General features: G+C 41.5%; 42 protein-coding genes, 2 pseudogenes and 1 CRISPR repeat array (1 of these 45 running past the window's edge). Of the genes and pseudogenes, 19 read left to right on the forward strand and 25 right to left on the reverse strand.

The annotated features are described in order from the left end of the window. The 3 genes from H6G83_RS20015 to rppA form a co-directional block, all read right to left on the reverse strand. Positions 1 to 546, reverse strand: partial view of a peptidoglycan-binding domain-containing protein gene (locus tag H6G83_RS20015; protein ID WP_242044702.1) — the 5' portion only. Its footprint begins 90 nt before the window's first position; the window shows 546 of its 636 coding nt (coding positions 1-546); the start codon lies at positions 544 to 546; the stop codon falls past the left edge of the window. A 617-nt stretch (positions 547 to 1,163) separates the two neighbouring features. Continuing rightward, entirely contained in the window at positions 1,164 to 2,504 is a 1,341-nt protein-coding gene (locus tag H6G83_RS20020) for a sensor histidine kinase (RefSeq protein WP_190475522.1), read from the reverse strand. 518 nt (positions 2,505 to 3,022) lie between these two features. Beyond that, entirely contained in the window at positions 3,023 to 3,697 is a 675-nt protein-coding gene (rppA, locus tag H6G83_RS20025) for a two-component system response regulator RppA (RefSeq protein WP_190475523.1), read from the reverse strand. Between the two features lie 358 nt (positions 3,698 to 4,055). Further along, a CRISPR array of direct repeats spans positions 4,056 to 6,196; the repeat unit is 37 nt; unit sequence GTTTAAATTTCACCTAATCCCTATTAGGGATTGAAAC. Positions 6,197 to 6,293: 97 nt separating this feature from the next. On the opposite strand from rppA, the gene H6G83_RS20030 reads away from it, so the two are divergent. Continuing rightward, complete coding sequence (locus H6G83_RS20030; protein ID WP_313936563.1) at positions 6,294 to 6,662, forward strand: hypothetical protein; 369 nt, start codon at positions 6,294 to 6,296, stop codon at positions 6,660 to 6,662. Between the two features lie 456 nt (positions 6,663 to 7,118). Here H6G83_RS20030 and H6G83_RS20035 read toward each other — a convergent pair whose 3' ends face one another. The 3 genes from H6G83_RS20035 to H6G83_RS20045 all read right to left on the reverse strand — a co-directional run bounded on the left by H6G83_RS20035 (position 7,119) and on the right by H6G83_RS20045 (position 12,068). Beyond that, positions 7,119 to 7,355, reverse strand: a complete 237-nt coding sequence (locus tag H6G83_RS20035; RefSeq protein WP_190475528.1) for a hypothetical protein — start codon at positions 7,353 to 7,355, stop codon at positions 7,119 to 7,121. Positions 7,356 to 8,133: 778 nt separating this feature from the next. Then, positions 8,134 to 10,326: a CHASE2 domain-containing protein gene (locus H6G83_RS20040; protein ID WP_190475529.1), complete on the reverse strand. Its 2,193-nt coding sequence runs from the start codon at positions 10,324 to 10,326 to the stop codon at positions 8,134 to 8,136. Between the two features lie 758 nt (positions 10,327 to 11,084). Further along, complete coding sequence (locus tag H6G83_RS20045; RefSeq protein WP_190475531.1) at positions 11,085 to 12,068, reverse strand: vitamin K epoxide reductase family protein; 984 nt, start codon at positions 12,066 to 12,068, stop codon at positions 11,085 to 11,087. A gap of 3 nt (positions 12,069 to 12,071) precedes the next feature. Between H6G83_RS20045 and H6G83_RS20050 the strand changes: the two genes are divergently transcribed. Further along, positions 12,072 to 12,308 carry a hypothetical protein gene (locus H6G83_RS20050; RefSeq protein ID WP_190475533.1) on the forward strand — a complete coding sequence of 79 codons (237 nt, stop codon included), beginning with the start codon at positions 12,072 to 12,074 and terminating at the stop codon, positions 12,306 to 12,308. Here H6G83_RS20050 and btpA read toward each other — a convergent pair. Then, positions 12,295 to 13,143, reverse strand: coding sequence for a photosystem I biogenesis protein BtpA (btpA, locus tag H6G83_RS20055; protein WP_190475535.1), 849 nt, complete (start codon positions 13,141 to 13,143; stop codon positions 12,295 to 12,297). The two genes, H6G83_RS20050 and btpA, sit on opposite strands and share 14 nt — an antisense overlap. Positions 13,144 to 14,162: 1,019 nt before the next feature. Between btpA and rimO the strand changes: the two genes are divergently transcribed. The 3 genes from rimO to H6G83_RS20070 all read left to right on the forward strand — a co-directional run bounded on the left by rimO (position 14,163) and on the right by H6G83_RS20070 (position 17,843). Further along, positions 14,163 to 15,482 carry a 30S ribosomal protein S12 methylthiotransferase RimO gene (rimO, locus tag H6G83_RS20060; RefSeq protein WP_190475537.1) on the forward strand — a complete coding sequence of 440 codons (1,320 nt, stop codon included), beginning with the start codon at positions 14,163 to 14,165 and terminating at the stop codon, positions 15,480 to 15,482. Between the two features lie 67 nt (positions 15,483 to 15,549). Continuing rightward, positions 15,550 to 17,082: a DEAD/DEAH box helicase gene (locus tag H6G83_RS20065; RefSeq protein ID WP_190475539.1), complete on the forward strand. Its 1,533-nt coding sequence runs from the start codon at positions 15,550 to 15,552 to the stop codon at positions 17,080 to 17,082. 185 nt (positions 17,083 to 17,267) lie between these two features. After that, the gene (locus tag H6G83_RS20070; RefSeq protein WP_190475540.1) at positions 17,268 to 17,843 is read left to right on the forward strand and encodes a Uma2 family endonuclease; all 576 of its coding nucleotides are present in this window, start codon (positions 17,268 to 17,270) and stop codon (positions 17,841 to 17,843) included. A 301-nt stretch (positions 17,844 to 18,144) separates the two neighbouring features. On the opposite strand, the gene H6G83_RS20075 is transcribed toward H6G83_RS20070, so the two are convergent. The 4 genes from H6G83_RS20075 to H6G83_RS20090 all read right to left on the reverse strand — a co-directional run bounded on the left by H6G83_RS20075 (position 18,145) and on the right by H6G83_RS20090 (position 21,615). Continuing rightward, positions 18,145 to 18,306: a hypothetical protein gene (locus H6G83_RS20075; protein ID WP_190475541.1), complete on the reverse strand. Its 162-nt coding sequence runs from the start codon at positions 18,304 to 18,306 to the stop codon at positions 18,145 to 18,147. Positions 18,307 to 18,338: 32 nt separating this feature from the next. Continuing rightward, positions 18,339 to 19,286, reverse strand: a complete 948-nt coding sequence (locus H6G83_RS20080) for an aldo/keto reductase (RefSeq protein WP_190475542.1) — start codon at positions 19,284 to 19,286, stop codon at positions 18,339 to 18,341. Between the two features lie 195 nt (positions 19,287 to 19,481). Beyond that, positions 19,482 to 20,534: a tRNA dihydrouridine synthase DusB gene (gene dusB / locus H6G83_RS20085; RefSeq protein WP_190475543.1), complete on the reverse strand. Its 1,053-nt coding sequence runs from the start codon at positions 20,532 to 20,534 to the stop codon at positions 19,482 to 19,484. A 202-nt stretch (positions 20,535 to 20,736) separates the two neighbouring features. Next, on the reverse strand, positions 20,737 to 21,615 hold the full coding sequence (locus H6G83_RS20090; protein ID WP_190475544.1) for an MBL fold metallo-hydrolase: 879 nt from the start codon (positions 21,613 to 21,615) through the stop codon (positions 20,737 to 20,739). Between the two features lie 17 nt (positions 21,616 to 21,632). Here H6G83_RS20090 and H6G83_RS20095 point away from each other — a divergent pair, with 17 nt between their 5' ends. Both H6G83_RS20095 and H6G83_RS20100 read left to right on the forward strand, forming a co-directional pair. Beyond that, positions 21,633 to 21,803, forward strand: a complete 171-nt coding sequence (locus H6G83_RS20095; protein WP_190475545.1) for a hypothetical protein — start codon at positions 21,633 to 21,635, stop codon at positions 21,801 to 21,803. Positions 21,804 to 21,904: 101 nt separating this feature from the next. After that, positions 21,905 to 22,069, forward strand: a complete 165-nt coding sequence (locus H6G83_RS20100) for a hypothetical protein (protein ID WP_190475547.1) — start codon at positions 21,905 to 21,907, stop codon at positions 22,067 to 22,069. Between the two features lie 171 nt (positions 22,070 to 22,240). Here H6G83_RS20100 and H6G83_RS35980 read toward each other — a convergent pair whose 3' ends face one another. From H6G83_RS35980 to H6G83_RS20145, 10 genes are all read right to left on the reverse strand, one after another. Continuing rightward, positions 22,241 to 22,366: a hypothetical protein gene (locus tag H6G83_RS35980; RefSeq protein ID WP_277876378.1), complete on the reverse strand. Its 126-nt coding sequence runs from the start codon at positions 22,364 to 22,366 to the stop codon at positions 22,241 to 22,243. A gap of 215 nt (positions 22,367 to 22,581) precedes the next feature. Continuing rightward, entirely contained in the window at positions 22,582 to 24,255 is a 1,674-nt protein-coding gene (locus tag H6G83_RS20105; protein WP_190475549.1) for a tetratricopeptide repeat-containing protein, read from the reverse strand. Next, positions 24,249 to 25,694 (reverse strand): caspase family protein, encoded by a 1,446-nt coding sequence (locus tag H6G83_RS20110; protein WP_242044704.1) that lies wholly within the window; start codon positions 25,692 to 25,694, stop codon positions 24,249 to 24,251. Before H6G83_RS20110 ends, H6G83_RS20105 begins: the two co-directional genes overlap by 7 nt. Positions 25,695 to 25,858: 164 nt before the next feature. Next, complete coding sequence (locus H6G83_RS20115; protein ID WP_190475551.1) at positions 25,859 to 26,110, reverse strand: type II toxin-antitoxin system HicA family toxin; 252 nt, start codon at positions 26,108 to 26,110, stop codon at positions 25,859 to 25,861. Then, positions 26,103 to 26,327, reverse strand: coding sequence for a type II toxin-antitoxin system HicB family antitoxin (locus tag H6G83_RS20120; protein ID WP_190475553.1), 225 nt, complete (start codon positions 26,325 to 26,327; stop codon positions 26,103 to 26,105). Before H6G83_RS20120 ends, H6G83_RS20115 begins: the two co-directional genes overlap by 8 nt. Positions 26,328 to 26,479: 152 nt before the next feature. Continuing rightward, positions 26,480 to 27,652, reverse strand: a complete 1,173-nt coding sequence (locus H6G83_RS20125) for a hypothetical protein (RefSeq protein WP_190475555.1) — start codon at positions 27,650 to 27,652, stop codon at positions 26,480 to 26,482. 223 nt (positions 27,653 to 27,875) lie between these two features. Continuing rightward, on the reverse strand, positions 27,876 to 28,997 hold the full coding sequence (locus H6G83_RS20130) for a geranylgeranyl reductase family protein (protein ID WP_190475557.1): 1,122 nt from the start codon (positions 28,995 to 28,997) through the stop codon (positions 27,876 to 27,878). A 168-nt stretch (positions 28,998 to 29,165) separates the two neighbouring features. Further along, complete coding sequence (frr, locus tag H6G83_RS20135; RefSeq protein WP_190475559.1) at positions 29,166 to 29,714, reverse strand: ribosome recycling factor; 549 nt, start codon at positions 29,712 to 29,714, stop codon at positions 29,166 to 29,168. Continuing rightward, positions 29,701 to 30,429, reverse strand: coding sequence for a UMP kinase (gene pyrH, locus H6G83_RS20140; protein ID WP_190475560.1), 729 nt, complete (start codon positions 30,427 to 30,429; stop codon positions 29,701 to 29,703). The genes frr and pyrH overlap by 14 nt, the downstream gene beginning before the upstream one ends. Positions 30,430 to 30,499: 70 nt before the next feature. Further along, the gene (locus tag H6G83_RS20145) at positions 30,500 to 31,054 is read right to left on the reverse strand and encodes a thioredoxin family protein (protein WP_190475562.1); all 555 of its coding nucleotides are present in this window, start codon (positions 31,052 to 31,054) and stop codon (positions 30,500 to 30,502) included. Between the two features lie 329 nt (positions 31,055 to 31,383). Between H6G83_RS20145 and H6G83_RS20150 the strand changes: the two genes are divergently transcribed. The 7 genes from H6G83_RS20150 (at position 31,384) to H6G83_RS20180 (ending at position 35,580) form a co-directional block, all read left to right on the forward strand. Beyond that, positions 31,384 to 32,097, forward strand: coding sequence for a DJ-1/PfpI family protein (locus H6G83_RS20150; RefSeq protein WP_190475564.1), 714 nt, complete (start codon positions 31,384 to 31,386; stop codon positions 32,095 to 32,097). Positions 32,098 to 32,137: 40 nt separating this feature from the next. Next, positions 32,138 to 32,356, forward strand: coding sequence for a DUF6887 family protein (locus tag H6G83_RS20155; protein WP_190475566.1), 219 nt, complete (start codon positions 32,138 to 32,140; stop codon positions 32,354 to 32,356). 51 nt (positions 32,357 to 32,407) lie between these two features. Then, positions 32,408 to 32,794 (forward strand): DUF433 domain-containing protein, encoded by a 387-nt coding sequence (locus H6G83_RS20160; protein WP_190475567.1) that lies wholly within the window; start codon positions 32,408 to 32,410, stop codon positions 32,792 to 32,794. A gap of 72 nt (positions 32,795 to 32,866) precedes the next feature. Then, positions 32,867 to 33,241, forward strand: coding sequence for a DUF433 domain-containing protein (locus H6G83_RS20165; RefSeq protein ID WP_190475570.1), 375 nt, complete (start codon positions 32,867 to 32,869; stop codon positions 33,239 to 33,241). Further along, positions 33,238 to 33,630 carry an ACP S-malonyltransferase gene (locus H6G83_RS20170; RefSeq protein ID WP_190475571.1) on the forward strand — a complete coding sequence of 131 codons (393 nt, stop codon included), beginning with the start codon at positions 33,238 to 33,240 and terminating at the stop codon, positions 33,628 to 33,630. Before H6G83_RS20165 ends, H6G83_RS20170 begins: the two co-directional genes overlap by 4 nt. Before the next feature lie 108 nt (positions 33,631 to 33,738). Beyond that, positions 33,739 to 34,026: a DUF433 domain-containing protein gene (locus H6G83_RS20175; protein WP_190475573.1), complete on the forward strand. Its 288-nt coding sequence runs from the start codon at positions 33,739 to 33,741 to the stop codon at positions 34,024 to 34,026. A 126-nt stretch (positions 34,027 to 34,152) separates the two neighbouring features. Further along, positions 34,153 to 35,580 (forward strand): pPIWI-associating nuclease domain-containing protein, encoded by a 1,428-nt coding sequence (locus H6G83_RS20180; protein WP_190475575.1) that lies wholly within the window; start codon positions 34,153 to 34,155, stop codon positions 35,578 to 35,580. 128 nt (positions 35,581 to 35,708) lie between these two features. Here H6G83_RS20180 and H6G83_RS20185 read toward each other — a convergent pair. Continuing rightward, a pseudogene (locus H6G83_RS20185) lies at positions 35,709 to 36,809 on the reverse strand (nickel-dependent hydrogenase large subunit); the annotation flags it as partial. 116 nt (positions 36,810 to 36,925) lie between these two features. Between H6G83_RS20185 and H6G83_RS20190 the strand changes: the two are divergent. Together H6G83_RS20190 and H6G83_RS20195 are read left to right on the forward strand one after the other, a co-directional pair. Beyond that, positions 36,926 to 38,371 (forward strand): site-specific integrase, encoded by a 1,446-nt coding sequence (locus tag H6G83_RS20190; RefSeq protein WP_190475577.1) that lies wholly within the window; start codon positions 36,926 to 36,928, stop codon positions 38,369 to 38,371. Between the two features lie 146 nt (positions 38,372 to 38,517). Continuing rightward, positions 38,518 to 39,471, forward strand: coding sequence for a DUF4365 domain-containing protein (locus tag H6G83_RS20195; protein ID WP_190475580.1), 954 nt, complete (start codon positions 38,518 to 38,520; stop codon positions 39,469 to 39,471). 223 nt (positions 39,472 to 39,694) lie between these two features. Here H6G83_RS20195 and H6G83_RS20200 read toward each other — a convergent pair whose 3' ends face one another. From H6G83_RS20200 to H6G83_RS20210, 3 genes and pseudogenes are all read right to left on the reverse strand, one after another. Beyond that, positions 39,695 to 41,251: an AAA-like domain-containing protein gene (locus H6G83_RS20200; RefSeq protein WP_190475581.1), complete on the reverse strand. Its 1,557-nt coding sequence runs from the start codon at positions 41,249 to 41,251 to the stop codon at positions 39,695 to 39,697. A 236-nt stretch (positions 41,252 to 41,487) separates the two neighbouring features. Then, positions 41,488 to 41,997: pseudogene (locus tag H6G83_RS20205) on the reverse strand (nickel-dependent hydrogenase large subunit); the annotation flags it as partial. 193 nt (positions 41,998 to 42,190) lie between these two features. Then, complete coding sequence (locus H6G83_RS20210; protein ID WP_190475582.1) at positions 42,191 to 43,153, reverse strand: hydrogenase small subunit; 963 nt, start codon at positions 43,151 to 43,153, stop codon at positions 42,191 to 42,193. Between the two features lie 910 nt (positions 43,154 to 44,063). On the opposite strand from H6G83_RS20210, the gene H6G83_RS20215 reads away from it, so the two are divergent. From H6G83_RS20215 to H6G83_RS20225, 3 genes are all read left to right on the forward strand, one after another. After that, positions 44,064 to 44,303 (forward strand): hypothetical protein, encoded by a 240-nt coding sequence (locus H6G83_RS20215; RefSeq protein WP_242044709.1) that lies wholly within the window; start codon positions 44,064 to 44,066, stop codon positions 44,301 to 44,303. A gap of 8 nt (positions 44,304 to 44,311) precedes the next feature. Continuing rightward, the gene (locus H6G83_RS20220) at positions 44,312 to 44,536 is read left to right on the forward strand and encodes a hypothetical protein (protein WP_190475583.1); all 225 of its coding nucleotides are present in this window, start codon (positions 44,312 to 44,314) and stop codon (positions 44,534 to 44,536) included. Positions 44,537 to 44,635: 99 nt separating this feature from the next. Then, entirely contained in the window at positions 44,636 to 45,610 is a 975-nt protein-coding gene (locus tag H6G83_RS20225) for a tetratricopeptide repeat protein (RefSeq protein WP_190475584.1), read from the forward strand. Positions 45,611 to 45,724: the final 114 nt, after the last annotated feature.

The raw sequence follows: 45,724 nt of genomic DNA on the forward strand, positions 1-45,724 counted from the left end.
TGTCAGCGCACCAAAATTACCATCAACTCGAATAGCATAGCCTTTAGCTATTAATAACCTTTGCAAAGCCCGGACAGCAAGACCAGAATTACCAAAACGTAGTGTTGGTAAATTGCGACGAGTTGTAGACCTTCTCGCAATTACAACTCTTTTGCGAAACCTTTGGGATATCAGACGTGGTTCACAGGGAAATTTCACCCTGACGGCTTGAAAATTGTTGAATTCAGATAAGCTATATATGTCTTTTGCTACAACTTTTTGTGGATTTTTTAAGAAAGATTTGTAATTTTTTGGTTGGTAATTAGCTTTAATATTTGCGGAAATTTCACTAAGCCTTGTAAATTCAGGTGGCGTGATTTTAGCACTCGCTATTAATTGAGATGATTCACTCTGGGTTAAATTTTTCCTGCCTTGGTCAAGCTGAATTGTAGGCTGTTTGGGTACAATGGACGTAGAAGGTTGTTTTGTTGCTAATACGCCCGTCATCAGCAAGACAATTTCATTCATGGTATTTGATGTGACTATGACCCATAATTCCTTTGACATAAAAAATTAAATTATTCCGGAATCAGGCGTACCTAAATCTCATAAGTTAAATTTTGTGCAATGACAAATGATTCAGAATATGTTGACAAAATTCTGAATACATTATCTTTATTGGGTTTTAATTATTAGCTGCTAATTGTGCAGCATAATTTTTTACAAGACATATTTTTTTTGATACTTCAACTTGTAAGTTGTGTTGATTTTGGGGTCAGCAAATTCTCTCTTAAGCCCTTTAGTTAACTGTTCAATAACAATAAACTCTAGATAATCAGAAATTTATTCCACCTGAAGCCGTAGATATTCAGGCGGAATTTTTCGATTTGGTATAGCAGGGGACATCAGTTATCAGTTATCATATCAAGTTCGGCTAATTACTTATAATATGGTTGTTTTGGTCGGTAATTGGTAATAGCTAATAGGTAATTGTTGTGAGCCATTACCGATTACCTATTACCTATTACCAGCCCCCAATATATGATAAGTATTTAAGCGGACATGATATCAGTTATCAGTTCTGACGGCTTGTGGTGGGGGATAAAGCAGTGTCTCCCAAAGTCTTCCATCCATCAATTGGTGTGCTGTTTCACTTTGGTATTTAACTGTTCACTGATAACTGTTCACTGTTCACTGTTAAAGATTTTCTGAAAAAATTTGTATTTTTCCAACCTAGCTTCTGTAGTGTGGTTAAATAATGATAGTTCAATTTGAAAAGTAGAACCTTCACCTAGTAGACTTTTCACAGAGATTTGTCCTTGGTGGGCTTGTACAATTTGTTGAGCGATCGCTAGTCCTAATCCAAAGCCACCAGTTTCACGAGAGCGCACCGTATCTACTCGATAGAATCGCTCAAAAATATAGGGTAAATCGGTGTCAGGTATACCTATACCATTGTCTTCCACCTGAATGATAGCACGCTGGGATTGGCTCAATAGTCGTAGTTGCACCTCTCCACCTGTGGCTGTGTATTTAAAAGCATTAGTCAGGAGATTAAGGATAGCTTGTCTGAGCAAATTAACATCTGCGTGAACAATTATAGGCTGACGGGGAATTTGAGGATGAAACTTGAGGTTGTTGCTAGTGGCTTGGGGAGTGACTTCCACAGCTAGCGATCGCAACATTTCACTCAAATCCACAGGTTTTAATTTCGTTTGTGCCAGCGAAACATCATGACGTGATAGGAACAACAAATTATTGATCAGCGTAGTCATTAACTTAGCAGTTTCGGCAATCTTTTGTAATCGCTGTCTTTGTTCAGAAATATCTTCCGGTGGCATCAGCGCCACTTGAGCATTACTTAATACCGTGGCTATAGGTGTACGCAATTCATGAGAAGCATCTGCGGTAAATCGCTGTAATTGCTGGTAAGCTTGGAGACTGGGACGCATCGCCAACCCCCCTAAAAACCAACCAGTAATCCCAATTACCCCAAAAGTAATCGGCACACCCAAAGCCAAAAACAAGCGGGCTTGATTCAAGCTACCACGTAGAGAGTCCATTGGGGCGGCTGCTTGAAAATAACCAAGTAACACCTTATCCTTCATCACAGGAATAGTAACTTGGCGAATCCAGATAGTTTCACTAGAGGATTTGTTTGATGCAGCTAGAACTTGCAAAGTTTTGAATCCAGGTTCTGTAGTTAAATGTTTCGCATCCGATGAACCGATAAACTGCACAAGTTGCTTGTTAGCGTTATACCAACGGGCGTAAAGTAATCTGTTATTTAAAGGGACACCATCATCTATAGGAGTCGGTGCAGTTTGTGTTTGCCATTTACTTTGGTAAAGCGCGTACTGGGTTTTTGTGGCAAAGCTTTTACTCTGACGAAACAGTTCATCATCAAAAAATCGCAACTGTTCTTCCACATTTAAGCAGTAACCCACGCCTGCAAAAGCAAACAAAATTCCACCCATCGATAGGGCAAACCAGTGAGCGAGATTACGGCGACTGTGATCAAACATGGGATTGGGGATTGGGGATTGGGGATTGGGGATTGGGGATTGGGGATTGGGGATTGGGGATTGGGGGGAGATGAGGTAGTAACCCACCCCTAGCCCCTCCCAGGAGGGGAACCTACGGTGTACACACATCTCTGTGCTGAGTGCAAAATGTGGTCTGATCCCCCTAAATCCCCCTTAATAAGGGGGACTTTGATTCTTGTTCCCCCCTTTTTTAAGGGGGGTTAGGGGGGATCAAAACGTTGTCTGACTAGGTTATCAGACTTGTGTGTACACCGTAGGGAGGGGAACGGGGAGATGAGGGGATGAGGGAGAAGTAGCTTTAGCTTGTTGTATTTCTTTTTTAAGGAACGCTACGCCAACTAGCGAGCAAGTAAGACTGTAGAGACGTTGCATGCAACGTCTCTACATTATTTATTCGGTGCAACTTCATAGAAAATTGGTATAAGTATATATTTTTAGTCATTAAATCTTGTATACCTTTCTTCCTCATCTCCCCCCAATCCCCAATCCCCACTCCCCTACGAAGGTGGGTTTAAGCGATAGCCGACACGATGCACTGTTTCTATCCAATCTCTAGCACCAATTACTTGCAGACGTTGACGCAGGCGGCGAATTAAGGTTGTGACTGCATTACTTTCTGGTTCTTCGCCAAAACTCCAAAGAGCTTGTTCAATTTGGTCGTGGGATAATATTTGTCGGGGATGACGCATGAAATATTCCATCAGTTGAAACTCTCGGCTGGAAAGCTGAGTTGTTTGTGAATCAAGTTCAATAGTCAGGTTAGATAAATGTAGGTGCAAATCGCCCAAGCTGATTTTATCGCCTTGCCACATTGGCGATCGCCTGCCCAATGCTCGCACTCGCGCCAACAACTCTAGCACATCCACTGGTTTGACTAAATAATCATCGGCTCCCGCATCCAAACCCGCTACTTTATCGCTAACTGTGTCTTTTGCCGTTAACATCAGTACAGGAGCCGCTTTTCCAGCCCGGCGATATACTTGGCACAGTTCAATGCCGCTTAACTTGGGCAACATCCAATCTAATATTAGTAAGTCATAATCCTTGCGAAAAGCGAACCATTGGGCTGTTTCTCCGTCTGCGATCGCATCCACTGTATGCCCAACTTTCAACAACGCTGTCCGTAATGGCTCTAACTGTGCTGGGTCATCTTCCACCAGTAAGATTAACATCAGATTTGTTTTGCTTGCTGTGTTTTTCGCTTACTTATTTTAAGATTAAGTTACAACAGTGACACAAAAGTGTCAGTAACTCAAATTATGCTGATAAACCCAGCCTTTTGCGTCAACCTGTAGGTGTTTTTTCAGACTGATCAATTTTTTCGCCCCAATCCCTTATCCTGCTTAGGTTCCAGCCAATCATATGAAAAAGGAGGTTGACGCAATCTCTGAAACCCTTACCAGAAGTACTTTTGAGCGATTTTTAATTGACCACCTCTTGACAACCCATCGCCTGAAACGCTATTTTATCTCTAGGTTGACGAAACTGAACCTTGAAAACCAAATATATCAATGCTTCTGGAGCCGGGCAGTTTAAATTTCACCTAATCCCTATTAGGGATTGAAACTAAAGCCTTGCGGGTGTAAGCTCGGATCAATATTGTTTAAATTTCACCTAATCCCTATTAGGGATTGAAACCCTACAATATCCTCTGACAATAACCTCACCTGCGTTTAAATTTCACCTAATCCCTATTAGGGATTGAAACAGTTGATTATCCTCTATATCTTGTAATGCCCAAAAAGTTTAAATTTCACCTAATCCCTATTAGGGATTGAAACCCAATAGATAACCAATCAGACATCATACTCTACGTTTAAATTTCACCTAATCCCTATTAGGGATTGAAACTCTCTACTGCGCCTACTCTGTCGCTCAACTTATCGGGTTTAAATTTCACCTAATCCCTATTAGGGATTGAAACAGGGAAGCTAAAAGCACAGCTAATAATGCTAAGGCGTTTAAATTTCACCTAATCCCTATTAGGGATTGAAACTTGAAAAAATAGGAGAAGTCAAACTAAGTGAAACAAAGTTTAAATTTCACCTAATCCCTATTAGGGATTGAAACCGCATCCGCTTAGGAGAAAAATTAGCCAATAAGGTTTAAATTTCACCTAATCCCTATTAGGGATTGAAACTGTGAAATAGCGCAACCCACAGGATGCCTCGGCTCTGTTTAAATTTCACCTAATCCCTATTAGGGATTGAAACGTTTAATCGGAACTTTTATATTTTTAGCTATTGCGTTTAAATTTCACCTAATCCCTATTAGGGATTGAAACTAAGTGGAATCAAGTCACTCCACCGCATAGTTGCGTTTAAATTTCACCTAATCCCTATTAGGGATTGAAACCACGCAATGGTATCTGATAATTCTCCCACCTTGAGTTTAAATTTCACCTAATCCCTATTAGGGATTGAAACTTATGGCGCTGAACAAAGAGATTTAATTATTAGAGGTTTAAATTTCACCTAATCCCTATTAGGGATTGAAACGCCATTAAGATATTCCGCAAAACACTCTGTAAACTAGTGTTTAAATTTCACCTAATCCCTATTAGGGATTGAAACACTAGGAACAGCTAACCCTAGCCTAATCGTTGTGGGGTTTAAATTTCACCTAATCCCTATTAGGGATTGAAACCTGGGGTAATTAAATCTTTGAACCAACGCAGACGAATAAGTTTAAATTTCACCTAATCCCTATTAGGGATTGAAACACTTAATAGAGGTTGATTACGACGAATCAACAGATACCGTTTAAATTTCACCTAATCCCTATTAGGGATTGAAACCCATCTTCGGTGAGATAACTTTCAATGGGGTAAATTGTTTAAATTTCACCTAATCCCTATTAGGGATTGAAACTCAACCACTCTAAAGGTCGCACAAGTAACTTGAAGTTTAAATTTCACCTAATCCCTATTAGGGATTGAAACAATTGCTCTAGTTCATTAACCTTTTGCACCAAATCTTGGTTTAAATTTCACCTAATCCCTATTAGGGATTGAAACAGTATATCGCTTAATATTGCTGAGTCCATCGTTAGTTTAAATTTCACCTAATCCCTATTAGGGATTGAAACCATCGTGGCTGTAGCTGGGGGCTTAGGCGCGATCGCGTTTAAATTTCACCTAATCCCTATTAGGGATTGAAACAGCAGATGTGTACCTGATGATGCCAAACAACTAACGTTTAAATTTCACCTAATCCCTATTAGGGATTGAAACTTTCATGATGCTCAGATACAGTAATCAGCACAACGTGTTTAAATTTCACCTAATCCCTATTAGGGATTGAAACCTTTAATAGCCTGGTAATTCTCAGGCTTACAATAAAGTTTAAATTTCACCTAATCCCTATTAGGGATTGAAACTTCATCGGATTCCTTGTGCTATTTTGCAGGCTAAAGTTTAAATTTCACCTAATCCCTATTAGGGATTGAAACTTTGCAACGCCGCATTTCATGGGAGGCGCACAGAGTTTAAATTTCACCTAATCCCTATTAGGGATTGAAACAATTTAGCCCACAGGCAACCTTGATATAAAGGACAAGTTTAAATTTCACCTAATCCCTATTAGGGATTGAAACACTAGAAACAAGCTTAATAATATGCGGTGCAATGGTTTCAGTTTAAATTTCACCTAATCCCTATTAGGGATTGAAACCTAAAGTAGATTTATAATAACCAAAAAAGCGATCGCCAAGTTAAAATTCCACCATACACCCATACACCCTTTTATGCGTCAAGTTCCACTTTTTCCAGTGTTACGAACATTAGGTCTTGTGTTCTGGTTATCTTTGCCGCTAATTGGGTTGAGTTTTTGGTTGGGAAGCAGCTTCATCGGTGAGCAAATACTCAGTCGAGGCTACGACCATAAAAAATATCTCCAAGCCGATAGCCAAATGGCATGGCAGATGAAGAAAAAGATTATGGCTATTGAAGTGGAAACTCTTCCGCACAAAGGAATATCTTTTGTGAGCGTCAAAACAAATCACTCAACGCTGAAAACGATGATATTTGAATTTGCGATCGTCGAACCTCGCAAACTAGAAGCCAAGCTTGCTCAAGAGTTAGGGTTGTCCCCAGAACGAGTTAAGGCGTTAATTCGCTATCAACCAGATAATCAATGACAACTCTCACCTGTTACCTCTAGCTTTACGCTAGATATGCTATTGTCTTAATAAGCTGTTATTAAGCAGCTAGTCAAAATCTAGTGTTAGTGCGATCGCTTGTAACGGAACCCAAGCGATCGCATTTTATAACTAGTTTGATTGTCATTTTACTCAAGGTTTCTTTTTATCAACTTTTGCAAGAGTTATTCACTCTATTTTCAGTAACTCTACTTTTTTATGCAGTATTTTTTATCACTATCCTGCTTTTTCCCAACTCCCGCTTGATTTTTCACTTTCCATCCCTGATGACTTTGGTTTTGAATCAAAAACTAGCGGACATATTCCCTATCATTTCTTTTGTGACAGTTTCAGGTGCGGAATGAAGGTTCGATAGATGAGGACAAAAGCTAACCAAAATATCAACAGCCTCAGCGACTTAAGCACCTGTAGCCTGTCCCCTATCCCCTGCCATATTTAGCGAGTGCCGCTACCATGCTGACTATCTGGGCCTCCAAAATTGGGCGGAACGTACAATTCTTGCGAGTCCAATAAATTTTCTCCAGGGTTCTGGGTGATTGAGCTAGTGTCTGTAGAACCACCAACCGATAGCGAAGACCTTAAGTTTCCTGTAGCATCTGCCACCTTGGGAATGACTAGACCCGCACTGATGCAAAATATTAAAACTCCGATGACTGTCAAGTTGGTTCTCATAAGCTTTTAAATTTCTGATTTATGGGAACGTTATTAATTTTTTACAAAAGCAAACCTGAGCTTTTCCAAAAATTAAATTTTCTGTAAATTTATTACTTCGCCAGAGAAATAAAAACTTAACTACGGTCAAGTTAGAAGTCACATTGTTTAAGGAATTGCCCTCAGAACGCTGTCGTAATTAAGAAATATAACTGATAACAGATTTTAAACACCTATCTGCGGTTAGAAATATTTCTCGGTCTAAAGTGATATGTATTCATTAATTACCACAACAGAAATAGAAAACTCATGTTTCTTTAATCTTTTTTTAATAATTGTTAGTGTATATACTTACATCGCTAAAAGCAAATTACGTATTTTTACGCATAAAATACAGTTTGTTAGCCAAAACTTTATATTAAAGATATGTCAAATTTAAATAACTAATTATAAATTTATTAATTCTTTATAAAGATTATTTAACAATTTCAGTAACTTGTATAGTTACTTAACTTTTAAGAAACACAGGTGACAGGTGACAGAAACAAGAAAATAGGGAATAGTTGTGTTTCTTTCATATTTTGCGGGTTTTGCGGGAGCGTTCATCGCGCCCGTAGGAGGCTTTCAAGAAACACAAAAGTATAGGGATGCTTTTAAGGGCAGGTTTTTATTGAAGTAATGAATATGGCAGTAGGGTTTTTCAGATGCCGTGAAAAGTCAGACCCCTACACCCTTCATTGGTGTCAACTTAACGTGAAATGGTACGAACGTAAGCGATGTTTTGATAGCCGTGGGATTGTCAAGCAAATTCAATACGGTTTTTCCCTAAATGTTTGGCTCGGTACATAGCAGCATCTGCCTGTTTTAGCAACGTATCAGTATCTAAACTGTCGTTTGGGTAAATACTAATACCAATACTAGCGGAAACCTTAGTGCTACTTCCGTTGAAGACAATTGGCTCAGTGATATTCAAGAGGATTTTTTCAGCAACTTTAGCAGCTACTTGCACATCAGGTATTGGGCGGAGAATCACAGTAAATTCGTCACCGCCCAAACGAGCAACTATGTCACTAGTACGCAAAGAATTGCTGAGTCGTTGAGCTACCACTAATAATAAGCGATCGCCCATTTCGTGACCGAGGGTATCATTAACTTGCTTAAAGCCGTCTAGATCAATAAATAGTAGCCCCAGTAAAAGATTTTTTTCTTTTGCCCAGTTAATAGATTCGTAAAGTTGTTCAGCAAAGTATTTACGATTAGGCAGACCTGTTAAGGAGTCATGATAAGCTAAATAACGTAAATGGTCTTCTTTAAGTTTTAATTCATTATTAGAGCGAAACAATTCTGCGGCGGTGCGCTTCAGTTCCTCTTCCATCAACTTGCGCTGAGTTATATCCCGAATTACCCCAACTAGAAAGAAATTACCAGCCGCATCTTTGTGCAGCGATCGCTTAGTCGCAATCAAATGAGTTTGCCCAAAAGCATCAGTAAATTCTTCCTCATTTTCCTGGGGTTTTTGAGTTGCAAACACCAACTCATCTTGCTCTCGAAAAACCTCCGCTTCATGTTTAGGAAAAAAATCAAATTCCGACTTTTCAATTAACAAACTATCAGGATAACCAATCAATCGGCAGTAAGCTTCATTTAAAACAACCCATTGATGTTTCTCATTTTTTACAAAAATGGGGTCAGCAATTGTATCAATTACTTGTTGCAGAAATTCTTTAGAACGCTTTAATTCTTCTTGTATATGAGCAAGATAGTTAGTAATCCATATTACTGAACCAGTAAAAGCAAGTAACGAGGGAATTAAAGGTATCCACCACCCTGATAAAAAAGTCAAATAAGCAACTACAAAAAGTAGACTACAAGCAATAAATATTGCCACAATGCTTGAGACAGCATGACGTATCCGCCATGCTGTGACTGCACCTAAATAAGACCAAAGAAAAATCCATAAGCATTCCCAGAACTTAGACCAAACTTGTAGTAATGGTCTTCCTTCTAAAGCCGCAGAAATTAGCTGACTAACAAAATAAGCCTGTACCTCAATCCCCGGTACAGGCTTTGCTCCTTTTATCAGATCACTAGAATAGGGAATAAACACAAAATCTTGAATACTAGGAGCTGTAGAACCAATTAAAATAATCCGATCCTGAATCCAGCTTTTTGGGACTTTATTAGCCAGCACATCTACCATACTCACCTTTCGGAAAGGACAGGAGTCTTTACTAAAATTATGACAGCTTGGCTTGGGAAAATTAGACAAAATTTGATAGCCTCTAGCATCAGCTCTCACATAAGCACCATCATTTTCCTGAAACCGAATAAATGCTGCCTTTTTCAACTGCAAATATTTTGGGTCTATAGCTGCTTTTGTGGGAAAAACCTGCTCTGACTTTAAATATAATAAAGCTAACTTCAAAGCAAAACTTTCATAGGGAATATTATTAATATGCCAATACAATAAACTACGGCGGACTTTGCCATCAATATCATAGAGTAGATTATTAAAACCTACTTGTTCACTATTTAATCCTTGTGGTGGTGGGACATGAGGACTTTGGTTATTAGCCAATAGTTGCGTACCAATTAAATTCGGCATTGATTTATAAGTATTTATCAAAATTTTATTACCATCCTTCGATGGCAAATCGCGATAAATATCTAAACCAATAGCACGGGGTTGATTGGCTTGTAATTTTTTTAATAACTCAGCAATAATACTATCAGGAATAGGGAATCCATTACGCAAAGATGCTTCATCAACAGCGACTATAGTAATGCGATTATCAGGTTGTTCATAGGGACGCAAACGAAAAAATTGATCCAATGCTGCTAATTCCAGGGGTTGCAGTAGTCCCACATAACGCAACATCAGAACACAAAGCACAATAAGAGAAGCAGTCGTTAAGTCTCTAGGTACTCGACTAAGGCATTGTTTCAGTCCTCGCATTAACTTGATAAAATGCTTGTCTAATTGCTTACTCATTCCCAATACCCAAGCGGGAGAATCTTATATTTTAGTTATAAAAAACAAGTTAAAAATTCATAATTTAGAAGTCAGAAATCCTGATAATTAGATATCCAATTATAAGAATAATCTGGCTTCTAAACGTTCTTAGTATTTACGGATCTGATATCAGACTTATTAAATATCAAGTTGCTATCAAGTTGCTATCAAATATAGCTCAATCACAAATTATATTTATGAAACCAAAATGCTAGGAATTCAATAGTATGCCTCCAAATAATAGCGCATGAGTATTTGATTATTTAATCAAACAAGCTTAATTCTTTTTAATGGTTAACTCTGGTTTTTAGGATATACTGCTCCACCTCAACTCTCTTAAAAACGAAAAACGCTTTAAATGAACCTTGTAAGGTGATTTAAGGGTGTGTAAAATTTTTTGCTACACAAGATAAATTTTAAAACATCTTCTTAATCTAAGTAGTATTTATTAATAGTATATTTTCACTTAGTTGTAATCGCCATACTTTTTGAGACAACTTGTATCATTCTTTATGTAGTATTAACATGGACAGAAAACTATTCACTTAAGTGTACTAAATAAATGCTAAAATAGGGACTGCTGCTTATTCCCGGCTATAATTAGCACTTTGTAGTGTTTGACATCAACAAAACAGTCAACCGATAATAATTTCCACTTGGCTACCTGTTGACTGTTGATTCAGTAATATTTCTTAGTGTATGGGCTAGATAGCCACACAAGATTATTAGCAGTGATTTTACTTAAAGTACTTAAAGTTACTGGGGCCTGTATAACCAGAAACTTTTGCTAGTTCTGCAAGATTTTGGACTCCGCTATAGCTTTTTCCGTTGATAATCCAAGTCGGGAAGCCTTGAATGTTAGCTGCTTTGCACAACTCTACTTTGGCGTTGGGGCTTTCAGCAGCACACTCTACCTTAATATTATTGTCACTGATAATTTGATAAGCTTCTTTACCAAAGAGTAACTTCTGCTCATGGCAGTGGGGACACCAAAAGGCGACGTATTCTTTAGCCCCTACCTTAACTAAGTGCTGTGCGAGGGCAATTTCTGCCTCACCGGAAGTGGTGTTAATTTCCCAGCCAAATTCAGGGTTAGGATTGGTCTGAGGCACAAATGCAGGTATTTGTCCAGGTGGTATGCTGGCACTAAAATCTGGTTTATTGACATTAGCGTAAACGGCTAAAGTGCCAATCAGAGTCACCATGCCGACAATCAAAGCAGTGAAAAATATTTGCCCGATATCTTCCCACGATCGCCCAACAATTGTTAGTACCAAAAGGCTGAGGGAGAATAAAGCCGAACTGATGCAATAAAGGCAAAGGGCATTGATTTGAAATGCTAGCAAATACATTAAGTAGCCACTGAAGACGGACATGGCGATCGCACCCACCAACAGTAGCCACCAAGTTGCATTTTCTAGCCGCTTGTCTTTATTATTTTCTCCAGCTTTCAGTACAAGGGGAGCTAGAGCTAAGATTAACATCCCGGTATATGCCAAAAACCCGAACAAGGCTAATGGCTGTCCAAAAATTGTAGCCCAAGGGCTAGAGAGTACATCAGTACAACTTTTAGCACCAGCCTGCGCTACACAAGCAGGGCTACCTCCTGTTAATTTTTCTATAGTTAGATAGCCGGTATTGAGAGCGCCAAGACCGGCGATCGCGGCAATTATCGGACGCGACCATTTATGTATCCAAGGAGTAGAACGGCGACGAATCATAAATTGGGTATTGGGTATTGGGTATTTGGAGATGAGGGAGTGGGGGGAGATGGGGGAGATGTGGTTCTCTGCGAGACGCGCTCCGCGTTGGCGCAGCCTCTGTCTACGACACGCTCCGCGAACGTAGAGAACGACTACGCTCACCAACCGGGAGTGGGGCGAGTGGGGGGAGATGAGGGGAAAACAAGAAGGCTTTCCCCAGTTCCCAATCCCCAGTCCCCAGTCCCTAAGAATGTATAGTTACTGAAGAAATAGATTTATTCTCACCTTTAGAGTTCCAATTGCGACGTGCAGCTTCCACAAATTGGCTGACGCGAATTGGGTCGATTGGTTGTTCGATTTTACCTTGGCGTTTCAGGGAACTGGAAACAATGACACCATTGGCAGCTTGCAACAGTGTACCAACGTTTTCCCAATTAGCCCCACTGCCGATAAATACGGGTGTGCCATTGGCTGCACCACAAGCTAGTTCTAAATCTTCTTGATTGGGGGGGCTACCTGTAGCCCAGCCAGATAAAATCACCGCATCTGCCAAACCCCGTTCGATAGTGTCTTTCACCGCCACGGTGAGATTAGGGGAACTCAGAGGACGGGCGTGTTTGACCAAGACATCAGCGAGAATTTTCACATCGCTACCCAATTCTCGGCGATAGCGGAGTAATTGATGCGCTTCTCCTTCAATTAGCCCTTGGTCTGTCGCCATCACTCCTGTCAGAACGTTGACACGGATAAATTGAGCGCGGACACAACTAGCGATCGCCATTGCACTTTTGCCATCATTCCGCAACACATTTAACCCTATGGGCAACGTCACCAAATTCTGTATCCGTTGCACTACCACAGTCATAGCACTCACAACTGCCGGATCTACCTGATTTTTTGTAAACGGCGCATCAAAAAAGTTTTCTACAATAATACCGTCAACACCACCACTAGCCAGAGCGGTTGCCTCTTGTTCTGCACGGTCAATCACTGCTTTGAGACTACCTCCCCAACGGGCGGAAGTCGGCAATGGTAGCAGATGCACTACGCCAATTATCGGTGTTCGAGTTTTAAATAATTGATATAAGTCCACGTCTTTTAACTATTGTCAGAGATTGGTTATTGGGGATTGGGTATTGGGGATTGGGTATTGGGGATTGGGTACTGGGGATTGGGTACTGGGGACAGAAGAGGCAAGGGAGCAGGGAGAAGGCAGCAAGGGAAAGGAATTTTCCCCCTTGCCCCCTGCCCCTCTGCTTATTTTTCTCCCTCATCTCCCCGTTCCCCTCCAGGGAGGGGCTAGGGGCTGACAGGTGTAGGTTTTTTACTGGTGTTCCAAAAACCTTGGTTTGGGGTGTAAGGGTGTAGGGTGTAGGGGTGTAGGGGTGGATGAAACAATGATTTTCTCCTTAGTTTTATAGTCCTTACTCACTGCTATATTAAAAACCTACACTTGTGAGGGGGCTAGGGGTGGGTTCCTCCCTCATCTCCCTCATCTCCCTCATCTCCCTCATCCCCCTCATCCCCCTCATCTCCCCCCAATCCCCCAACCCCCCATTTTACTGCCTCCTCCTGACGAGAGAATTTGGCATAAAACTAACCATAAGTTATGTTAAGATAAAACTTGACTACAAGAGGAGTTTGCCACTCACAACACGCAAGGCGGCTTCCCATGATTTCGGCAGAGTCCCTGCGTTTCGTCGTAGGTCAAGCCTTATGTTCAGGGTAGCATTACTGCTTTATGGGCGTAGTCGCAAGAGCGATTTCCCTGAAGGGTAGCGACTTCTCACAACCAGCCCTTTGGGCGGCTTCCCGATGGGTAAATTAAAAAAGCATACGCTGCTGCGGTAATGTACAATACCAACAGGCGAATTGTTAAAAAATATTAAAAAGTGTCAGATTTATCTAAAGACACTACAATTTACCCTGGGACACAAGCTAATAAAAACATCATAACATGACTTGAAATAGTCAATGTCAAGGTTTACAGGCAGTTGTTGACAGTGGATAAAACCACAAGATCGCTGCTGTTTAAGGGTGCGAATAACAAAGAGCGAAATTATCGGGCTTTGTGTTTAATAACAAGAAAAAACTGGAAGTTTTTTTCAAAATATGGGTGAAAAGCCAACAATAGCAATTTCTCACTTGGGCTGTGAGAAAAATCGAATTGATACCGAACATATGCTAGGGCTGCTGGTCAAAGCAGGCTATGGTGTAGATACAAATGAAGAGTTAGCCGATTACGTAATTGTCAATACTTGTAGTTTTATTGAAGCCGCTAGAGAAGAATCTGTTAGAACTTTAGTAGAACTGGCAGAAGCCAACAAAAAAATTGTGATTACAGGCTGTATGGCGCAACACTTCCAAGAACAATTATTGGAAGAATTGCCAGAAGCAGTTGCTGTAGTTGGCACAGGGGATTACCATAAGATAGTTAACGTAATTGAAAGAGCAGAGCAAGGCGAGCGCTTAACGCTAGTTAGTGCCGAACCCACTTATATTGCAGATGAAACTACACCACGCTACCGAACTACTACCGAAGGTGTTGCTTACCTGCGAGTAGCAGAAGGGTGTGATTACCGTTGTGCATTTTGCATAATTCCCCACTTACGCGGGAACCAGCGATCGCGTACTATAGAATCTATAGTGGCTGAAGCAGAGCAGCTAGTTGCTCAAGGGGTACAAGAGATCATTCTTATTTCCCAAATCACCACAAACTATGGTTTGGATATATATGGTAAGCCGAAACTAGCCGAATTACTGCGGGCTTTAGGGAAAGTTAATGTACCCTGGATCAGGATGCACTACGCCTATCCCACGGGATTAACCCCGGATGTCATAGCGGCAATTCAAGAAACGCCGAACGTGTTACCATATCTAGACTTGCCCCTACAACATTCTCATCCCGAAGTTCTCCGTGCCATGAACCGTCCCTGGCAAGGGCGAGTCAACGATGAAATTATCGAGCGCCTCAAGATAGCCATTCCAGGTGCTGTGTTACGGACAACATTGATAGTAGGCTTCCCTGGAGAAACAGAAGCACAATTTGAGCATTTACTACAGTTCGTCCAACGGCATGAGTTTGACCATGTGGGCGTGTTCACATTCTCAAGGGAAGAAGGAACCGCCGCATACAAACTACCCGACCAACTGCCCCAAGAGGTGATGGATGAACGCCGCGATCGCCTCATGGCACTCCAGCAACCAATTTCTTGGCGCAAAAACCAGCAGGAAGTCGGCAAAACCGTTGAAGTCCTGATTGAACAAGAAAATCCTGAAAATGGGAAATTAATCGGTCGTTCTGGCAGATTTTCCCCAGAAGTTGATGGTTTGGTCTACGTTGAGGGCGAGGCGAAGCTAGGAACTATCGTCCCTGTGAAGATTCACAGCGCGGATGAGTATGACTTGTTTGGTCAAGTCAGTCATAACTGACGGCTAACACAGACGCAAGTTTCAATTTACAAATCTACAAACAGAAAAACAAAATCTAGGAGAGTTGATGAGTCTTTCGTTTCAAGAACTAGGAATTTCCCAAGACCGTGTAGAACACTTAGAAAAACTAGGTTTTACTGCACCGACAAACATTCAAGCCCAAGCTATCCCTCAACTGTTGTCAGGACGTGACGTAGTAGGTCAATCACAAACAGGTACAGGTAAAACAGCAGCCTTCTCACTGCCCATATTAGAACGGTTAGACGTTAACCAAAAAGCAGTGCAAGCCCTAGTTTTAACTCCTACTCGTGAATTAGCCATCCAAGTCCACGATGCAATGGCTCAATTCGTTGGTAACAGTGGCTTACGAGCTTTGGCAATTTACGGAGGTCAATCAATTGACCGCCAAATTTTACAACTCAAACGCGGTGTGCAAGTCGTCGTCGGTACACCAGGACGGGTAATTGACTTGCTAGAACGGGGTTGTCTGAAGCTAGACCAAGTTAAATGGTTCGTACTGGATGAAGCCGATGAAATGTTAAGCATGGGCTTTATCGACGATGTAGAGAAAATTCTTTCTCAAGCACCCCAAGACAGACAGACAGCTTTGTTCTCAGCTACCATGCCACCATCAATTCGGATGTTGGTCAACAAGTTTTTGCGATCGCCAGTTACAGTCACCGTTGAGCAACCCAAAGCCACACCTAATAAAATCAATCAGGTAGCTTATCTCATCCCCCGCCACTGGACAAAAGCCAAAGCCTTACAGCCAATTCTGGAAATGGAAGACCCAGAAACAGCTTTAATCTTTGTTCGTACCAGACGCACAGCCGCCGAACTCACCAGCCAACTGCAAGCTGCTGGTCACAGCGTAGATGAATATCACGGCGACTTGTCCCAACAAGCAAGGGAAAGATTATTGACTCGCTTCCGTAATCGTCAGGTACGTTGGGTAGTAGCAACAGACATCGCTGCACGCGGTTTGGATGTGGATCAACTATCTCACGTCATCAACTACGACTTACCTGATAGCGTGGAAACCTACGTTCACAGAATTGGTCGTACTGGTCGCGCTGGTAAAGAAGGTACAGCAATTACCTTAGTACAACCATTTGAGCGTCGCAAACAGCAAATCTTTGAACGCCATGTGCGGCAAAATTGGCAATTGCTTACCATACCCACCAGGGCGCAAATCGAAGCACGCCACATTTTGAAACTGCAAGAACAAGTTAGAGAAGCGTTAGCTGGTGAGCGTTTGGCTTCCTTCTTGCCTATTGTCAGCGAATTGATTGAGAAATATGATGCTCAAGCGATCGCCGCCGCCGCCCTGCAAATCGCTTATGATCAAACTCGTCCCGCTTGGTTAAGCACCGAAATCGACGTTCCCGAAGAAGTAGTATCCACCCCCAAACCCAAGCTGATCAAGCGTCGTGGTGAAGGTGGTGACAGAAATCGCAACTGGAACAAATCAGAAAACGGTGACGAAGACAGACGCGGTACACCCAAACCAAAATTACGCGGTGGTAGCCGTCGTGAACCTTCCGTTACACCAGCTAATCCTAAGTTAGGTTCACCAGCTGCTAGAGAGTCTGCTTCTTAGTCATTAATCAGTGACTAAATACGGCTAATACCAATTCTGCAAAATTCAGCAACAGATGCAAACTTCCAAATACTGACAACATCTGTATTTCTTAATTTTGAATTTTGAATTTTGAATTTTGAATTGGTATAACTGTTTTGATCAGCTTGTAGGAACATGAATATAAACAGATTGCTTCTATTCTTATGTTCACAATCTCAGATTTAGAGCAGCTACAAGCTGAACATCCAGAATGGCAGATGGAACTAGTGGACGGTAATATCCTGGTTATGGGGCCATCTGATTATATTTCAGAAGAAATAGGCGCTGAGTTAATTCGATTGCTGGGAAACTGGGTTCGCCCACGTAAGTTAGGACGAGTGACTGGTTCTAGCGCTGGTTTTATTCTGCCAAGACTGGAAACGGAAGACAACGAAGCTGATGTAGAAAAGCGCAATCTCCGCGCTCCTGATGTATCCTTTGTGCGTGCGGAGAAGCTAAAAATTAGCAAACGTGATTTTGTTGAGCTAGTACCCGACTTGATGGTGGAGATTAAATCCAAGTCAGACAGCATCAAGCCGCTAGTAGAAAAAATTCAATTATTTTTAGACCTGGGATGTACGGTGGGGATGCTCATCGACCCAGATAAATTAACATTAACTGTTTATCGGCTCAATCAAGAGCCAATAGTTTTACAAAACAAAGATAAATTAACCATACCTGATTTACTTCCAGGCTGGGAGTTAACAGTCTCAGAAATTTGGCCGCCTGTGTTTGAGTGAGAAGCAGTTATCAGTTGACAATTGACAGTTGACAGTTATAGCAGTAGCCACATAGGTTAGGACATAGGTAAATTATAAAACCCTTACAGCATATTTTGGGTAGATGAGGTACTAGCATAGAACCCAAAACAATGTAGAGACGTTACATGTAACGTCTCTACAGTATTTCACGAATATTGAAACTGCTGTATATTAAGTAGCTTTTGAAGCTGTCCCCTGTCCCCTGCTATATCAGTTGACAGTTGTTACACTCCCCTGTTCCTTTTCCCCTCCTGGGAGGGGCTAGGAGTGGGTTACTCCCTCATCTCCCCCAGTCCCCAGTAGTATCCAAAATGTAGGGTGCGTCAGTACGAGAAACCCTAGCCATACCAAGAAAATACTCATACTGACGCACCCTACTAACTAATTTTGAATTTTGCGGAAAGTTTTGTAGGCGGGTTTCCCGCCGTAGGAAACTTTCCAAGACGAATTTTGAATTTTGAATTTAAAAGTCCCCTATTTCCACGGACGAGTAACTTTTTCTAACTCCTGAATTTCCTCGTCGCTTAATCTCCAACCCAAAGCGCCTACATTTTGCTGTAACTGCTGGGCATTTTTGACTCCAGCAATGGGAATTACGTTACCTTGGGAGATTAACCAGTTAAGGGCGACTTGGGCGGGAGTGCGATCGCGCTTTTCTCCTATGCTACGTAGTAGTGATATTACTGGTGCGATTTTTAGCAAGCCATCTTTATTAAATTTTGGATCTATACTTCTTGCCCCTGCTGGACTTTTGCCACTATCAAAAGTATATTTTCCTGTAAGTAATCCTTGAGCTAAGGGGCTATAAGCTAAAATAGTTACATCCAAATCACGAGCAGCAGCCAAAATACCGTTAGTTTCTATTTGTCTACTGAGCAAAGAATAACGGGTTTGGTTCACCGCTAACGGTATACCCCTAGCCGCTAATATTTTATAGGCTTCACGCATTTGTGATGCTGTGTAATTACTGACACCAATAGCGCCAATTCTGCCCCGCTCCACCTCATCAGCTAAGGCATTCATCAAAGTTTCTTGACTTAACAAAAAACTAAATGGCCAATGCACTTGGTAAAGTTCAATACGCTCAAGTTGCAGGCGTTTGAGACTATCTGTTAAAGCATCAGCAACAGACTGACCTGTAAACCGCCAAGGTGCAGGGCCAAATTTCGTGGCAACTTGCACAGGTTTTTGCGCTTGTTGGATAAATTTTCCTAATAATTGTTCTGAAAGTCCTAACCCATAAATTTCTGCTGTGTCAAAGAAGGTAACACCAGCCTCTAAAGCTGCTGTAAATGCTTCTTGCAATTGTTCCTCGCCATACTCACTGCCATAACTCCAAAAAACTTTGTCACCCCAAGCCCAAGTGCCAATGCAAAGGGGTGTGACAGTAGGGCCATTTTTCCCTAACGTAATTGTTTCCACGATCGCCAGACTTCATTTAGTTACACTTCTTCACTTATTTAGTGTAGCGTTTATCAGGCAGTTGACAGTTGACAGTTATCAGTTATCAGTTATCAGTTATCAGTTGTCAGTTGCCAGTTGTCAGTTATCAGTTGTCTTCTTCCTTTCCCCTTTCCCCCTTTCCCCTTTCCCCCTTCCCCAGTCCCCAGTCCCCGCTTAAGCTACTTGAAAGTTATCTGCCTCCTCGACAACCTCATAACCATGAGCTAACTGCTCAGTAGCTCTATCAATCAAATCTAAACCTTGTTGGACTGTTTCAATTACACTTAATTGTCCGCGTAGTTCCGCCGCGCCGACGAAACCCTTAGCGTACCAAGTCATGTGTTTGCGGGCTTGACGGACACCGCGATCGCCTTTATATTCCCATAAGGCTTGTAAATGATCTCTGGCACATTCCAAACGTTGAATTGGTGTAGGTGCTGGTAAGATTTCCCCAGTTTTCAAGAAGTGGTCAATTTCTCCCACCAAAAACGGATAACCCAAAGTCCCGCGAGAACACATCACACCATCAGCGCCAGTCTCTTCTAAACATTTCACCGCCGCTTCCACTGAAAATATATCCCCATTCCCAATTACCGGGATAGAAAGAATTTCCTTCACACGGGCTATCCATTCCCAACGGGCGTTACCATTGTAACCTTGAGCGCGGGTGCGTCCATGCACCGTAATCATTTGCGCTCCCGCATCTTCCATCCGCTTGGCAAAGTCGAGGATGGTAATTTCTTTATCATTCCAACCAATACGGGTTTTTACGGTGACAGGGACATCAACAGCTTTCACCACTTCCCGCACGATAGCTTCTGCTACTTCCGGCTGGCGTAATAAAGAAGAACCGCCACCATTTTTAGTAATTTTATTTACCGGACAACCCATATTAATATCAACAGTATCAGCGCCTTCCGCAACGGCTTTAACTGCCGCTTCTGCAAGAAAATCAGGGCGACAGTCAAACAGTTGTATACTAATTGGTCGCTCGTTGGGGTCTACCTCCATGATTTTTGGTAACTGCTTGACATAGTGTAAACCCGTAGCATTGACCATTTCCGTATACATCATCGAATCTGGTGCATAGCGACGGACGAGGCGACGAAACACCATATCTGTCACCCCCGACAAAGGCGACTGAAGAACACGGCTTTTAACCGCAAATGAGCCGATTTTTAGAGGTTGAGCAAGTCGAGCTTTGAGGCTGGGAGACAGAGTAACCATAGAGGCAATTGAAAATAAGTAACTCGCTGTGAATATTTAGTCTTGGGGGAAGGCAGGAGGCAGGAGGCAGGAGGCAGGAGGCAGGAGGGAAGAAGGTTTCAGCCTAATTCACTTTTCCTTACATAGTTCGGTTTTCCACGTCGTTCTACTTACCAAATCAATCTTAACTGTTGACTATTGACTATTGACTATTGACTATTGACTATTGACTCTCATCAACCATTAACTCAATACACTTGTGCATCTGCTGGCGCATTGTATCAACATCAGCGTGAAAGCGTCGTCCATGTCCAGGCAATACCCACTCAAAAGAGTAATCAGCTAATCGGCGCATGGACTTAATTTGTTCTGCCCAAGAATACCAGCATACATTATGAAAGGCGATCAATTGTTGCTGAGTTTCTGACCAAGCCAGATGATCACCTGTAAACAGAAACTTGTTTTTATATAGTAAAACTGTGTGTCCTTTAGTGTGACCGGGGACGGGAATAATTAAGACATCTGGTTGTAAAGTAAATGGTTCTGCACCAGATAATTGTATTTCTACATTGCGAGTACCTGTAGAAATTTCATCAACGTGTAAGATACGTTGACATTGGAAATGTTCAGCAAACTTTTGATGATCTGCCACATCATCCCGATGAGTTAAATACATATATTTAATTCCCCCCATCTCTTCTATCCGCTTCACTAAAGGGGGCGTAAAGCGTGGGGAATCTACTAATATGTTTCCTTCGGGTTGTTGAATTAAATAGCTGGCTGCACCGTAAGATTTTTCTGAATGATAGCCACAGTGATAAATGTTTTCTGTTACTAAAATAGGAAAACTTTCCTGTCCCAGTTTGATATCTTTGGGTTTTTCCACAGTACCAATAGAACTGGTGGGACAAGATAACAGTGCTTGTAGTGCGGCTAATCTTTCTGTTTCATTTGCTGGTTGATGATGCACTGCTGACATATCATCAACGCGATGAAAAACTTGCGGTGTCATCCAGCGACAGGTATCGCAGTCAATGCAGGTAGTATCGACATAAAAATCGCCCTCAGTATTTTCCGGGCGACGAAGATTTAAGTGAGCCATAATCACCTCTGGCTGCCATGCTAATTGGTAAGCGGGTAATTAACCCTGATTCCACCACCCTAGCAAAAACTACTTACGACTATCAGCATCACTGGAGATATATCAATGTCAACTTAAGCCTGGGCGAATGTAATTCGCGGCTACACAAACAAAGTCCGCCTACGCGGACTAACAGAAAATCAACTTAATATCTTGCACCACTACCTTCCACTCGAAAATCGAAGCTCGAAACCCTTATAATTTCGTAGGGTGGGCAATGCCCACCATTCGCCTATTGAGAAAGTGCAAAATGTCAGTCAAGGGTTTTGTCTGTATAGATGCGGTTTCTAACCGCCCAGAGTTTTATGATTTACTCGGCGAATGTAATTCGCAGCTACACAAGCAAAGTCCGCCTTCGCGGACTAATGAAAAATCAAAAGTTGGAAACCCGCGCAGGCGGGTTTTGTCTGTGTAGATGCGGTTTCTAACCGCCCAGGGTTTTATGATTTACTATAAACACTCGTCCACGAGTATCAAACACTCGTTCACGAGTATCAAAGACTCGTCCGCGAATATTAAAGACTCATTCACGAGTATCAAAGACTCGTCCGCGAATATCAAAGACTCATTCACGAGTATCAAACACTCATCCGCGAGTATTTAAGACTCGCTCACGAGTATCAAAGACTCGTCCGCGAGTATTCAAGACTCGTCCGTGAGTATCAAAGACTCGTCCGCGAGTATTAAACACTCGTCCGCGAGTATTAAACACTTATGAACGAAGTTCTTAGCCTCATTCACGACTATAAAACACTCGTCAACGGAATTACAAATTATGATTCCGGCGCAATGAAGAAAATTTAATAGGTATTCTTTGGCTGGGAAGGGAGTAAAACATTCGTCAACCAATTTCAAAATTACAAATTATCAGTTAATTATCTTGCCTTACCGAAACCAACGGAAGACAAAAGCAATTATTCGCCTAAACTAAGGCTCACTATGTTGACGTAAGTATTCCAAATTATCTCGCACGGTAACTGTATGAGGATGATCTGCTCCTAACCGTTTTTCTAAAATCACCAAAGCTTCGAGATACAAAGCTTTGGCTTCGCTATACTTGCCCTGGGAATAGTATAGTCCAGCCAAATTGTTGAGGCTAATTGCCACATCGGGGTGTTCATCCCCCAGCAGGCGCTGTCTCATCGCCAAAGCCTCAATGAACAAAGCTTCGGCTTCGCTGTACTTGCCCTGAGATTTGTAGAGTTCAGCCAAATTGCTGAGGCTAGTTGCCACATCCGGGTGTTCATCCCCCAGTAGGCGTTTTTGTATCGCCAAAGCCTGAATATACAAAGGTTCGGCTTCGCTGTACTTGCTCTGGGATTTGTAGAGTAGAGCCAAATTGTTGAGGCTATTTGCCACATCAGGGTGTTCGTCCCCCAGTAGGTGTTTACTCATCTCCAAAGCCTGAATATACAAAGGTTCGGCTTCGCTGTACTTGCCTTGCTTATCGTAGAGTCCAGCCAAATTGTTGAGGCTAGTTGCTACTGAGGGGTGTTCATCTCCCAGCAGGCGTTTTTTCATTGCCAAAGCTTCGATGTATAAAGCTTCGGCTTTGCTGTACTTACCCTGGGAATTGTAGAGTTCAGCCAAATTGTTGAGGCTAGTTGCCACATCAGGGTGTTCATCCCCCAGCAGGCGTTTTTGTATCGCCAAAGCCTGAATATACAAAGGTTCGGCTTCGCTGTATTTGCCTTGAGAATAGTATAATCCAGCCAAATTGTTGAGGCTAGTTGCCACATCAGGGTGTTCGTCCCCCAGCAGGCGTTTTCTCATCGCCAAAGCCTGAATATACAAAGGTTCGGCTTCGCTGTACTTGCCCTGGGAATTGTAAAGTGCAGCCAAATTGTTGAGGCCATTTGCCACATGAGGGTGTTCTTCCCCTAGCAGGCGTTTTCTCATCGCCAAAGCCTGAATATACAAAGGTTCGGCTTCGCTGTACTTGCCCTGGAAATAGTAGAGGTAAGCCAAATTGTTGAGGCTATTTGCCACATCGGGGTGTTCTTCCCCAAAGCGTTCTCTAGTGGTTGATAAACATTTTTGCAGCCAAGGTAAAGCTTGCTCGTAAGCTCCTTGACCTTGGTAAAATCGATTCAAGCCCACAAAAGGCCACATTAAATTATCCTCATTTAACCAAGCTTGGTAAACTGTAGCCACTTCTTCAATATGAGGAATAGCCGGGCTTGCTTGAGTAATTTCTATCAATGTGGGTGTCTGTGGAATATCCTGCGCTATTGCTACCATCGCTTGACAAAAACCGCGCTTGAGTTCGTCAACTTCTGCTAACTCTTCTAACTTCTGTCGCAATAATTCCTGAATGCGATCGTGAATTTGGTAAGTTTCCTCTGCCAATTCTTGCAACAAATAACGCTCAATTAAAATAGTGCGGTTAGCTTTGAGGTCAAATTCTAAATTACTAGCACTCGCTGCTGATTCTACCAAAGTCCAGGGAATAGGAGCTAAAGCAAACAAACTCAACAAACAAGCTAACTTTTGCGCCTCTAGTTCTAAACACTCCCAATTCAACTCAAAGGCTGCTGCTACACCAGACTCACCTGTTGCTGCTTGCTTTTCTTGTAGCCTTGCAAGGATGTCTTTTAACATAACACTCCCCTTGATTTTCGGCTGTATGCTGCCACTTGGTACAGTCCAATTGGTATATAACCCATTAACTCGCAAATTTTCTTTGCTGTCTCTGTCTCCTGTTGCACATATTCGTTACCCAATAGCTTTGTTAATAATTCTAAGGCTGCATCTGGTGACAATTCACCTAACTGCAAATAGGGATAAATCAAGCCCGTATTTTGACGAGTCGTAATTAACACTTTAAACCGAGAACCTTTAGCTGGCAGATAGTCTTTAATTTGCTTCCAGTCTTTCACATCATCAAACACTAATAAAGCTTTGCCTGCTTGCCAATTCCGCCAACAATAAGCAACTTTACCATTCAGGGTTAATTCTTGGGGAGGATGAAAGTTAGAAAAATTCACTACACCAAACTCTACTAACTGTGTTCCTAATTCAACACCTTGAGGATTCAACCAGCAACACCCACCAGGATAATCTGCTAAATGTTGCCATGAGTATTGAATGGCTAACTCTGTTTTGCCTACGCCACCTTCCCCAGTCTCATCACTAACTACAACTACATCATTTTCCTGTAACAGTTGGTGCAGTTCGACTATTTTCTCATCTCTACCGACAAATTTAATAGCGTTACTCGGTTGAATATTGTGGGGAATATCTAAAGGGTTGTAATGATACTCTTCTTGATCTCCATCCCCATTGCGATAATAAAAGTAAGTCGGCAGTTGTTTTTTATCTAAAGTTTGAAACTGCTGCTTCACTTGTGCCGCAACTGCTAACATATCCGGCGGAAAGCTGCCATTGGCTTGTGTTAAAGCCTCCCTCACAGCTTGGGAAAAATACCCCGTTTTCTCTGCTGTGTTTATCTTGGCTATTTCTCCTTCCCGCGCCGCCAGTAACACAAACTGTTGACTATCCGTTCTTGGCTTCCCACTGGGAAAGATTCTGCCGCCTAAATTGGTTGGTCGTCCCTGAGTTTCTAAGAAATAATTAGCACAGGCATCAATAATACAAATGTGATGGCGAATGTTAAACCTATCTGAACTCAATAACAGCAGGAATGAGTTTAAATCTAGATTTAGCCAGTTATTTATAGTCGCATCAGCACAAATTAACCTGCGTTCTCGTTCGGCAGAAATCAAACCATGTCCAGCCCAAAAGATGTACAGTAAATCACCAGCCTTTTGTGAGAGAAAGTTAGTCACAATATCGTAGAGATTTTCTTCTGTGGCTGACTCTACCTTTAACTCACATTCCCCCAGTAAGTGATGATTTTCTGCCAATGGCGACAAGCACAGGCGAATATTCTCCGGCGGTACACCACACTCACACAACCACCGGGCAAACCTCAGCGCGTCTTGGGCTTGTCCTCCTGTATTCCATGCAGTTTCGTGATATTTTTCAATACCCACCACTAAGCCGTAAGTTCGTTCCGGTTTAGCTGTCAACTGCATCATGATTTAGATTCTCAGGTGATGTTGATAAATCATTAAGCTGTTCCACATTTAACTTGCATAACTAGGGCGGGCAAGATGCCCACCCCACAAGAGTATGATGTTATTTCAATATGCAAACTAAATGTTTTTCAGCTTACTAATATTCTTAAAACACATAGTGGTATTTATTGAGGTGTTTCACTATCATTTTCAGTAGTTTCATCTGGCATGGTTTCTGTGTCAGATATGCCAATAGCTTGTAGAACCTGTTTAATTATCTTGGGGTGCATAACTTTACCTGAATGAAAAGGAATCACAACTCTCACTGCTTCTCGAAGATAAACTCTATGACTTCCTTTACTTCTAATTTGAATAAAGCCGGCTTTTAACAAAAGGCTTTCAGCTTCTATTGCAGTGAGGCGAGGCTGTTTAGGCAATTTTAACCTCCAAGGTCATTGTTAATATTTCTTTGTTTTGAAGTGCCTGCTTTTCTGCATGAGACAATGTTTCTATGTAAAGTTCAACTGCTTCTTTAATGTTTTCTTGTACTTCTGCTAGTGAATCACCTTGAGATTGACAACCAGGAAGTTCAGGACAATAAGCATAATATCCATCTTCATCTTTTTCGATGACAATGCTAACTTTATAGGACATATCAAATTTACCTTTACTCAGCTAATATTTGGAAAATTGATATAGGAATCCGATTTGATTTCTGAAAAATTATCAGTATTTGTAGGGTGGGGAGTGCATCGCCAAAACCATGATACGGTGGGCAGTGCATCGGCCTACTAAACAATAAATCATCACGGCAACTTGGCAAAAATCGCCTCCCAAGTTGTAGCATTTGTCCAATAAGCGTTATGAGAACGGGGGAATGGTTGTTGACTATTCACCTCTACATCCTCAACTTTAGGGAAAATTCTACTACCGACATAGCTGAGGAAATCCCGTAAATCATAAATATTTAACCATTTCGGGAAATGTTCTGGCAGTGGTTGACCGTATTCTAAGCTGTGCAAGGCGTTAATTTCATATAAAAATGGTGCTTGGGAACCGACAGTTACTAATAATTCCACCTGAGAGATTGGTTGCTGCACTAGCAAGTCTACACAGGCGATACCGCCTAAACTATGGGCGAGTAAAACTACTGGGGGTTCGGCTTGGGCAATTTGTTCTTGAATAAAAGCCCGGATTTTCTCGCCCCTTGTCTGATAAAACAGGACATCACAGGGTATTGGTGAAATTTTATCAGTGGCTGCTCCACGCCTGCGTTTGACGTAGTTTGTCCCCAGGTGCAGCAATGGCTGTAATAACCAACCACCTAAACCTAACTCGGCTTCAGCTAAGGACAAAGTTAGCAATTTGACAACGCGATCGCGCATTTGTGCATCGGTGAGTATGGGGGGAAATCTTTGCTGTTTTTCACTAATCCGCATTGCTTGTGCAATAATAGCCCTAGCAATAACGGCCGCATACTCACTTAATTCTGATTCGCTGATTTTGGGTAAAATTTCGGCATAGGGTTGAGAGTTAATCACTGTGTCTCTGGCTTCCCCAAACACCCCAGCAATTCCCGCTTGGGATAATTCCGCTTCTAGTTCGGCGCTGGGGGTGAAATTTTCCACCCGCGCCTGTAATATGTCTGAAGGTTGTTCGCCAAAGGGGTTTGAGCTTCCTTCGGCAGTTGATATCAAGGAGAGCGATCGCAATTCATACAAAGGATAGCGGTATAATTCTCGCCAAAGTAAAATATCTGCATCTTCTGTCTCTGTTTCATTTAAAGCCAGTGTGCCATCATACAAAGGCACTGTTGCACCGTTAGCATTTAACTTTGTGCCGCATACATCACCCCAAAGACAAGGTGCGACTATAATATCTTGATTGCGATCGTGAATCTTTTGCTTAATTATCTGGAAAGTTCCCTCATATTCGGGTTGTCTTACCCCTGTGCCATGTACAAAGATTATAGTGGTCATAGTTATAGAAATTCAAAATTCAAAATTCAAAATTCAAAATGTATACATAGTAAAGTTTTGAGAATTTGTATCTAAATTGGTGTTATTTATTTGATATCTTGCACCTTCTCAATAAGCAGGTGGTGGGCAATGCCCACCCTACAAAACTGTACCACCAGAGGTAAAAGTAAAGTTCGTAGTGTTCGCGTAGCGTCTCGTAGAGACGCTACGCGAACACTACAAACTAACCCTTAAAACCGGGAATTAAACGCTTGAGGGCGCGTCCTGCAACGCTACTGTAGGTCATTTCACCACAGAGGATTTGACCCATAATTTTTGGTGCAGTGGGGCGCTTGACACCAACTTGATAACCTACGTTAGGAAACCGATAGAATGCGTTGGCTAGTTTTTGCGCCCAAGCCATTTCTGCACCCCAAGTTTCATGGATGATTTGGGTGTATGATTCTAAGGCGTTGATGTCACCGAAAAGGGCTTTGTCCACTGCGGCGGCGGCTTGAACTCCACTATAAATTGAGGGTCTAATTCCTTCGGCGGTCATGGGGTCAACTACACAAGCTGCTTCTCCCGCCAAAATAGCGTTTTGTGTATGTAATTTTTGATCACCATTCCACAAGGCGATGGGATGTCCATATTGTTTACTGGTCTGGACATCTATATTAAATAATTGGGAGTATTCAGCCAATATTTTCTTAAAGTCTTGGGGTTGTCCACCAATAAAGGTTCCTACGCCAATTGAATAACCATCTTGTTTAGGGAAGTTCCAAATATAGCCGTTCTTGACTAAGCCAAACTCGAAGTGAATTGTTGATTTATCTTCGACCTCGGTGGGAACTTCTGCTTCTAATGCACCAGCTAAACGGCGTTTGCGGTCTTTGAAGCCTAGCCATTTCGCCATCGGCCCTTTAGCACCATCAGCAGCGATTAAATAGCGTCCAGTAACTGAACCATTGGCTGTGTTAACTTGCCAGCGATCGCTACCAAATTCAATTCCTGTTACTTCTGTATTATCTCGCAGTTCTGCGCCTTGTTTTTGCGCTTGCTCTACTAAAAAATGGTCGAAAATTTCTCGCCGCACCATCCACACTGGTTCTTTGGTGTCAATTTTCGCTTCTACGGGGTCGTCTAAGTTCCAGGTAAAGCGAAATGAGTCTACTTTTAGAGAAATTGCTGGGCTAAAGTCAAAGTCAAACCATTCGGCAACTATTGGTGACACTCCCCCGCCACATGGTTTATATCTAGGTAGGGTTTCTTTTTCTAAAATTAATACTGAGCGCCCTTTTTTGGCTAAATGATATGCTGCTGCGCCACCCGCAGGCCCAGCACCGACAACTATAACATCATACATAATGCAAAATTTGACTGTTAACTGTTGACTGTTGACTGTTGACTGTTGACTGTTGACTGTTGACTATGGACTGTTGACTGTTGACTATGGACTGTTGACTGTTGACTATGGACTATGGACTAATGACAAAAAGGCTGAAGAATTTTATTCCTTCAGCCTGGAAGTTAATTAGACTGTGGAGATGTCTTTTTCTTTTTCTGCCAATAATTCGTCAATTCTGGCGGTGTATTTATTGGTGAGTTTTTGCAGTTTATCTTGTAGGTCTTTGGCTTCGTCTTCGGAGACTTCGGCGTTTTTCTCTTGCTTGCGAATTGAGTCTATCGCGTCACGGCGGATGTTACGAATAGCTACACGTCCTTCTTCGGCGTATTTAGCAGCAAGTTTGACTAGTTCTTTGCGGCGATCGCTTGTTAAAGGTGGTATATTTAAGCGCACTACGGAACCGTCGTTACTCGGTGTTAAACCCACATCTGATAGAGAAATCGCCTTTTCGATGATATTTAAACTGCTTTTGTCGTAAGGCTGAATCAGTATGGTGCTGGCATCTGGCGTGTTAATATTTGCCAGTGATTTTAGGGGTGTAGGTGTACCGTAGTATTCTACTGTTACCTTATCTAGTAGACTGGCATTAGCCCGTCCAGTCCGAATTGTATTAAATGCACGTTGAGTCGCCTCAACAGTGCTTTGCATTTTACTTTCAGCTTCAGCTAATTTCACATGAACCTCCCACAAGGGTACCGATGGCTTCTCCTAAAACGGCGCGGCGAATATTGCCTCGCGTTGTTAGGTCAAATACAAGAATAGGGATATTATTTTCTTTACAAAGGGCGATCGCCGTGCTATCCATCACGCGCAAGTCTTGAGTTAAAACATGGGCGTAGGTGAGACTGGTATAACGTTTAGCGTTAGGATAGATTTCGGGGTCTGCATCATACACCCCATCTACCTTAGTAGCTTTAAATATTACTTCTGCGTCTATTTCTGCGGCTCTTAATGCGGCTGTTGTATCTGTGGTAAAAAAGGGATTACCGGAACCCGCACCAAAAATAACCACCCGTCCCTTTTCTAGATGACGGATGGCTCGACGGCGGATATATGGTTCAGCTAATTCCTGCATAGCGATCGCGGTTTGTACCCGCGTCTGTACTCCTATGCGTTCTAGCGAATCTTGCAGCGTCATGGCATTCATGACTGTGGCTATCATACCAATATAATCGGCGGTGGCTCTGTCCATCCCCGCCGATGCTGCTTTTACGCCTCGAAAAATGTTACCACCGCCCACGACGATGGCGATCTGAACGCCAGAGGCTATCACCTCTGCTATTTCTTGGGCTATTTCTTTGACCACTTCTGGATCAATACCATAACCCATGTTGCCCATTAAGGCTTCACCGCTCAGTTTGAGTAAAACCCGTCGGTAATTCGTTCCCATGAAGTTCCGCTTTATCAAAAAAGTTGCAAGTGCCTCCAATTTAAGATAGCAGTACAGGGACTGTCTATGTCTAGATACGCCAGATCAATGAAGTGCCTACTGGTTCCGTTTCAGGTACTGGTATTGGTTCGCCTTTTAACAGAGCAGCGATCGCCCAACGCAGATAGTCTTCACCCAAAGATGATGGCTTGTGAGGATGATTGTCAATCTGCCCTCTATATCGCAATATACCATGTCTGTCCATCAAGAATGCCATCGGTGTTTTTGTCGCGCCAAAACTGCGGCTAACATCTTGGGTAGAATCCCACAGGTAAGGAAATTTTAATTCGTGCTGCTGGGCAAAGGCTTTCATACTTGCTAGGCTTGTGCTTCTGCCTTCGGTAATTTCACTAGCATTGATGCCCATTAAAATGAACCCTTCTGCCGCAAATTCCGCTTGTATGTTTTTAATTCTACCTAAATATAGATTTACATAAGGGCAGTAATTGCATAAAGAAATTACACCAACCGCCTGAAAATTCCTCAAGTAACGGCTAAGATGATGGACTTGATTGTCAATCCCTGGGAGTTCAAAATCTGGTGCGTAGCCACCAACCGGAGTGTTACTTGTTTCTAGGATGGTCATTTTCTTTAGCCAGCCTGCAATAAAAACAATAGTTTAGGTGAGGTTCAGTCTCGCTTTTGGGAAATGAATCACCTGTTTGTAAATGCGGAATCTATAGTAAATCTTATGTACGGTGTCCTCCCGCGTAAATTGTAGAACTACTGAATTTCTGTGCCTGTTTATCAGGATTTTGTGAAGTGTTTTTAAGGAAGAACTGGTAATGGGTAATGGGTAATGGGTAATGGGTAATGGGTAATGGGTAATGGGTAATGGGTAATGGGTAATTGGTTTCTGCTATTACCCATTACCCACAACTATGATATGACAAGTGTTTAAATGGACTTGATGTTATGAGTTATCCCATATCGATAGGAATTGTGCTATTTCCTGGTGTGACACAATTAGACTTCACTGGGCCTTATGAAGTATTTACGAGATTTCCTCATATTAATTTATATTTAATGTCAGAAAGCTTAGAACCGATTAGGAGCGATCGCGGTTTGACTTTTCTCCCGGATACAACTTTTGTCCAAGGGCCTAATTTGGATGTGTTATTTGTCCCTGGAGGCCCTGGAATTAATGCCAAACTGGAAGATAAAGACTTTTTGCAGTTTCTCAAAACCCAAGGAGAACAAGCAAGTTACGTTACATCTGTGTGTACGGGTGCTTTACTTTTGGCTGCGGCGGGTTTACTTGAAGGGTATCGTGCTACTACGCACTGGCTATTTTTGGATTTATTAGCAATGTTCGGTGTGGAAGTGGTGAAAAAAAGGATTGTTATTGATGGTAATCGGATTACAGGCGGAGGGGTAACGGCAGGGATTGACTTTGGATTAGCGATCGCCGCAGAATTATTTGGCGAAACTCTAGCGCAGGAAATTCAGCTACAAATAGAATATAATCCCCAACCGCCATTTAATAGTGGTTCTCCTGATACTGCACCTGCGGATGTACTGAAGCGGGTTCAAGCAGCGAGTCGAGATATGCAGGAAACTAGAAGACAGATTGTTCAACGAGTGATTAGTGGAGAGTCAACGGGCGATACCTCCGGTAAGCTACGCTAACGGCTCTATTGGGTACTTGGTGCAAATGGAGGTTGATATAATGAGCAAGCCTAACTTTCAAGCTATGAGTCAGAAAGAGTTGCATGATTATGTTCTTGCTCATCGGGATGACCAAGAAGCTTTTTATGCTTATATAGATAAATTACACGCCGAAGCAAACTGGATTGAAATGCCGCCATTACAATCATTACAGGATTTAGATAATTATCCTGAATTTATTCAACGTTTTACTGGTGGTTCTGGGGGCGATCGCTCTTAACACTATTCACTTTAGAATTAATAAACTGGTGTAGCCAAAAATTTGCTGTCTATGAATATAGATACATTACAAGGATTTGAAAAATCAGGTATCATTCGCACAGAGCGAGGGCTTACTATCATAGACACTCGTGTTACTCTTTACGATGTGATGGATTTTCTCAAAGCCCAGTATCCACCTAAATTAATCCGTGATAAGTTTAACTTGACAGATGCACAGATATATGCAGCAATATCTTACATTGAGACAAATGGCGCTGAGTTAGAAGCTGAGTATCAAGAAGTTCTAAGAACAAGAGAAGAAATTCGTCAGTATTGGGAAGAACATAATCGGGAACGTTTGGCTGAGATTGCTAAAATACCCCACAAACCAGGTCAAGAACTTTTGTGGGCAAAGTTGGAACAGCAGAAAGCCCAACGTGTTGCTCAAAAAGTATAGTCAACAGAGCCTAAGCTATGATTAGGGATTGTTAGACTTCAGGATGAAGTGGTTAGATGGGAAGTTAGAGTTATGACTTCAATATTTAATGGGCAATCAGGTATTATTCGCACAGAGCGAGGGTTGACCATTGCCGGGACTCGCATTACAGTTTATGATGTCATGGATCATCTAGTAGCAGGATGGACACCTAAATTAATACTTAACTGGCTACCTTTGACACAAGAACAACTTGATGCAGCACTTTCATATATTAATGCTAACCGTAGTGAGGTAGAAGCAGAATATCAAACTGTGCTACAGGAAACTCAAGAAATACGTAAATATTGGGAAGAAAAAAATTGCGATCGCTTGGCACAAATTGCTAAGATGCCTCCAAACCCAGGACAGGAAGAGATTCATGCTAAACTCCAAGACTGGAAAGCTAAACTTGGTCTGATGGCATGATTTTTCTAGTTGATTACAACCTGACAGGCTATGTAGTTTTGTTTCAAGGAACTCTAGCGGCTCAAGGTTGGCTGGATTTATTGTCTATTCGTTTTGTAACGTTAACAGAAGTTGGTTTAGCTGTTGATAGCAATGATCGGATGATTTGGCGTTACGCGCAATCTAATCAAATGCTTTTGTTAACTGCGAATAGGAATGCTAAAGGTGAAGATTCGCTCGAACAAACAATTCGTGATGAAGGCACATCAACAACCTTACCAGTAATTACTATTGGTAGCTTGGATAAACTTGTCGAGAAAAATTATCGGGAACAGTGTAGTGCGCGTCTAGTTGAGATTGTGCTGTATGTTGACAACTACCGAGGAGTTAGTCGTTTGTTTATTCCTTAAGGCTGCCATTTTAGATTGAGAGTAACTTAAGGTTTGTCAGGCGATCGCACCCAGGATACTCAACAGAGCCTAAGCTATGATTAAGGGCAAGACTGAGAAATTTACCATATGCAAACTATTACTGACATCGGTACATTAATTGTACGCACACCTGGAACTGTTGGGGGTCGCCCTCACATTGCCGGAACTAGAGTATCTGTACAGAGAGTTGCAACTTGGTACAAAATGGGGCTGAATGCAGAGGAAATTGTAGAACGAATGGGCAATGTAACTTTAGTTCAAGTTTATGCTGCTTTAACTTACTATCATGCTAACCGCGAAGAAATCGAAGCATATCTTGCTGCGGAGAAGTTAAGCTATGAACAACTTGCTGCCCAGATGGATCAGTTAGCATGAGTGAAATACGATTTTTAGTTTATATTATTTATACAGATAAAAATTAATTTATCCTTGTCAATATTTTTTGTTGTTAGATATAATTTGTTATATCTTTTTAATTTATGTAAGGAATACAATTAGTTCATGGATAGTGACAAATTAGAAAACTTAAATAAGGCAAGCTCTTATACTGTCAATTCTCTCCGCTTACATACTAATCAACTTACGAGTCAAATGGACACAATAAAGGGTCTGCTCGAATCTCCAAAACTGACTGATAATTTCAGTAGAATTACAGGTCAATTAGAGCAGATCAAAAGTCTGATGGAATCTCCAAAAGTGACTGATAATCTCAATAGAATTACAGAGCAATCACAACAGATTAAAAGTCTGGTTGGCTCTTCAAGTTTGACCGACACCTTGAGTAGAATTACAGAGCAATCACAACAGATTAGAAGTCTGGTCGGCTCTTCAAGTTTGACCGACACCTTGAGTAGAATTACAGAGCAATCACAACAGATTAGAAGTCTGGCTGGCTCTTCAAGTTTAACTGAAGCCTTGAGTAGAATTACAGAGCAATCACAACAGATTAGAAGTTTGGCTGGCTCTTCAAGTTTAACTGAAGCCTTGAGTAGAATTACAGAGCAATCACAGCAAATCAGAAGTATGGTTGACTCTTCAAGAGTAGTAAATATCTTGGAAAATAGTTTAAGGCAAACAGAAGATATTGAACACCTTATTGGAGCTTCAAAATTCACTGATCTCACTGAACAAGTTGAAAAAGCTTTTAGTCTTGTAAGAACTTTGAGAGTGGAAAACTTGACTCAGATTTCATTAACTAGATTAAAATTGGAAGATATTGGTAAGTCAGTATTATTAAAGGATGATTTACGAATTTCTTTAATTACAAATTTCGATAAACTTTTAAGTTCATACTCACGTCTAGCTAAACTCAGAGATAGTGAAACATTTGATGCTGTACCTGCTGAATTAATATTAGAGCAGCCTGCATTAGAGATGCTTGAGTCAGTTAGCTTACTAGAAGTAATATCTGAAGAACCTTTAGATAAAGAAATTGAAGCAGAAAAAAACGATATTAGGCGCGAGATATTAACAGATAGAGTAGGTTTAGAGCAGCTTTTAATAAATATAGGTGCAGAAGATTTAGTCGGAATGTGGCAAGGAGCCACAGAGGCTTTAGAATCCGAACGCACAGACTATGCAAGACATTTTTCTGTTTCCCTGCGTGAGTTATTTACACACATAATTCACAGACTCTCACCTGATAAGGAAATTCGTAATTGGAGTAATAATTCAGAACTTTTTGATAAGGAAGGTAAGCCCACAAGAAAAGCCCGTTTACTTTTTATCTGTAGAGCAGTAAACCATGATATCTTTACTGATTTTATTAATAAAGATATTACTGCAATGCTTGAATTTATTAATCTTTTCCAACGAGGAACTCATCAAGTTGATAGTCCTTTTACACCCCAACAACTTCTAGTTTTAAAATATAAATTTGAGTCTAATATTCGGTTTTTAATTGATACATGGCGATTTAATAATGAATAGCTATGAAGAATTTCTGCAAATGTATCAGATTTTGAGTAAGAGGTACTAAATATAGTTAGTAACTTTTTGTAATTCAGCCATAGAAAAGTTTAGGCGCGTTAAATTTACAAATAACGCACCTAAACTAACTACGCAGTGCGAAAACGCGCCAACTCCTCGCCGGTCTTCGCATCATGGGCGTGAACAGTACACACCAAACAAGAGTCAAACGATCGCGCGACGTGTCCCACTTCCACTGGATCAGTTGGATCTTCAATCGGCGTACCTACCAAAGCCTCCTCAATCGGGCCTCTTACCCCTTCACCATCACGGGGGCCGACGTTCCAAGTTGTCGCTGCTATCACCTGGTAATTCTTAATCTTACCACCTTCTATATCTACCCAGTGACACAAAGAACCCCGTGAGGCTTCAGTTGCACCCCAACCACGACCGTCTTTTTCTTTGGGTTTGATATACCAGGGGTCATTTAAGACGAACTCACGCAGACATCGTTCCGCTTGACGGTATAACTTGACAATTTCGTGAACTCGTGCAAGCTGGCGTACATGAATACTAGCACCACCCATTTTTCGGAAAACATCCAGAATAAACCCGTCGTAGTGTTGCCAAGATTCGCCATGCTGACCACCTGCGACTAACTGACGCGCTAGGGGGCCGACTTCCAAACGTCCAAAGTCTTGGTGTTTGACTGCACTTGACCAAGAATAGGCGTTATTAAAGTCTTTGGTGTTCTTGGCGGTGGGGTTAGTCGTCCGGTCAAAGGGATGGACATCTGCTGTGCCTTCATCATACCAAGCATGGGTGGTATTCTCACGGGCAAAGGTATGATCCATTAAAGTATGTGTGTCTGTGAAGCTGTCATACACACCACTTTTCATAATCATGGCTGCATTGCGGCTTTCGATGGTCGGCTTTTGGTATTTATCCTCATGGGGTAAATAGCCCCAGGTGACGAATTTACCCACACCAGCACCATATCTATCTAAGCCGATATCTAAACCCATGCGCCAGTAAAAGCCCAAGTCTGACTCACGGTGTTTAATGTCTTCATCTAACCAGTCCCTGAAGTCATCGTAAGTTTGAATTTCTTCGTAGCGTTCCAAAGAACAACCCAGCCATACAGGTTCTAACCAGTTGGTGCGGAAGTATTCTAAAATTGCCCAGGCGCGGGTAATATCGGTGAGGGTGGGGGCGCACATCACACCACCAGGCACCATATAACTGCTATGACAACTGGTGATATATTAAAAATGTTACTGAGTAACTTATTAAATAAGGTCAGTTTGCTCAGTAAGAACATTTTATTTTCACCATTTCAGTTTATAAATAAGGGAATATTTAGGGAATGAGCGGAGAAAATCAGGGTAATTGCGAGGAAACATATTCCACATCTACACATGAATATGTAAATGCAGACTTAACCGACTTATTCGCCGATATATTTGCCGATTTTGAACCGCAGAACACCACAGACGGTAGCTATAGGGGAACAATGGCGAAAATAAAAGCAACGGAATTACGGTATCAAGCAGTTTTTGAACAGAAGTTAGTCGAAGCCAATACTAATTTAAAAAGGGAGAGAATAAGAGTTAGCATTAAACAAACTGGCAATTCTCTCCAATTACGAGCTACCCTACCCTTAAAACCAGGGGATAGCAGTGTAGGTAAGCAAAAAAAGCAGTACGATTTGTCTCTAGGGATACCTGCCAATTTAGAGGGATTAAAAACTGCAATTGAAGAAAGTTACGAGTTAGGTAAATTAATTGCTCGTCATACTTTCCAGTGGAATGAGAAGTATTTAGGAATTAAGTCTAGAGAGAAGCAAGAGATAAAAACTATTGGGGAATTATTAGATATATTTGAAGAAAAATATTATCAAACTCGTCAGAAAACTATAACCAGTCAAAATACTTTTCCTAACTATATATCTGTAATTAAAAGAAACTTCCCTCTCACACATTTAGCCACAAAAGAAAATTTTGAGGCAATTATTAATTCATTTCAGGGAAATAAAAAAAATGAATTGATTGCGGTAACTTCCGTTTTGATTAAAACCTTTAATTTAGGATTTAAACTAGATGTTAAACGGGATAATGTCACACCAGCCCATCGAGAAATTCCCGATGATGATAAAATAATATACTCTTTTCAATTATTTGAAAAATTCGCACTCAACCGCAAAAACACAAACAAAAGTGATGAAATTGACACTTGGGAAATGTGGCGTTGGGTATATGGAATGTTGGCGACTTATGGATTAAGACCACGGGAATTATTTGTAGAACCGGATATTAATTGGTGGATGTCTCCCCAAAATATAGACCATACTTGGAAAGTGAATAAAAATACCAAAACTGGATATCGAGAAGTTATCCCTTTTGTACCGGAATGGATAGAATTATTTGATTTAAAAAATTCCAAACCATTAAATATTTTAGAACAAAAGGTGGCAAAAATCGCCTCTGTACAAAATATTAATTGGATGCGAAGAGATATATCCAGATGGTTTAGAAAAGTGGGAATTGAGTTTCAACCTTATGATTTACGTCATGCTTGCGCCATTCGAGCGCATCTTCAAGGAATACCCATTAAAGCCGCAGCAGACAATTTAGGTCATACTGTTGATGAACATACAAAAACCTATCAAAGATGGTTTGGGATTGAAAATAGGAAAAAAGCCTTTGGTGAGGTAATTAGTCAAAAGTCATTAATTGAGTTGCAGAAAAATGAAATATTGGCGTTAAGGATGGAGAATGAAAGGTTAAGGTTGGAGTTGGAAATTCTCAGATAATCAGGACTTATGTACTAACTAAGATTTTACGTCATTACGTAGGCGCAGCCTTCTCAGAGAGTGCGGAGTGAACTAATTGCCAAAACTCTGTGATTGCTCGTAAATTAAAGCTGAGTTAAGATTGTGAGAAAACCTCTAGCACCGTAATGACCAAATTACCTAAACGCACTAAGTCTCAAAAGATTGGTGCAAGTGCGGCCGATCTACTCAGTTCTGTTTTTGCTGAATTTTGTAACGTTATTCCTGTCCCTCAAGAGAGGGATCTCGGCATCGACTTTATCTGTGAAATTATGCAGGAGGAACACCCAACAGGAAAGTTGTTTAATATTCAGTGTAAAGGGAAAGCAGAATGTAAAGTAGAAAGTAATTCAATTACAATTCCTATTAAAGTTCCAACCCTCAATTATTGGTTGCTTCAACCAAATCCAACATTCTTAATTGTCGTTGATTGTCAAAACGGTTTGTTTTATTGGTCTTTCCCACAGGATTTTCTCAGTTCACTTAATAAAAATTGGCAAAAACAACAAAAAGTATCAATTCCAGTTCCTATCCAAAATCTATTTAGGCAAGATATAAAAATCTTACCCGCACAAATAGTTTCAATAGTTAATTCACAAGCATCTGCTACGCCTAAAAATGGCGATTATCTTGGAACATTGACACTTGGAGATGCCATAAATAGAGCAGCTATTGATTATGGATTATGTGTGCTTAGTTCACCCTTCCATCGCCCTTTTCAGTATATGGGGATGTCTATCGCGGATGCGGCAAGGGCAGTCGGAGGTAACCCCAATAAAGTAGGCAATATTATCGTTGACTCTGAGCAAGCTCATATGCTGTTAGAGGCAGAAGGAAACTTTATTAATTATGTAGATATTGAGCTAAAAAAGACTGCGCCTTGGAGTCAGAGCCGACCTTTTAATTCTGAGGCAATTTTAGGAGTACTTAGTATTAACCCAGCCGAGTTAGAACTAGCTCGTAAACAGACACACTTCCACACATATTACGATCACAAGAGAAAGTTAAAGATTGGTGTATCCTGTCAGTATGATGGCGCACCATTATCTGTAGGATTTAGCAGCAAATATTATGGGGCGTAACGTAAATAATATGTTGTGTTGTCTTGTATTCCAACTAATTCAGATTGATTTTTAGTGCGATCGCCTATCTTGTAGGATGCTTACTCTGCCGATAAATTCCTCTTAACGCACCAAGATTGTGAACTTTAAGCAAGCGATCGCAGCTTAGAGGTGTTAGATTTGCCGTTCAACATATTTGAGAAAAGCGATCGCTCAAACAAACAAATCAATCATTACAAAACACTCAAGCCCGAATCACAGTAATCCGACGCTGATTTTGTGTCAGCACAACCTGAGTCGATAAACGTTCTTCCATTGGGAGGGCGTTTTTCCGCCTATCAAACACAAATAACCAACCAAAATCTAACCCCAAACGGGCTAAATAGGATTCTAATTGCTCAATACCCTCAGCTTGGGGGTCACGCTTTTTCTCCCGCCATACCTTTAACTCAATACCTAATATCACATCTTTGTAACGCAGACATAGATCCATTCTGTCACTACCAATTGCATATTCCCGTTCTAAGACTCCACCACCGTTAACAACACGATGCAAGAAAGCCATTAATACGATGTGGGGAGCGATTTCATGGTAGCTAGTGCTACCTAATAAAGGTTCCCCATGCTGTCGCCAAAACTTGAGAAATGCTGCCAGTAACGCATCTATATTTAACTCTCCTTCTGAAGTTAGCCAAGTTGGTGCAATCACTGGTAGGGAAGCCATTGGTGTCACTGTTAATACCCTGGGTAAAACTTCCCGATAAATGGGATTAGCAATGGTTAATCCACCTTGGGGGTGCATTTTACACAAACCCAAATCAATCACAAATTGAATGTCATCATTGGGTATATCCCCCAATTCCAAACCCGCTAATATCGGTTCAATAATTGCTTTTATCCTTGGTTCTCGTAAGCGTTCAGCTAAACTATCAAGATGAGTATCTTGACGAGCAATTAATATTTCTTTTGCTTGTAAAATATGTTCTTTGGTAATAGCAATACTTCTATCTTTCACCATTTTTTCCACAACTTCTTTAGCAAGGGCATTGACTAACCAAGGTTGTCCTTGGGTTAAATCAAAGGCTGTTGCTGTGGCTTCTGGGGTGAAAATTTGTCCTGTTTCTGATGTATGTTGTTGATATAGTTCTGCAACTTCTTCGGCATGAAAATTTCTCAGGGTAATGGAAGTGACTTTAATATTAAAAGGACTGGATGTATTTAATCTGTCACTACCACCGGATGCTACTTTATAATCCCGCACATCCCTTAAACCAATTAATCCCACCGATGAGGGAAAATTTTCTGGTCGGTTTGGGAAACCATCTCGTAATTGCCGCAATACTGAAATTAGTGTTTGGTCTTGTAGGGAATCGATTTCATCTATAAATAATACCAAAGGTCGAAGTAGAGCTTTTGACCAACCTTGTAAAAAAGCCTTGATTCTGTTTCCTGGTTCTTCGTTTTTCCATTGTTTAACAGGTGGTTGCAATTCATTAGATAAGCGGATAGAAATCGTATCATACCAAGTTCCCAAAATCGCTAATTCTGCCGCACCTGGGTCATGATTAAAAGCACTTCCTACCTCTACCGATACCATGACTGCTGCATAACGTCCTATGGCGGTAAGTTGCTGTGCTAAAGCTAACATTGCTGTGGTTTTCCCCGTTTGTCGCGGTGCATGAAGGACAAAATAACTTTCTTGTTCAATCAGCAATGATAAGTCCGGGAGACGACTTGTGGCTGAGATGGTGTAGTGTTTTTCAGGGTTACACGGGCCTGCAATGTTGAACCAGCGAGGCATGGGATTTTGGCAGTTAGCGGACACTTTGAGTTTAGACGATTTTGGAGTTGGGGGGAGGCGATGTAGGGAAAAGTTAGGTAAAGCCTGAGAAAAGCAAATAACTTTTAGTAGATAAAAATAAATGGATTTATGATATTGCTGGAGTGGGTTTATTGCCTAATTTAAGGAAAAATAAGGGAATCATTCCATCTATACTTGCAAATCCTTAATATATAAGCAATTTCTTAATTTATTTCCATATAACTGCTGTGGGGCCATTGACCGCCTAATAAGGCGTAGATTTCTACGGGTTTTGCAGATATGGTAACACCGAGTTCGTAGGATTTACCTGTGAAGGCGGCGAAGCGGCGGACGGCTTCATCGTAGAAGCGGCTACTACGGTATTTTTTGTTGGTTAAGTCAATGGCGAATAAGCCATAAAAGTAGCGGGGGATACTTTGGATAGTTTCGACGATTTGACCGAGGTTTCTGGCTAAAATGGCGTTGCGGGGGACTTCTGTATTCCAGGCTGTATCTAACGCCCAGGATGCAGAAGTGAGGTGAGAACCACCGCAGATACCGCAGATACGGGGCGTAACAATTAATCCGGCTTGGGGGTCTTTGCCGCGTAAGATGACTTCAAAGCCGCGAAATAGTTCGGCGTGTGTCCAAGCGTTAACTACTTGTCCATCGGCAATTTCCACGCGAACATCTAAGTCACCCTCGACTCTGCCGACGGGCGAAATGTCTAATGTTTGTCTTCTCATAATTATTTGTCCATAGTCAAAGGTCAATAGTCAACAGTCAATAGTCAACAGTCATTAGTCAACAGTCAACAGTCATTAGTCAACAGTCATTAGTCAACAGTCATTGATCACAACAGCTATGGACTATTGACTATGGACTATTGACTATGGACTATTGACTATGGACTATTGACTATGGACTATTGACTCTTGACTAAATTGTGAAAAAGTCTTCTTCTGCCCATGCTGGTGCTGCATCTTTGGCGACCATTGTCAAGAGGGCGTAGTCTTTCTTCTTAACTCCTGGGGGTAGTTCTTTGGGAACTCCCATGACGGTTTGGGTTTTAAATACAGTTCCCGGTTTGAGGTCGAAGAAGGGAAATTCTGGTTCTGTGCAACCTAAACAGGGCATTCCGGCGCGGGTTTTGGAGGAGACGCGGTTCCAGAGGATGCGGTTGCAAGATGAGTGAGTCATGGGGCCACGACAACCTAAGTCGTAGAATAAACAGCCTTTACGTTGTCCGAACTCGGCGGTTGTGGCTTTGTAGGCGAAGTGGACGTTACGAGAACAACCTGTTTGGGTAAAGGTGTTGAAGAAGGTTTGTGGACGGTTGAGTGAGTCGAGGGCGATGTCGGCTATACGTCCGGTGGCGATCGCAACTAATATCTGCGTAATCCAATCAGGGTGGGCTGGACATCCGGGTATATTAATTACTGGTAAGCCGGCTTTGGATTTGTAATCTTTACCTAAGAAGCCGCCTTCTTTACGTTTGAGAAATTGCAACCCTTGGGATTCGCTGGGGTTGGGTTCCATTGCGGGGATTCCTCCCCAGGTGGCGCAGTCTCCCACGGCGACGACGAATTTAGCAGCTTTTGACAGGTCGTTTAGCCAATCTTTCATCGGGCGATCGGCAAATCTGTTCCATTCGCCTGTGCCGTTGGGGGCATTTACTACGCTGCCTTCAAAGACTAATATATCTAAAGGTGTTTTGCCTAAGATGCAGTCCCATAGTAAGGTTTGTAAGCGATCGCCTAGTTCTAATCCCAATGAGGGATGCCAAAGTACCTTAATGCCAAAATCAGCAATTAAATCGCAGACTGTCGGTTCTTCGGCATTGAGAAAAGACATGGTGTTGCCCGAACAAGCACCACCTTGCAGCCAGAGTACGTTAGTCATTGGCTATATTTTTGTTTATTGTTTATCAGGTATGATGCAGGTGTTTACGCTTGTAGAGTCGCACCTGTTGCAGAAGGTTTACTTGTTATAGCAGGTGACAGGTGACAGGTGACAGTTCAAGAAGGCAGGAGGCAGAAGGCAGAGGGCAGGAGGAACCAATTGGAAGGGGATTGTGACCCCTCCCAATTGGAAGCTCCCAATCAAAGATTTGGGAGGGGCTTGTGACCCTTACTCCTTTCAGTCGTGGGCAGAGGGCAGGAGACATTCCTCCTGCCTCCTGCCTCCTGCCCTCTGCCTTTTCCGGTGACAGGTGACAGGTGATAGAGTTAAAAGCCTTTTGCTGTCTCAGTTTTTTCCTGATGTCTTAACTGTCTTGGCTATTACTATACAATAAGGTTTTTTTTAACTTATTTTTATTTAATTAAATAAAAATTAATATTTAATTAAAAATAAAATAATAGTTATGTTTGGGTGTTTGGTTATTTTTCTCACAGATTTTAGTTAGGAAATATGATTTTTTTAAACGCAGAGGGGCGCAGAGGTTTTACTAGTTTTATTGGGGAGGTATTTAGTACGTTGGGAAGTTAAGAGAGGTAATCGAGGTTAGTCTAATTGGTGTGGTATTTGTCCTAGAGATTAACTGATAACTGATAACTGATAACTGAATAGATATATATACTGAAGAATTTTCTTGATAAATTGTTATATATTAAATTTAGTAAAATATTGTGGAGAAAGTGGTAACTGAGCTTTAGGTAAAAATCTCCACTGTTAAGTTTGGGAATTGTTATTGAGTTCTGTTGGTCTATATCACAAATCATCAAAAGTTGTACTAACAGTAGATACAGGCGGATAGAAAATAATTTTTCCCTGACAAATCACTAGTTGCACTTCAAGAAGGAAAGAGAAAATGGAAGAATTTCTCAATAATATGGTATTTGGAGACGTAACTTTAGTAACGGGATTATTGTGGTTACTAATAGCTAGTCTAATATCAATGGTTGGTGGTGCTATTGGTGGCATGATGTTAGCTGGCAAAGAAATCGGTTATTCTTTCTCAGCAATGTTAGGTGCTTTATTCGCCCCCGCAGGCACAATTCCTACCCTGGTTTTAGGGTTTATTGCGTTAAACTTTTTGAGTGGTTTTTAGGAGACAATATGATAGAAATAGGTTGGTATTCTGTTAAGTTATTCTTAAAGGGTAAGCTAATCAGAGACCCTTTACATTTTCTCCAGCAAACCCTCATCGCTGTTACTGTGGGTTTGTTAGTATTCATTTTACTAGCACAGGCAGCAATTCCTTTATGTATTCCAGTAACTCTATCTAGCTTAACCACAGGGTTAATGATGCCCTTCCTCCTCAAAGACTTCAAAATGAAGTGATGAAACCTCCGTGTTCCTCTGCGTTTAATTAAACCACAGAGACACAGAGGCACAGAGGAAATATTTGTTTAGTAAATTAGTCCTTTTAAATAATATTAAATGACACCAAGCATTACAGATTCAACAGTCAAAGCTGCATTAGCCGCTATTACATCGGAGTCAGCAACAACTGAAGAAAAAATTCAGATGTTGATTGAATTGGCGCAAGGTTTGCAGAAAAAACCAAAAACTCCTGAAGATTTGTGGAATGCTGTGGAGTTATATCGACAAGCCCAGAAAATGTGCGGTGTCGATTATCCGCTATGGAAAGCGCGATCGCAAGCCGGGATGGCTGGGGTGTTAAAATCAATTCCTGATGCTGGGGCGGAATTACTGTTGCAAGCTAAGGCTGGTTATGAGGAGGCTTTACCAATTCTCTTACAGTTAGCTGGGGCGGAGGAAACCGCAGAAGCACAGATGAATTTAGGGTTGGTGTTACAGTCGCTTGTACCGTTTAATTTGGCGCGGATAAGCGATAGTATTGCGGCTTATCAAGAGGCGTTGCAGGTGTTTACCTGTGAGAATTATCCTCAAGAATACGCGATTTTGTCTAATAATATTGCGATCGCCTACCTGTCGATGTCGGGTAGTGCGGAACAGCAAAACCTCTGTGAAGCCTTGGCTATACAGACTTTTGCATCTGCACTCAAGCATATTAATATCATTGAACATCCCAGGGAATATGCGATGTTGCAAAATAATCTGGGTAATGCTTGGCAATATTTACCGAGTTCCCATCCTGTCGAGAATAATTTGCGAGCGATCGCCGCTTATAATGAAGCGTTAAAGGTGCGAAATTGTCAAGATACCCCTTTGGAGTATGCTAACACAATTGCGAACAAAGCGAACGCCTTATTTAATTTACCCGATGACCCAGAAAAACCAGAGTTAGGTAATCGGCAAAACCTTTTACAAGCGCGTGATTACTATCAACAAGCTGGGGAAATATTCAGTCAACATCAACAAGCAGAACAAGCAGCAGCAGTTGCCCAAGCGTTGCAGGAAGTCGCGGCGGAAATTGCAGTGGAGAGTTGACAGTTATCAGTTATCAGTTATCAGTTATCAGTTATCAGTTATCAGTTATCAGTTATCAGTTATCAGTTATCAGTTATCAGTTATCAGTTATCAGTTATCAGTTATCAGTTATCA

This window comes from Anabaena azotica FACHB-119, from assembly GCF_014697625.1.
Classification (GTDB): Bacteria; Cyanobacteriota; Cyanobacteriia; order Cyanobacteriales; family Nostocaceae; genus Trichormus; species Trichormus azoticus_A.

What these genes read in the sequence shown, in the direction of transcription:
- H6G83_RS20150 (WP_190475564.1), top strand. Translation starts at nt 31,384, where the DNA reads ATGAGTTATCCCATATCGATAGGAATTGTGCTATTTCCTGGTGTGACA.
- H6G83_RS20095 (WP_190475545.1), top strand. Translation starts at nt 21,633, where the DNA reads ATGCTAATTGGTAAGCGGGTAATTAACCCTGATTCCACCACCCTAGCA.
- H6G83_RS20160 (WP_190475567.1), top strand. Translation starts at nt 32,408, where the DNA reads ATGAATATAGATACATTACAAGGATTTGAAAAATCAGGTATCATTCGC.
- H6G83_RS20120 (WP_190475553.1), bottom strand. Translation starts at nt 26,327, where the DNA reads ATGTCCTATAAAGTTAGCATTGTCATCGAAAAAGATGAAGATGGATAT.
- H6G83_RS20125 (WP_190475555.1), bottom strand. Translation starts at nt 27,652, where the DNA reads ATGACCACTATAATCTTTGTACATGGCACAGGGGTAAGACAACCCGAA.
- H6G83_RS20045 (WP_190475531.1), bottom strand. Translation starts at nt 12,068, where the DNA reads ATGATTCGTCGCCGTTCTACTCCTTGGATACATAAATGGTCGCGTCCG.
- H6G83_RS20175 (WP_190475573.1), top strand. Translation starts at nt 33,739, where the DNA reads ATGCAAACTATTACTGACATCGGTACATTAATTGTACGCACACCTGGA.
- H6G83_RS20215 (WP_242044709.1), top strand. Translation starts at nt 44,064, where the DNA reads ATGGAAGAATTTCTCAATAATATGGTATTTGGAGACGTAACTTTAGTA.
- H6G83_RS20040 (WP_190475529.1), bottom strand. Translation starts at nt 10,326, where the DNA reads ATGAGTAAGCAATTAGACAAGCATTTTATCAAGTTAATGCGAGGACTG.
- H6G83_RS20070 (WP_190475540.1), top strand. Translation starts at nt 17,268, where the DNA reads ATGTTCACAATCTCAGATTTAGAGCAGCTACAAGCTGAACATCCAGAA.
- H6G83_RS20225 (WP_190475584.1), top strand. Translation starts at nt 44,636, where the DNA reads ATGACACCAAGCATTACAGATTCAACAGTCAAAGCTGCATTAGCCGCT.
- H6G83_RS20100 (WP_190475547.1), top strand. Translation starts at nt 21,905, where the DNA reads ATGTCAGTCAAGGGTTTTGTCTGTATAGATGCGGTTTCTAACCGCCCA.
- H6G83_RS20210 (WP_190475582.1), bottom strand. Translation starts at nt 43,153, where the DNA reads ATGACTAACGTACTCTGGCTGCAAGGTGGTGCTTGTTCGGGCAACACC.
- H6G83_RS20195 (WP_190475580.1), top strand. Translation starts at nt 38,518, where the DNA reads ATGACCAAATTACCTAAACGCACTAAGTCTCAAAAGATTGGTGCAAGT.
- dusB (WP_190475543.1), bottom strand. Translation starts at nt 20,534, where the DNA reads ATGGTTACTCTGTCTCCCAGCCTCAAAGCTCGACTTGCTCAACCTCTA.
- H6G83_RS20190 (WP_190475577.1), top strand. Translation starts at nt 36,926, where the DNA reads ATGAGCGGAGAAAATCAGGGTAATTGCGAGGAAACATATTCCACATCT.
- H6G83_RS20110 (WP_242044704.1), bottom strand. Translation starts at nt 25,694, where the DNA reads ATGATGCAGTTGACAGCTAAACCGGAACGAACTTACGGCTTAGTGGTG.
- rimO (WP_190475537.1), top strand. Translation starts at nt 14,163, where the DNA reads ATGGGTGAAAAGCCAACAATAGCAATTTCTCACTTGGGCTGTGAGAAA.
- H6G83_RS20105 (WP_190475549.1), bottom strand. Translation starts at nt 24,255, where the DNA reads ATGTTAAAAGACATCCTTGCAAGGCTACAAGAAAAGCAAGCAGCAACA.
- H6G83_RS20155 (WP_190475566.1), top strand. Translation starts at nt 32,138, where the DNA reads ATGAGCAAGCCTAACTTTCAAGCTATGAGTCAGAAAGAGTTGCATGAT.
- H6G83_RS20220 (WP_190475583.1), top strand. Translation starts at nt 44,312, where the DNA reads ATGATAGAAATAGGTTGGTATTCTGTTAAGTTATTCTTAAAGGGTAAG.
- H6G83_RS20035 (WP_190475528.1), bottom strand. Translation starts at nt 7,355, where the DNA reads ATGAGAACCAACTTGACAGTCATCGGAGTTTTAATATTTTGCATCAGT.
- pyrH (WP_190475560.1), bottom strand. Translation starts at nt 30,429, where the DNA reads ATGGGAACGAATTACCGACGGGTTTTACTCAAACTGAGCGGTGAAGCC.
- H6G83_RS20090 (WP_190475544.1), bottom strand. Translation starts at nt 21,615, where the DNA reads ATGGCTCACTTAAATCTTCGTCGCCCGGAAAATACTGAGGGCGATTTT.
- H6G83_RS20200 (WP_190475581.1), bottom strand. Translation starts at nt 41,251, where the DNA reads ATGCCTCGCTGGTTCAACATTGCAGGCCCGTGTAACCCTGAAAAACAC.
- H6G83_RS20130 (WP_190475557.1), bottom strand. Translation starts at nt 28,997, where the DNA reads ATGTATGATGTTATAGTTGTCGGTGCTGGGCCTGCGGGTGGCGCAGCA.
- H6G83_RS20170 (WP_190475571.1), top strand. Translation starts at nt 33,238, where the DNA reads ATGATTTTTCTAGTTGATTACAACCTGACAGGCTATGTAGTTTTGTTT.
- H6G83_RS20020 (WP_190475522.1), bottom strand. Translation starts at nt 2,504, where the DNA reads ATGTTTGATCACAGTCGCCGTAATCTCGCTCACTGGTTTGCCCTATCG.
- H6G83_RS20145 (WP_190475562.1), bottom strand. Translation starts at nt 31,054, where the DNA reads ATGACCATCCTAGAAACAAGTAACACTCCGGTTGGTGGCTACGCACCA.
- H6G83_RS20065 (WP_190475539.1), top strand. Translation starts at nt 15,550, where the DNA reads ATGAGTCTTTCGTTTCAAGAACTAGGAATTTCCCAAGACCGTGTAGAA.
- rppA (WP_190475523.1), bottom strand. Translation starts at nt 3,697, where the DNA reads ATGTTAATCTTACTGGTGGAAGATGACCCAGCACAGTTAGAGCCATTA.
- H6G83_RS20180 (WP_190475575.1), top strand. Translation starts at nt 34,153, where the DNA reads ATGGATAGTGACAAATTAGAAAACTTAAATAAGGCAAGCTCTTATACT.
- H6G83_RS20165 (WP_190475570.1), top strand. Translation starts at nt 32,867, where the DNA reads ATGACTTCAATATTTAATGGGCAATCAGGTATTATTCGCACAGAGCGA.